This is a genomic window from Streptomyces sp. UG1 (genome assembly GCF_049974585.1).
GTDB lineage: Bacteria > Actinomycetota > Actinomycetes > Streptomycetales > Streptomycetaceae > Streptomyces.
Map to the genome: position 1 here is coordinate 1 of NZ_JBNGGG010000063.1, position 44,018 is coordinate 44,018.

Sequence of the window (44,018 nt, forward strand, 5' to 3'; positions counted from 1 at the left end):
GAGCGAAAACCCATCGGCATACGCCCCCGGCGCACCCCCTCACCTTGATCGGCTACACCACGTCAAGGGACGCCATCGGAGGGAGGGAACAGCTCGCCCGAGCAGAGGGGAACGTCTTGGTCTGCCTATGACAAACCTTGATTGCCTGGAGCGCAAAGGTGCATGCCTTTCGTCCTGAGGAACAGGCCGGAAGCCCCCGATGAGGCTCGAACGGTGTCAAGAACGAACGGCGTGACCTGTCTCGGCGTCGGAAACGCCTAGGCGCAGGCCGCAGCCGGACACGCGACATGCAGGCACTGCGGCATGGCAGGCTCTCCCCCGCAGCGACACCGTTCCCCCGGTCGCTGACTGACGCGCGCACTGACGGACTGGTCAGGATCCGCCCAACGCGGCGATCACCATACGCGCGAGTAACCAAGGCGGGACAGTGCCGACTTCGGGACCAGGGCGACGTGGCGCAAAATCCCCCTTGCCGGATGTTCGCACCCGACACGTGCAATTTACGTGCTCACACTGCGGATTACTTGTGCGCAAACTGTGGATGCATGGGAGCCTCGAGCCCTCGACAGCGCAGAAGATTGACCGAATCCAGTCAAGCAGCATGGACCATTCGGCAGCGAGGAGAACGACAACCGGCACCAGAATCTCGCCGGCTCCGTGTGCACCCCCCACTCCTCCCGCAGCACCCCACAGATCTCCCTCAACGTCGCCTCGACCCGCACCGCGTCCAACATCGGCCCGATCATGTTGCTGCCGCTACGGGCGCCAGCGAGCATCCCGTCCAGCGCCCCCGGACCGCGGCCTCACCGCGGCCCTCCTTGCGCGCGGCCGGCACCCGCACCTGCTCCACCTCATGGCTGACCCGCAGGATCTCCATGTCCCCGGTGACGGGACCGGTGTGGACGTTCACGCCCACCACCCGCTCGGCGATCTCCCCGGTGAACCAACCGTCCTCGATCCCCCGCAGAATCCCGGACGTGATCGGCCCGATGGGGTGCCGCCCGTCCGGGTGCGCGCGCAGCCCCCGCTCCTTTATCTGAGCGTGCAGTGTCGTGATGGCGCTACCGCGCCCCGGCAGGATTTCGCCAAGCCCCGCCGCCTGTACCTGCTCGAAGTCCGGCTTCAGGCGGCGAGAGCGGACCGCGAGGCTGGGCGGGTGCGCCTATTGCGCGGCGGCAAACGGCTGCTTCAACAACCGCCACCATCTGAAGGCAGACCGGTCTCCACGGTCATGCCGATCTGACCCCGCCGTCACCGGGAAGCACTCCATCGTGAGGCCCACCGCTCCCGACCCTGCCGACACCGACGCCTGGAACGCCTACCTGGCCGAGGGCAACGTCAAGCAGGCCCGCAAGCGCGTCGCGGCCGAAGTACTGCTGCGCGATCCGGCAGAGCGTGTGCACCCGTTCACCCTGTACCCCGTCGAACAGTTGGACGTGCATGCATGTGGGATGCCTTCGCGTCGGGTGACAGCGGTACCACTCCGAGATGCTCGCCGCGCAAGGCCGGACCGCTCAGCCATGTCGGCCAGTGCGCGGGCATGGTCAGCGCGGGTGATTCGGCTGGTCAGGTCCCCGACACCGGCGAGAGCATGTGCGTCGCCGGGCGATGTCTCCGGGGCACGGAGACCGGTTCGCCTGTCAGCAACCTCCCGCCCTGCACCATCTAGCCCTCCACGGGCGTCAGCCGGAAGACCCTGATCTCCCGCTGCACCCGGCTCTGATACGTCGCATACGGCGGCCAGAACACAAGCAGCCCCTTCCATACGTCCGCCCGCTCCTCCCCCGCCAGCAGCCGTGCCCTGACGGGGATGTCCCGCCCCTTCCAGCTCACCTCCGCGTCGGGATGGGCGAGGAGGTTGTGGGTCCAGGCGGGGTGGCCGGAGCGGCCGAAGTTGGAGCCGACCAGGATCCAGGAGCGGCCGTCCTCCTCGGGCATGCAGGCGAGCGGCGTACGGCGCGGCAGCCCGCTGCGGGCGCCGGTGGAGGTCAGGATCACGCCGGGCAGCATCTGGGCGCTGAGCAGCACCTTCCCGCGCGTGAGCCGGTGCACGGCGCGGTCCAGGGCCGGGATGACATGCGGGGCGACCTTGGCGAAGCCCCGCGTGGAGGACACCTTCTGCACGGCTCGCACGACCACGGGCACGCCGATCACACCGCCACCTCCTTAGGATCCGACGCCTCGAAGAGCCGGGCCACGTCGGCGGCGTGCGCCCGCAGCCGGTGCACCGGCCCGAAGAGCAGTTCGTCACCGGCGGCCCGCTTGAAGTACAGGTGCGCCTCGTGTTCCCAGGTGAAACCGATGCCGCCGTGGAGCTGGATCCCTTCGGCGGAGGCGGTGCGGAGCGCTTCCAGCGATTGGGCGAGGGCGAGGCGCGCCTCGGGGGGTGCCGCTGTGTGTCGTCCGGCGTCCGCGGGTTCGTTGTGGCTGGTCGCGCCCCGCGGCGGAGCCGCACATTGATACAGCCCCGTGCCCCTTGGGGGCGTTGCAGCCCAGGCTGCGTAGTACGCCGCCGATCTTGCTGCCTGGACCGCCACATACACGTCCGCCAGCCGGTGCTTCACCGCCTGGAAGGACCCGATCGCCCGCCCGAACTGCTCCCGCTGCCGGACGTACTCCACGGTCCGCTCCAGCGCCCGGTCGGCGGCCCCCACGGCCTCGCAGGCGAGGACGGCGGCGGCCACGTCCCCCGCCGCGGTGAGCGCACCGAGCACATCCGCGCCCTCCTCGCCCAGCAACTCGGCGTCCACGTCGCGCAGTTGGACCCGCGCCTGCGGCCGGGTCGCGTCGAGGGCGGTCTGCCGCAGCCGTACGACCCCGGCGGCGTCCCCCGCCACCAGGAACAGCAGCGTCCGCGACCGCGCGAACCCCCCGGCGTGCGCGGCGACCACCAGCAGCCCCGCGCTGTGCCCGTCCAGCACCTGATCGGCCTGCCCGTACAGCCGCCAGCCCCCCTCCACCCGCCGCGCCTGCACACCCCCGGCACGTCCGCCGCCGGCCCACTCACCGCCGTTGTCGCCGGTGAGGGCGAGCGCGGCGGCAAGCGCGGCGCCGGGGACGGCGAGGGTGGCGGTGAGCGCGCCGGAGGCGAGGCGGCGCAGCAGGGCGCCGCGCTGGGCCTCGGTGCCGAGGGCGGCGATCAGCGGGGCGGCGAGGACGGCGGTGGCCAGCAGCGGGGTGGGCGCCAGCGCCCGTCCCGTCTCCTCGCAGGCGAGGGCGAGTTCGGTCGCCGAGCAGCCGACACCGCCGTACGCCTGAGGCAGGGCGAGCCCGGGCAGGCCGAGCTGTTCGGCGAGGGCGCTCCACAGGGCGGGGTCGTGTCCGGCGGGGGTGTCGACGGCCGCGCGCAGCTCACGGGGGCCGCAGCGCCTGAGCAGCAGCTCGCGGAGGGTGCGGCGGATCTCGTCCTGCTCGGGGGTGAAGCTGGCATCCATGGGGTCTGCCCTCCGGCTCTTCCCGCCACATCTGACGGTCCGTCATATTAGGAGGGCCGTCACGAGATGCACAGAGGCTGGAGGCCGCTCATGAGTCCCGGAAGCCGGAAAGTCGCCGTGGTCGGTGTGGCCCTCTCCGACTGCGGTCGGGTGGACGACGCCACCCCGTACGCCCTGCACGCCCAGGCGGCCCGCCGGGCACTGGCCGACGCGGGGCTGGACCGCGCGGTGGTGGACGGCTTCGCCTCCGCCGGTCTCGGCACCCTCGCCCCCGTCGAGGTGGCCGAGTACCTGGGCCTGCGCCCCACCTGGGTCGACTCCACCTCCGTCGGCGGCTCCACCTGGGAGGTCATGGCGGCGCACGCGGCGGACGCGATAGCGGCCGGGCACGCGAACGCGGTGCTGCTGGTCTACGGCTCAACGGCCCGGGCCGACATCAAGGCGGGCCGGCGGACCGGGAACCTGTCCTTCGGCTCCCGTGGCCCGCTGCAGTTCGAGGTCCCCTACGGCCACACGCTCATCGCCAAGTACGCCATGGCCGCCCGCCGCCACATGGTCGAACACGGCACGACGATCGAGCAGTTGGCACAGGTGGCCGTCCAGGCGCGGGCGAACGCGGCCCTGAACCCGGAGGCGATGTTCCGCGACCCGGTCACCGTGGACGACGTCCTGTCGGGCCCGATGATCGCGGACCCCTTCACCAAGCTGCACTGCTGCATCCGCTCCGACGGCGGGGCGGCGGTGCTGCTGGCCGCGGAGGAGTTCGTACGGGACTGCCGTACGGCACCCGTGTGGATCCTCGGCGCCGGGGAGCACGTCTCGCACTCCGCGATGTCTCAGTGGCCCGACTTCACCACGGGCCCGGCGGCGGTGAGCGGACGGCTCGCCTTCGAGCGGGCCGGGGTGCGGCCGGACGAGATCGACTTCGCCGAGCTCTATGACGCGTTCACCTATATGACCCTGGTGACGCTGGAGGACCTCGGCTTCTGCGGCAAGGGCGAGGGCGGGGCGTTCGTGGACAAGGGGCGGCTGCTGGTGCGGGGCGGGGAACTGCCGGTGAACACCGACGGGGGCGGTCTCTCGGCCCAGCATCCCGGGATGCGCGGGCTGTTTCTGCTGGTGGAGGCGGTGCGGCAGTTGCGGGGCGAGGGCGGGGAGCGTCAGGTGTGGCGGCGGGGGCGGACCGGGGAGCCGCCGCGGCTCGGGGTCGCGTCGGGGACCGGGGGATGGTTCTGTTCGTCGGGGACGTTGGTATTGGGGAGGGATTGAGACGACCGAACCGAAAGGAGTCAGGCATGGCCCTGACCCGCGAAGAGCGCGAACAGTTCCTGGCCGAGCCCCACATCGCCGCGCTGGCGGTCGACGCGGGCGCGGGGCGGGCACCGCTGAGCGTGCCGATCTGGTACCAGTACGAGCCCGGCGGCGACGTGTGGATCACGACCGGGCGAGACTCCCGTAAGAACGAGCTGATCAGCGCTGCGGGCCGGTTCTCGCTGCTGGTCGACCGGACCGAACCCACCGTCCGATACGTGTCGGTGGAGGGGCCGGTCGTCGAGACGACCCCCCTCACCGTCGAGCAGCTCCGGGAGATGTCGGCCCGCTACTTGCCGGCCGAGGTGGTCGACTCCTACGTGGAGTTCGCTCAGAAGAACCACGGCGAGAGCGTGGTCATCCGTATGCGGCCCGAGCGCTGGGTGTCGTCCGACCTCGGGTCCGTGTCCGACTACGCTCCGGAGGATGCCCGATCTTCATGAGCTGCTGAGGTCGCTGCGGGTGTGGGACCCGGCGGTCACCGACCTGCCGGCCTTCGACCCGGCCACCGCGCCCGCCGACCCGCTGGCCCTGTTCACGACCTGGTTCGCTCAGGCCGTCGCGGCCGGGCAGGTGGAGCCGCACACGATGTCCCTGGCCACGGCGGACGAGGAGGGCCTGCCGGACGTACGGACCGTGATGCTGCACGGCGCCGACACCTCCGGCTGGTCCTTCGCGTCCCACGCGGGCAGCGGCAAGGGCCGCCAGCTCGCCGCCCGCCCGTACGCGGCCCTCGGCTTCTACTGGCCGGCCCAGGCCCGCCAGGTGCGCGTCCGCGGACCGGTCACGGCGGCGGCGTCCGCCGAGTCCCAGGCCGACCTGCACGCCCGCTCCACCGGCGCCCTGGCGGCGGCCCTGACCGGCCGCCAGAGCGAAGTCCTCTCCTCGCTCGAGGAGTTGGCGCGGGCGTCACAGGCGGCCTGGGAACGGGCCCAGTGCGAACCGGACGCCCCGGTCCCGTCCTGGACGCTGTACCGCCTGCGCCCCGACACGGTCGAGTTCTTCCAGGGCGACGCGGCCCGACGCCACGTACGGCTCGTCTATCGCCGTACGGAGGAGGGGCGGACGGAGGAGGGGCGGACGGAGCGGTGGGCCAAGCAACTGCTGTGGCCCTAGCCGGCCAGGCCCGGAATGCCCGGAGGTGTCGGCAGCGGCAGCGGGTTGTCGGTGCTGCGGTCGCGGGCCGGCGGCGGGGCCTTGCAGGTCGTGTCCTTCGTCGGCAGCTTTCCGGTGGTCAGATAGGCCGTGGCCGTCTTGTCCGCGCAGGACTTGCTGCCGTAGATGCCGTGTCCGACGCCGCCGAGGACAGTGACCATCTTGGCGCCCTTCATGACCCGGCGCAGGCCCTGGCCGCTGGCCAGCGGGGTCTGGGAGTCCCACTCGTTCTGCAGGATCAGCGCACCGACCTTGTTGTCGATCCTGGTGGCGGGCTCGCTGCCCTTCTTCCAGAACGCGCACGGCTTGATGTTGGACGCGATGTCGCCGTAGAGCGGGTACTTGGCCCGGTCCCGGATCGCGTCGCTGCGGTACCGCTCGGGGTCGCGCGGCCAGTTGCGGGTGTCGGCACAGACGACGGTCCAGAAGGCGGCGGTGCCATTGTCCTCGGGCTCGGCCGCCCGGCCGAACGACGGCGGAACCGGCTTGGACGTCCCGCTCTCCCTCTTTCGGGACGGGGCCCTGCCCTCGGCGGCCTTCTTCAGCTCGACGATCATCTCGGCGGCGTAGCGCACCTCGAAGAACGCGGCACGGCTGCCGGCGCGGATGTCACCTCCGGTGAGCAGTTCGCCGTCGAGGTCGATGGGCTTGCGGTCGGCCTGCGCGACCAGGTCGTAGAAGGTCTTGCGGACCGCCTCGGGGGTCTTGCCCAGCTTGTAGGTGGAGTGGCGCTTCGCGGTCCACTCGGTCCACTTGGTGAAGGCGGGTTCGGTGCCCTCCGCCCAGATCTGGATCATGCCGCGCCAGACCCGGGCCGGGTCGACGGCGCTGTCCAGCACGAAGCGGTCGGAGCGCTTGGGGAACATCTGCGTGTAGACCGCGCCGAGGTAGGTGCCGTACGAGTACCCCAGGTAGGAGATCTTCTTCTCGCCGAGCACGGCCCGGATCACGTCCATGTCCCGGGCGGTGTTGCGGGTGGTGATGTGCCGCAGCTTGTCGCCCTGCTTGGCCTCGCACTTCTCGGCGACGGTGCGGGCCCACTTCACGTCCTTGGCGAACGTCTGGGGCCTGTACGCCCGTTGCCACTCCTGTTCCTCATCTGTCATGCCGCAGCCGACGCCCGAGCTCTCGCCGACGCCTCGCGGGTCGAAGCCCACGAGGTCGTACTTGGCCTTCACGCTCTTGGGCAGGTCGCTCGCCAGCCAATGCGGCAGGTCGACTCCCGGACCGCCGGGCCCGCCCGGGTTGAGCAGCAGCACGCCGCGGCGCTCCGCCCTGGTGCTCGTCTTCAGCCTCGATATCGCGAGGTCGAGCTTCTTGCCGCCGGGGCGGCGGTAGTCGAGCGGCACCTTGATGGTGGCGCACTGGAAGTTCGCCGGCATCTCTCTGTCGCAGCGCTGCCACGCCGGCTTCTGCCGCAGGTACGGGCTCAGGGGATCCGCGGCGGCGGATGCCGTGGCCGGTGCGAGTGCGGGTACCAGGGTGGCGACGGCACTGGCCGCCAGGACACAGGCTATTCGACTGCTGCGCACGTGGGGGGTCCTCGGGGTTGTCGCGGATGGGACGCGTCAACCCTTTCGCGCAAGGGGAGTTGGGTGAATCCATCGAGGAGTCAGAGGTTGCTCCATCCCTGGATGGACGGACAGCCCTGCCGGATGGTCCTCGAGTCGCACAACCGGGACCGGCTCGGCGCCGTCTTGTTCAAGAGGCCACCGGCCGGACGGTCCCGGGCCGTTTCCTACCCGCCCCGAGCCCCCCGGAAGTCGTAAGCGGCGAAGTCGGCCACCGGCCGGTACCCGATGCGCTGGTAGAGGCTGTTGCTGGTCCGGTTGGCCAGGTCGGTGAAGAGCACCAGCTCGCGGATGCCGGAGGCGAGCACGGCCCGGCTGACGGCCGCCGTGACCGCCCCCGCGTAGCCGCGGCCGCGCAAGGGGGCCGGGGTGTAGACGGGGGTGACCCGGACCTGGCCGGCGACCACCGGGGTCACGCCGGCCATGGCGAGGGGGGTGCCGTCCTCGCTCTCCCAGAAGGTGACGCCTCCGTAGGCGATGCGCGAGTCGGCCCATACGGTGGCGGCGCGGGAGGTGTGATTGCCTGCGGCCTCGACGAACTCGTCGTGCCAACGGATCAGTTGCTCCCGGTCGGCCTTGACCGCGACCCGCGCGCGTCCCGCCGGAACCGGCTGCGGCACGGTCAGGTTGCCGAGCCGGTACAGCCGTTGACGCTGGACGACCGTGCCCCGGGCCCCCGCGTGCCGGCGCCAGGCCGCGGCGAAGGCCTCGGCGGTCTCGCGGGCCGCGACGACGCCGGGGATCCGGTGGCCGAGGGCGGCCAGGTGGGCGGCGAGGGCGTCGGCCTCGTCGGGGGTGAGGGGGGTGACGCTCAGCCGGTGGGGCGGGGTGCGGAAGTAGGCGGCCCGTACCTGCCCGCTCAGCTCCAGCGCGCCGAAGACGGGCGCCTCGTCGCCGTACGCCCGCAGCCCGCCCGTGCGCAGCGTCTCGGTCACCGTCAGGGCGACGGTGTGCAGGTCGGGGCGTGAGCGCAGGAAGCCGCCGGCGTGGGAGAGGAAGGCGGTGAGGTCCTGGGTGCAGTACCAGTCGTCCGGGCGCATACCTCATGATCCCTCGCCCGGGAGGGAGTTGTGCACCCATTTCCGCCGCGGACACGAAGCCGACACAAAGCTCCACTCTCAGGCGGGGGTTGGCGGGCACGGGGTTCACGGGTTCGCGGCGTATGCCACGGCGATGGCATTCCGCCGGAGTTTGAGCGACGGCGTGACAAGACCTTCCTGCACCGTGAAAGGACGAGCCAGGACGCGCACGAGGGTCAGCGCAACACCCGCCTGCAGGAGGGGCCACCGGAAAACCGGCGGGCCCTCCTGCGGCGTCGAATCAGGTACCGCTTCCGGTCAGGTGAGCCAGCTGCCCGCCGCGCACTCGGAGGCGGTGACCCACCGGTGGGACCTGATGCTGTCGTTCACGACCTTCCCGGTGTTGTAGAAGAAGTTGTCCGTGAGGTTGTCGGCCCACTTCTCTCCCGGAGCGAGGCAGACGTAGCCCAGCTGGTACTGGTAGTCCTTCTCGGCGTAGAAGGCGACGACGTCCCTGCCTCCGATGAACCCGCTGTTCATCACGGAGGACGCCAATATGTTGGTAGGCCTTTGGAAGGGGCCGACGTCATCGCCCCAGAAGCGATCGTCTCCCGGCGTCACGCCGAGAGGCCGATCCCCGTTACAGCCCCAGTCGATCCAAGCCCGCACATTGCCGTCACGGCCCGGCCATCTCGCCGCGCAAAGGTTGTCGTCCGCCGCCGCGGCAGAGGTGGTCGGTGCCATGAGCCCGAGGGATGTCAGGGCGATGACGGTGGCGGCTATGGCTGATCTGCGCATGACGTACTCCTTGGTGTCCGCCTCTGGTGAGGCATGCGGTTCCACGAACCCGTCGTGGAGGTGATGGGTGGTCAGGCCCGAGGGCCGACGATCTTCTTGGCGCGGTCGAGCGCTCGGTGCTGCAACCGGAGGTATGTGTCGAGGGCTTCCCCGTAGCGGTCGCGCAGCTGGGCGACGTAGTGGCTCTCGCGCTCCTCGCCGATGGAGCGAAGGCCGGTGTCCTTGGCGCAGGTGGCGTCGGCCACGGCGAGCTTCCGCTCGGCCTCGAAGACCTTGGGCTCGGCCACCCGCTCGGACTGTGCGACCGCCGACCGGCGGGAGGCTCCCGGGTCCTTGTAGTCGTAGCCAGACCGCTTCATGCACCGCGACCAGGCGTTCTGCGCTGCCGAGAACCGCTGGTCGGCCAGCACCCGGGGCACGTAGAGCGCGCGGAGATGCCCGGCGGTCTTCTCCGCGCGGAACCACTCCCGGGGATCCCCGTACAGCTTCTTCTCGGATTCGGCCACGCAGCCGCCCATCTGCTTGCGCACGCTCCCGCCACCGGGGATCTCGACGGCGATGACGGGCACGTCGACCCCGCCGTCCAGAGCCTCGTCGTAGGCCTGGCGCCGCTGCTCGGAGAGCCGCTTGCGGTAGGCGAGGTTGGGGTTGGCGGCCCGGGCGGCGGCATCCTTGGCCCGGAGGCGGCTGCCGTACCCGTACTTGCGGGCCCAGGCGACATCGTCCAGCACATAGCCGAGCGTGCGGCTCTCCTCCAGGCTGAGCCGCTCGGCCTCCCAGAACTCGAAACCCTGGCGTTTCATGCACGCGCCGATCAGCCGTTGCTGTGCGTCCGAGATGCGCAACTGCTCGGCATCGGTCAGTTGCCGGGCTCCTGCGGCTGACGGAGGTCCCGCTTTCGCCGGAGGGTGCTTGGCGCTGTCACAGCCGGTGATGACGACCGACACAAGGAGCAGGCTGATCACGGCCTTGCGCATGACGTCCTCTCGCGTTGGGTGTGAACGAGGAAGCGGGGAGGGGAGAGACAGAGGTGGTGCGCACAGGAACCTAGGGCGCCGCCGTCCCCAACGGTCCCTGACAGATGTCAGGGACCCGCACCGAGTCCGATCACCTTCGTGGCCACGACGGGCCGCACATGGCAGCCGTTCTTGGCCCGGGCAAGAACTCTGGCGCGAGCCTGCACGACAGTCAGGCACTCGAGCCTCTCGTGCGCGGCATCCCACCGATCCGCTCCCGCCGCGGCCCTCGCGCCCCCGCGGCCGAAGGCCTAGGCGCTGACGTCCGGGTCGGTCGCGAGTCGGGCGTGCAGGTGCATGTCCCGGTACGCGTCGTGCCGCCCCGCCTCCCACATCGCGCCCCGCAGGGTCCCCTCGTAGCGGAAGCCGCACCGCTCGGCGATGTGGCAGGAGGAGTCGTGGCCGACGGCGTGGTCGAGTTCGAGGCGATGCAGGCCGAGTTCGGTCAGGGCCCAGCGGGCGGCGATGACGAGCGCGTGGGTGGCGACGCGGCGGCCGCGGGCCTCGGGCAGTACCCAGTAGCCGACGCGGGCGGAGCTCATGACCGGGTTGATGACGTTGACGCCGATGTGCCCGAGGGGCACGCCGGTCGTGGCGTCGGTGATGCAGTACGGCGCCGAGGTGCCGTCGGCCATGTTCTCGACGGCGGTGCGCAGTGCGTCGCGGGCGCTGTCGAGGTCGGTGGTGATCCGCAGCGGGGTGTTCCAGCGCCGGAACTCCGGGTCGGTACGCCCCCGGAACCACGTCTCGACGTCCGTCTCGGCGTCCGCGTTCCAGGGACGCAGACGCAGGCCGTGACCGTACAGGTCGGGAAAGGGCTGGGCGTGAGGCCGGCCGCCGGCGATGGTCATGAGCCCATTCAAGCCCCTGACGATCAACCCGGCACCGTCTTCGGCCGGAACACCGGCACTCCGTCCCGAAAGGCGACCTCCAGCTCCGCGCCGGCCCGCAGCAGCCCGGCGTCCGCGCACTCCACGACCTCGGTCATCATGCGGGGCCCCTCGGCGAGGTCGACGACGGCGGCGACGTACGGCGTGCGCGCCCCGAAGGGCGGCAGGTCGTTGCGGTGCACGACGGACCAGGTGTAGAGGGTGGCGAGCCCGCTCGCGGTCTCCCAGTCGACGTCCTCGCTCCAGCAGTGGGGGCAGAACTCGCGGGGGTAGTGATGGGCGCGTCCGCAGGCCCGGCAGCGGCGGACCAGCAGCCGCCCTTCGGCCGCCGCGTCCCAGTACGTCCGGGTGAAGGCGTCGGCCTCCGGGATGTCGTACCGCTGCTCCCCCATCAGAACAGCCCCGGCATCAGAACAGCCCCAGCGCGCTGTCCACCGACCACGACTGCCAGGACATCCCGAACAGCGCGACGACCGAGATCAGCGCCATCATCGAGTTCTGCCCCTGCTCGGCCCAGTCGTGGATCATCAGGGTGAAGTAGAGGACGTTGAGCAGCAGCCCGCCGACGAGGGCGATCGGGGTGAGGAACCCGAGGACGAGCCCGAGCCCGAGGGCGAGTTCGGCGTAGAGCACGACGTACGCCATGGTCCGCGGCCTCGGGGCCACGACGACGTCGAAGCCGGACCGCACGGCGTTCCAGCGGTGCTTGGCCGCGACGTCCGCCGCCCAGGCGATCCCCGCCCCCTCGAACCAGCTCTTCTTGTCCTTGTGCCGCCAGCTCTCCAGCCACCACAGCCCGAGGCCTATCCGGAGCACGGCCAGCCATTGCGCACCTGTGAGCCAGATCGCGTCCATGTATCTGACGGTACGTCAGATGAGGGGAGCCTGACAATCGCCTGTGCCGTCAGGCGTCGAAATCGTGGTCGCGGGTCTCCGGCAGGGCCAGCAGACACAGAAGGCTCAGCAGACAGAGGCCGCCGGTGTAGAAGCCGAGGACGAGTGGTGAGTCCCAGTTGCCGTTCAGCCAGGTGGCGACCAGCGGGGCGAAGCCGCCGCCGAGGGTGTTGGCGAGGATGAAGGCCGCGGAGGCGCCGGTGTAGCGCAGCCGCGCCGGGAAGAGCTCGGGGAGGAAGGCCGCCACCGGGGAGAACATCAGGGCGAGCAGCGCGAGTCCGACCGTGTAGGCGCCGGTGATCACCCAGGCGTCGCGGGAACTCAGCGACGCGTACATCGGCACGGCCCACAGCACGCTGCCCACGGCTCCGGTCAGCATCACCGGGCGTCGGCCGATCCGGTCGGCCAGCCTGGCGGCCGGGAGGGTGACGGCGATTCCGGCCGCCGCACCGACGCTCGCGGCGGTCAGCATCGTGTTCTGCGGGATGCCGAGCGTCTTCGGCCCGTACGAGAGGCTGTAGACGATCGTGATGTAGTAGACGGCCGAGCCGCCCAGCCCGACGCCGATGCCGAGCAGCAGCCGGCCGGGGTGCCGGGTGACAAGCGTGCCGAGCGGGAAGCGGGATGCCGGCGCGGGCGCCTGCGCCTTCGCCGGCGCCGAAGCCTCGGCCGGCGGCGTGAACACCGGGGACTCGGAGACCGTCGTACGCACCCACAGGCCGACCACGACGAGCAGCGTGCTCAGCAGGAACGGGACCCGCCAGGCCCAGTCGGTGAAGCCGTCCCGGCCCGCGATGTTCAGGGTGGGCAGGATGACCGCGCTGGACAGCAGGAAGCCGAGCGAGGGGCCGACGTTCGGGATGGACGCGTACAGCGCGCGGCGTCCGGGCGGCGCGTGCTCCGCGGCGAGCAGCACCGCGCCGCCCCACTCGCCGCCCATGCTCACACCCTGCAGCAGACGGAGCGTCACCAGCAGGACGGGGGCGAGGAGTCCGGCGGTCTCGTAGGTGGGGAGCAGTCCTACGCCGACCGTTGCCACGCCCATCAGCAGGAGCGAGGCGACCAGGGCGCGGCGGCGGCCGAGGCGGTCGCCGATCGTCCCGAACAGCGCGACACCGAGGGGGCGGGCGACGAAGGCCGCGGCGAACGTGAGAAACGCGGCCAGCGAGGAGACGGTGGCGTTGCCGGAGGGGAAGAACGCGGGTCCGAGGACGAGTGCGCTGGCGGTGCCGTACACCGCGAAGTCGTAGTACTCGATCGTCGTGCCGACCAGGCTCGCGGCGGCGACCCGCGGCGCATCGGTCCGGGCGGTCCCGGGCGACGCCGACGGTGGGGACGTGACAGTCACGGGAGCGACATGCGACGGCGATTCGGGCATGGGGAATCCATTCCGACGGGGGGGTGGGAAGCACCGGCACCCTAAGCCCGGGAATTGAATTTCGACAAGGAATTCAACCAGGAAGCCACGTCGTTCGAAAAGCCGGACGACGGAATAGTCTATTTACACGCGTTACCAGAGATGAAACATCCGATGCAGACGCAAGTTCGGACAGATCAATCTTATGCATCGAACTGCGCCCGAATCACCCTGAGTATGCGTCCCACCAGGGCGTCAACCCTCAACCCCTGTCAACTCCCTGTCAATATTCATACACGACCCAGAATGAATATTCATCGGCCACTACGTCTTGCCAACGGCCGATCACGCACGAAATGCTGACACCCAGGGGAACTTGAAAGTTGTACAACCGTCGATTTTCAGACATTGGCCAGGCATTGGAAGGAACTGCGGACAACACTCTCCGGACGGGGAAGGCATATTACGCATGCTGAAAACCGGCAAGCTATTTCGTTTGAGAAGACTTTCGCTGGCCGGCGACGGCCGGCATCTTCTCGTGCCGCTCGACCACAGCGTTTCGGACGGCCCGATCGTCTCCGCCGACAAGTGGGACGACCTGTTGCGCGCGCTGGTGGACGGCGGGGCCGACGGGATCATCGTCCACAAGGGGCGTGCCCGCGCCTTCGCGCCGGACATCCTCAAGAGCTGCGCGCTGGTGGTGCACCTCAGCGCCAGCACCGCCCACTCCGCCGACGTGCACGCCAAGGTCCTGGTCGCCGACGTCGAGGAGGCGCTGCGGCTCGGTGCGGACGCGGTGAGCGTCCACGTCAACATCGGCTCGGACACCGAGGCGGCGCAGCTCGCCGATCTCGGGGCGGTGGCGCGTTCCTGCGACGCGTGGGGCATGCCGCTGATCGCGATGGTCTACCCGCGCGGCCCCCGGATCACGGACCCGCGCGACCCGGCCCTTCTCGCGCATGTGGCCAATGTGGCCGCCGACCTGGGCGCGGACATGGTGAAGACCTCCGTCGCCCTGCCGCTGGAGCGGATGGCCGAGGTGGTGGCGGACAGCCCCATCCCAATCCTCGCGGCCGGGGGTCCGCCGGACGGCTCCGACCTCGTGGCATACGGCTCCGCGGTGATGGCCACCGGCTGCCGGGGGCTGGCCATCGGCCGCCGGATCTTCTCGGCCCCCTCCCCCGGTGCGCTGGTGTCCCGGCTCGCCTCCGTCGTGCACGGGCGTGCCCTGGACGCGGGCGGCGCCACCGGCATGAGCACGAGTTCCCCCACCACATCCCCCACCGACTACTCGACGATCGTGGCAGGTGTCGCATGAGGTTCGCATGGATCGATCTCCGTGAAGTCCCCCGACAGCAGATCCAGGCGGTCGTGGACGCGGCCGTCCACGCCCGGATGGCAGGCGTGGTCTCCGCCGACGCGGAACTGCTCGCCACCCTGCCGCCGACGGTCACCCGGGTGCTGATGCCCCACGGTGCCGCCGCGAAGAAGACCGCCGTCGACAAGGACACGAAGGACACGCAGGACAAGGCGGCCAAGGAGCCCTCGAAGTCCTCGAAGGAGACCGAGCCCGCCACCGGATACGACGTCCTCCTGCGGAAGTTCACCACCCAGGACGAGCTGGACGCCCTCGCCGCCGATCATCGCACCGGCACCCCTGTCGCCGGCTTCGTCGACGTACGGGACGACCGCACCCTGCAACTGTCGTGCGCGGGCGCCATGGCGCTGCCGTACACCGTCATCCACTTCGCCGATCCGACCAAGATCCCGCTGGAGATCGTGCTCGCCGCGGCCGAGCCGGCCGAGGGCAAGCTGGTGACCGTCGTCGACGGCCTGGAGGAGGCGGCGATCGTCTTCGACGTGCTGGAGCGCGGCTCGGACGGCATCCTGTTCACGCCCCGCGGCGCCGACGACGTGTTCGCCCTGGCGCGGCTGCTGCAGGCCACCACACCGCAGCTGGAGCTGTCCACACTCACCGTGGAAAGCATCCGGCACGTCGGGCTCGGCGACCGGGTCTGCGTGGACACCTGCTCGCACTTCGAGGAGGACGAGGGCATCCTCGTCGGCTCCTACTCCTCCGGGTTCGTGCTGTGCTGCTCCGAGACCCACCCGCTGCCGTACATGCCGACCAGGCCGTTCCGGGTCAACGCCGGTGCCCTGCACTCGTACACGCTCGGCCCCGACAACCGCACCAACTACCTCAGCGAGGTCGGCTCCGGCACCGCCCTGCTGGCGGTCGGCGCCGACGGGCGCACCCGGCGGGTGGTGGTCGGCCGCGCCAAGCTGGAGTCCCGGCCGCTGCTGGAGATCCGCACCCACGCCGAGGACGGACGGCTGGTCAGTCTGACCGTGCAGGACGACTGGCACGTACGCCTACTCGGCCCGGGCGGCAAGGTCCTCAACGTCACCGAACTGCAGCCGGGGGACGAGCTGCTCGGCTACCTGGCCACCGACAAGCGCCATGTCGGCCTGCCCATCGGCGAGTTCTGCAAGGAGGTCTGAGCCCCATGGGCGAACTCGCTGCGCACCTCACGGCGGACGTGGCCGGCTCCGACGACGGCATGACCTCCCTCGTCCGAAGACTCTTCGACGCGCACGACGACGCACTCCCCTGTCTGGCCCACCGCCAGGAGCTCCTCACCCGGGGCGAGCTGCGCGAGCGGGTGGCCAAGCAGGCCGCGGTCTTCGCCGGACACGGCATCGGCGCGGGCAGCACCGTCGGGCTGCGGACACCGCCCAGCTTCACCCAGGTCGAGGTGCTGCTCGCGCTGTGGCGGCTCGGCGCCCAGGTGCTGCTGTTCGACTTCCGGCTCAAACCGGCCGAGGTGGCCGCGCTGTGCGCCACCTGCCGACCGCAGTTCATGGTCAGCGCGGGTGTCAACGTCCGGGCGACGTTCGGTTTCCGGTCCGAGTACGAGGTCGTCACCGAGCGCCTCGGCGGTGGTCGTCCGGCCGGCACCGGCCACCGGCTGGTCCAGTTCAGCTCGGGCTCCACCGGGCGGCCGAAGGTGATCGGCAGAACCGCCCGTTCCCTCGCCGCCGAGGTGGACCGGTTCACCCGTATTCCGGGCATGCCGGCGGCGGGCGACCGGCTGCTGCTGCTCAGCTCGACGGCGCACAGCTTCGGGTTGATAGCCGGGCTGCTGCACTCGCTCGTGGCCGGGGTCCACGTCGTCTTCGCCTCGCGGATCTCCGCCCGCGACATCCTGCGGACCGCGGTGGAGCACCGCATCACCACCCTGTTCGGGGTGCCCATGCACTACGAACTGCTCGCCGCCGCCTCCGATCCCCCCGCGCTGCCCGAGCTGCGCGTCGCGGTCTCGGGCGGTGAGCTGATGCCCCCGCAGGTCGCGGCGCGGTTCGCGCAGCGGTACGGAATCGCGGTCGGCGAGTCCTACGGCACCACGGAGACCGGCGTGGTCGCCATGGACGCCGGCGGCACCCTGCGGCCGGCGGTCGGCCCGGCCGCACCGGGCGTGGTGGTACGGGAGCACCGGGGCGAACTGGACGTCGCCCTCGACGAGTCGCCGTACCTCTTCGACTCCGGCGGCACCCAGTACGAGGACGGCTGGCTGCACACCCGGGACCGGGCCACGGTCGACGCCTCCGGGACGGTGCGGGTGCACGGCCGCGCCGACTCCCTCGTCGTGATCGGCGGCCTCAAGGTGGACCTGTCCGAGGTCGAGAACGTGCTCCGCGAGCATCCGGCGGTCCAGCAGGCGGTCCTGGTCCACGAGGGCGTGACCGAGGCGTACGTCGCGGTGGCCGACGGGGCCGAACAGCCGTCCGAGGCGGAACTGCTGCGCTGGTGCCGGGAGCGGCTGGCCGACTACAAGCTGCCGCGGGTGATCCGGGTGCTGGATGCCCTGCCCCGCACGTCCAACGGGAAGCTGCTGCGCCAGGCGGCGGTACTGCGTACGCACTCCGCTGTGTGAGCCGGGTACCGCGCGGCTCCCCCACCCCTGCTGGCTCGACCCTCTCACCGAAATCATTCTCTGGAGACACCGATCATGAGTACGTCGACCCTGGAAGACGAGATCCGCGAGTTCGTCCTGACCGCGGTCATCGACGAGATGAACGTCCTGCTGAGCCGCGACGGCATCACGGACGACAGCCCGATGACCGTCGGCGGGCTGGAAGTGGACTCACTGAGCCTGATCGAGCTGACGATGCGGCTGGAGTCGCGGTTCGGCGTGGAGATACCGGACACCGACATCGAGCCGCTGGCCTCCCTGACCCTCGGCGGACTCGTCGCCGAGGTGATCCGTCGCGGTGCGAAGGCGTGAGTGAAGCCATGAGTACGGCCACCTTCACCACCGACTCCGTCCGCGAACTGCTGTCGGACCGCAACATCTTCCCGGGGCTGCCCGACGACCTCGACGAGGACGACGAACTCGTCCTGGACTCGCTCGGGCTGGTGTGGCTCCTGCATGTGATCGAGGAGCGCCACGGCCTGGTCGTGGAGCCCAGCGACGAGGAGATCTCCGGGCTCACCTCACTGCGGCGGCTCACCGCGTTCCTGTGTGCCGTCGAGGAGGGCGGCCACGATGAGCCGTAGCGGTCAGGTCACGGTGACCGGATTCGGGGTGCGCACCGCGTTCGGCAACGGCGCCGACGCCGTGCGGCGCGGGGTCTTCGCCGGAGTCCCCGCGTTCGCGCCCACCACCCGGTTCGACACCGGCCCGTACCGTACGCCGGTGGCGGCCGCCGCCCCCGACGGCCCCGACGCGGTCGAGCACTGGGCACTGCGCCACGCGCTCGCCGAGTGCGGTACGCAGGCCCTCGACATGGCGGGCCTGGGCCCGGGCACCGCAGCGGCGGTCCTGCTCGGCGTCGCGGGCGACCACACCAGCGTCACGCGGTACTGGCGGGAGGCCGACGACGCCGAACCCGCGCGGACCGCCGACGCCGTACCCGCACAGCTCGCCGAACTGCTCGCCACCCGCCTCGGGTTGACCGGGCCGCGGCTGACCTTCACCAACGCCTGCGTCGCCTCCGCCGCCGCGATCATCCACGGCTGCCGGCTGATCTCCTCCGGGCGGACCGACGTGGCGGTCTGCGGCGGCGGCTACCTGGTGGAGGAGGAGACCTTCGGGAAGTTCGACTCCGGGCGGGCGCTGTCCCAGGACGGCATGGTGCGCCCGTTCAGCGCGGACCGCAGCGGGCTGCTGCTGGGCGACGGGGTGGCGGTCGTCGTGCTGGAGTCCGCCGAGCACTCCCGGCGCCGGGGTGCCCGGCCGCTGGCGTCGGTGGTGGGCTGGGGCGCGGCCACGGACGCCCACCACATCGCCCAACCGCACCCGGAGGGGGCGGGGCTGGCGCGGGCGGCGCGACAGGCGATGCGGCTGGCCGGCGATCCGGACGGGGCGACCCTCGGCTACGTCAACGCCCATGGCACCGGCACCAAGTACAACGACGGCGCCGAGACCCGCGGACTGCGCGCCGCCTTCCCGGACCGGGCGGAGTCGATACCGGTCAGCTCCACCAAGAGCACCACCGGCCACCTCCTGGAGGCGGCGGGCGTCGTGGAGTTCGTGATCACGCTGCTGGCCCTGACGGACGGCGTACTGCCGCCGACCGCCGGGTTCACCGCGCCGGACCCGGAGTGCGACCTCGACTACGTGCCGAACCGGCCGCGCCGGGCCGACCTGCGCCGGGCGCTCAACGTCAACGCCGCGTTCGGCGGCGCCAACACCGCACTCGTGCTGGAGCGGCCGTGACAACCAGCGAGAAGACCGTGCTCCGGGGACCCCTCGGCATCCTCGCCTCGGCTACGGCCACGCATGGCACCGGCCGGGACGACGACATCCCGCTGCCGCGGCTGCCCGGCTTCGTGGAGTCCGCGTTCAGCCCGCTGGCGTACGAGGTGAGCAGCCGGTGCCTGACCGAGCGGCCGGGTGACGGTTCGCGCACCGCCGTGGCGCTGGCCAGTCTGCTGGGCGACACCACCACCGCCGACCTGGCCAGCCGGCGCATGGTCTCCGGCAAGGTCCACAACCCGCTGCTGTTCATGCAGGCCACGCCCAACTCCGTACTGGGCCACACCAGCCGGGAGTTCCAGATCACCGGGCAGATGTTCAGCATCTCCACCTTCGACGACCCGGTGACCGAACTGCTGGCCATGGCGGATCTGCTGCTGGAGGACCCGGAGCTGGACCGGGTCCTGGTGCTGGGCGTGGAGCTGGGCGGCAGCGAACGGCTGGCCGCCATGCGGCGGGAACTGACCGCCGACGGCGACAGCCCGGTACCGGACCTCCCCGCATCCGCCGGTCTGGCGGCCGCGGTGCTGCTCGGCCGCCCGGGGGCAGGGACGCCGGTGACGGTCCGGCAGGCGGAGCCCGCCGCCGACGACGCGGACCCCGGGGCCGTCAACCGTCCCGGCAGTATCCAGGGCCTCTTCGACCTGGCCGACGCCCACCGCCGGCTGCTGCGGGACGGCGGGAACCTGCTCCTGCCCGGCCCCGCCGCGTTCCTCCTCACCACCGACACCGCCGACACCACCGACGACACGGAGACCCATGCTCATCAGTAGGCAGGAGCGGGCGCGGATCTGCTCCGACACCGAACTGGGCGCCGGCAACGTCCTGGCGCGCCTGAAGGCGTACGGCCGCCCGCTCGACGAACCCGTACTGCGCACGGACGGCACCTGGCAGGCGCCCGACGGCAGCCGCCCCGAGGTGCTGACCCTCGGCGAGCTGTACGAGGCGGTCGAGACGTACGCGGGCTGGTACGCCGCCCACGGGGTACGGCCCCGCGACCCGGTCGCCCTCCACTCGTACTCCAGCGCCGAGTTCGCGGTGAACTTCCTGGCGCTGACGTCCCTCGGCGCGATCCCGTCGTTCGTCAACGGCAATCTGGCCCCGGAGATCGCCCGGGAGTACGTGCGCCGCCAGGGCGCGGTCGGCGCGTTCACGGACGAGGCTCATCGCGAGGTGCTCGCGGACTGCGGGCTCGGCTTCCACGTCACCGCCGCCGGCATCCGCCCGGAGCACCGCGCCTCGCTGCCGGCGTCGTACCCGTACCGGCACGACCCGACCGACCCGGTGCTCATCTCGCACTCCTCCGGCACCACCGGCATGCCCAAGGGCGTACCGCACACCCACCGGACCCTGATGTACGCCCAGGTGCACCGGCTGCGCTACTCCACCGGCACCGACATGGAGCGCACCCTGGTGGGGCTGCCGGGCGCGCACAACGCCATGGTGGCGACGCTGCTGTACTGCCTGCTGCTGCGCACCGACGTCAAGCTCCTGTCCAGCCAGCGCGGCGCCGACGTGCTGGACGCCGTTGAGGAGTTCCGGCCGACCACCGTGCTGGCCTTCGCCGGGACGTTCGGCGAGATGGCCGCCGAGGACCTGACGCGGCGTGACCTGTCCAGCGTGCAGGTGTGGTTCAACACCGGCGACGCGGCGCACGAGGCGCACATCCGCGCCCTGGTGCAGCACGGCAGTCACCAGAAGATCGACCGGGACCTGCGCCGCGTACGGGTCGACGGCTCGGTCTTCGTGGACGGGCTCGGCTCGTCGGAGGCCGGCTACTCCGTCTTCCACAACCGGCACACCAAGGACACCGACGCCTACTCCCGCTGCATCGGCAGACCGATCAGCTTCGCCGAGGCCGCCGTACTCTCCGAGGACGGCACCCCGCTGCCGCCCGGACAGATCGGCCGCCTGGGCCTCAAGTCCCCGACCCTCACGCCCGGTTACTGGAACGACTCGCTGACCTGGAACCGGATGCGGCTCGGCGGCTACTGGCTCACCGGGGACCTCGCCCACCAGGACGAGGACGGCAACTTCTACCACCTCGACCGCGCGCCGGACGCCGTCCGCACCCGGGCCGGCATCGTCTTCAGCACCCGCACCGAGGAACTCCTGCTGGCCGAGCTGCCCGAGCTGGCCGACTGCACGGTCGTCGGCATCGCCCCGGACGGCGTACGGGCGGACTGGGACGGCGACGGAGAGGGCGAGGCGTACGCGCTGCTCCAGGTGGCCGACGAAGAGGGCACCGGCGATGACGAGGCGTGGACCGAGCGCGTCAACTCCGTGCTGACGGCCGCCGGATACCCCCCGGTGCACCGGGCCCTGCGCATGCGGCCCGACGACGTGGCCAAGGGCGCCACCGGCAAGGTTCTCAAACGAGTGATGCGCGACAGGTTCGTCGCCGAGGAGCAGCCCGCATGAGCACGAGCACAGCAGGCGGCGACGGCGTCAACCACCGCGCCCGGGCGAGTGAGGCCTACCGGCTGTGGTGGCAGCACGACGCCAACTGGTACCAGGGAGTGGTCGCGCGGTTCGGGCAGGAGGCCGCCAACGAGATCAACGCCGAGGCGTTGCGCAAGATCGCCCTGCAGGTCGCACAGCGCGTCGCCCGCCTTGGCGGTCCGCTCCCCGACACCGGTGACACCCGCAAGGACCTGGAGGAACTGCGCCGCCGCTACGACGACTGCGGCGACCGGATGTTCCCGCCGGAGCTGCGCAACGCCTCCACCGAGGTCGAGGACGACGACCTGATCGTGCTCACCCTGAAGCGCAGCTTCGCCGTCACGATGGTGCGGATGGCCGGTTCGCTGGAGGGCTACCGCTGCCCCTGCACGGACATCCACGCGGGCTGGTCGGAGGGGCTCGGCGTGACCCTCACGGAGAACAGGGCCGAAAGCTGCCTGCGGGACGGCGACAAGGCGTGCCGTCTGCTGATGCGGGTCGCCACGCCCCTGACCGCCGGTGGGGAGGGCTGACGTATGCGTGTGCTGGTCGCCGGGGCAACCGGCGTGATCGGACACCCGCTGGTGGGTGCGCTGCGGGCGCGGGGCCACGAGGTGAGCGCACTGGTACGGGACGCGTCGCGGGCCCCGGAGGCAGACCGGGTCGTGGTCGCCGACGCCCTCGACCGGGAGGCCGTGCTGTCGGCGGTGTCGGCCGCCCGGCCCGAGGCGGTCGTCCACCAGCTGTCGGCGTTGCGGCTGCTGCGCGACGACCCTCCGGCGGCCTTCGCGCAGACCGCGCGGCTGCGCACCGAGGGCACCGCCAACCTGGTCGAGGCAGCCCGCGCGGCCGGTGCGCGGCGGCTGGTCGCGCAGTCCATCGCCTTCGCCGCCGCGCCGGGCGGGGCGCCGGTCCTCGACGAGGACGCGCCGCTGTACGTGGACGCCCCGGACCCCGGCTGGGCCGCCACCGTACGGGCCGTCGCCGAGCTGGAGCGGCTGGTGTCGGGCAGCGGCCTCGCGGGGGTGGTGCTGCGGTACGGCACGCTGTACGGCCCCGGGACCGCGTACGCCCGGGACGGCGGGACCGGGCTGCGGGTACTGGCCGGGAAGCTCCCGCTGCCGGAGGGCGGCGCCGGAATCACGTCGTTCCTGCACGTGGACGACGCGGTGCAGGCGGCCGTAGCGGCCGTCGAGTCCGAGGCGACCGGTGTCTTCCACGTGACCGACGACGACCCGGCCCCAGCCGCACAGTGGCTCCCGCACTACGCCAGCGCGCTCGGCGCCCCGCCCCCGCGCACCGTCCCGGCGGCGCTCGCGCCCCGGCTGCTGGGCTGGTTCATGGCCCATCAGCTCACCGAGGCACACGGCGCGGCGAACGACCGGGCGCGTACGGCACTGGGCTTCAAGCCGCTGCACCCGAGCTGGCGCGACGGGCTGGGCGAGGAATGACCGCACCCGGCGACGCCCTCGCCGTCTGCGTGGTCGGCGCCGGGCCGCGCGGCCTGTCCGTCCTGGAGCGGATCTGCGCCAACGCCGCGGGCACCGCCCGGCCGGTCGCGGTCCACCTCGTCGACCCGTATCCGCCCGGTCCGGGCGCGGTGTGGCGCACCGGCCAGCCGGGCGAGCTGCTGATGAACACGGTCGCCTCCCAGGTGACCCTGTTCACCGACGACAGCGTGGACTGCGCGGGGCCGTCGGTGCCGGGGCCCAGCCTGTACGACTGGGCGCGCATGATCGTGCAGGGCACCGGGTGCCACCCGCCCCAGGTCCTGGACGAGGCACGCCGGCTCGGCCCGGACTCCTATCCGACCCGGGCGTTCCACGGCCACTACCTGGAGTGGGTGTTCCGGCACCTCCTGCGCACCGCGCCCGAGGAGGTGACGGTCCACGCGCACCGGTCGACCGCGGTCGCGCTGGACGACACCCCCGACGGACGGCAGACGGTGACGCTGGCGGACGGCGGCCGGTTGGCCGGGATGGACGCGGTGGTGCTGGCGCTCGGCCACGTGGAGCAGCTTCCCGGCCGGCAGGAACGCGCCCTGGCGGATTTCGCCGGCCGGCACGGTCTGACGTACGTGGGCCCCGCCAACCCGGCCGATGCCGAAACGGCGCAGATCGCGCCCGGCACACCGGTCGCCCTGCGCGGCCTGGGGCTGAACTTCTTCGACCATCTGGCGCTGCTCACCGAGGGCCGCGGCGGCACGTTCAAGGACAGCGAGAACGGGCTGGTGTACCTGCCGAGCGGCAACGAGCCGGTGCTGTACGCCGGTTCGCGGCGTGGGGTGCCATACCACTCCCGGGGCGAGAACCAGAAGGGCGCGCTCGGCCGCCACCACCCCCGGTTCCTGACCCCGGAGGTGATCGCCGGACTGCGGCGGCGCCCGGTCGGCTTCCGCCGCGACCTGTGGCCACTGATCGACCGGGAGGTCCGGACGGTCTACTACGAGGCGTGGATCCGCGCGGCCCAAGGAGCCGGGGCCGCCGAGGAGTTCGTACTGTCCGCTGTCACCGGCCGGTGTCCCGAGGCCGACCTGCTCGACCGGTACGGGATACCGGCCGGCGAGCGGTGGGACTGGCGGCGCGTCGAGCGCCCGTACGGCGAGCGCGTCTTCGCCGGCCGCGACGACTTCCGGCACTGGCTGCTGGAGTACCTGCGGCGGGACGTGGCTCAGGCCCGCCTCGGCAATGTGGACGGACCGCTGAAGGCCGCGCTGGACGCCCTGCGGGACCTGCGCAACGAGATCCGGCTGGTGATCGACCACGGCGGCGTCCTGGGCGAGTCCTACCGCGGCGAACTCGACGGCTGGTACACGCCGTTGAACGCCTTCACCTCGATCGGCCCGCCGGCCTTCCGGATCGAGCAGCTGATCGCGCTGATCGAGGCCGGGGTGGTGCACGTCGTCGGACCGGGGATGCGGGTGCGGCCCTCCGCCCACGCGGGCGGTTTCCTCGTCGACGCGGAGCGGGTGTCCGAGCCGCCGGTGCCGGTCGACGCGCTGATCGAGGCACGGCTGCCCGGCATCGATCTGCGGGGCACGGCCAACCCCCTGCTGAGATCGCTGTTCTCGGCCGGTGCCTGCGTCCCGTACCGGCTGGGCGGTCACGAGACGGGCGGGCTGGCCGTGACCGGCGGCGCGCCCCGGCTGGTGGACGCGGCGGGCCGGACGCACCCGCGGCGGTTCGCGTTCGGGGTGCCGACGGAGGGGGTGCGCTGGGTGACGGCGGTCGGGGTCAGGCCCGGGGTCGGCTCGGTGACGCTGGAGGACTCGGACGCGATCGCGCGGGCGGCATTGCTGCTCCCGGAGGCCGAAGCTTCCTTACGCTCCACGCCTTTGACATCACATCAGACATTGACCTCGCATCAGACAGTCGAGACAGGGAGTCGACGAACGTGAACGCGCTGTCCGTGGGCACTGACGCGGGCCTGCTCGCCCCCACCTGGGCGGACACGCCGGCGGCTGCCGAGGTGACCGACGAGGCCTGGTTGCAGGCCATGCTGGACGCCGAGGTGGCGCTGGCCCGGGCCCAGTACGCCGTCGGACGCACGCCCGCCGCCGCGGTGGCGGCGATCGCCTCGGCGGCCCGCGCGGACCGGCTGGACCTCGTCGCCCTCGCCCGCGCGGCCAGGGCCACGGCCAACCCGGTGGTCACGCTGGTCACCGCGTTCACCGAGCTGGTCGCCGCCGAGGACCCGGCCGCGGCCGAGTACGTACACCGCGGGTCGACCAGCCAGGACATCCTCGACTCGGCGGCCATGCTGGTCGCCCGCCGGGTGCTCGGCCTGATCGCCGCCGACCTGGAACGCGTCCGCGCCGCCCTCGCCGCCCTGGCCGACGCCCATCGGCATACGGTGCTGGCCGGGCGCACCCTGGCCCAGCACGCGGTGCCCACCACCCTCGGCCTGAAGGCGGCGGGCTGGCTCCAGTTGGCCGCCGACGCCCTCGTGCGGGTACGGGCCGTCGCGGCCACGCTCCCGGCCCAGCTCGGGGGCGCGGCCGGCACGCTGGCGGCGTACGGGGAGTACGCGGTACTGGACGGCGGGCAGATCGAGGGCGACGGCGCGGACGGGACCGAGTTGCTCCGGCCATTCGCGCAGGCGCTCGGGCTGGCCGAGCCGACGATCCCGTGGCACACCGCGCGCACGCCCGTGGCCGACCTGGCGGCGGTGCTGCAGTTCGTCACCGGGGCACTCGGGAAGTTCGCACTCGATGTGCAGACGCTGTCCCGCACCGAGATCGGCGAGGTGTCCGAGCCCGCGGCGACCGGACGCGGGGCCTCCTCGGCGATGCCGCAGAAGCGCAACCCCGTACTCGCCACCCTGATCGTGTCGGCCGCCCGTCAGGTCCCCGCGCACGCCCTCGTCCTGGCGCAGTGCATGCTCGCCGAGGACGAGCGGCCCGCGGGGGCCTGGCACGCCGAGTGGCAGCCGCTCCGGGAGGCGCTGCGGCTGGCCGGCGGCGCCGCGCACACCGCCGTGGAGCTCGCGGAGGGACTGGTCGTGCACCCGGAGCGGATGCTCGCCAACCTCGAACTGACCGGCGGCGCCGTCGTCGCCGAGCGGCTGACGGTGGCGCTCGCCCCGGCGCTCGGCAAGGCACGGGCGAAGACGCTGCTGACCGCCGCCACGGCCGAGGCGTCCGACACCGGACGCCCGCTCGCCGACGTGCTCCGCGAACACCCCGACCTGTCGGCCCGGTTCACCCCAGCCCGCTTGGCCCAGCTCCTCGACCCGGCCGGCTACACGGGCGCGGCCGACGCACTGGTCGACCGGGCGCTGCGCGGATACGGGGCCGTCGACGTCACCGCTGACTCCGGGGACGTCGGCCTCACCCCTCACGAGGAAGGCACGCGATGACCACCGTCAGCAGAACCGAGGAACAGGCGCCGCCCACCCGCTCATGGCCCGTCCTCCTGGTCGTCGTCTGCGCCCAGATGCTGATCTGGCTGGACACCTCGGTCCTCAACGTCGCGGTCAGCACGCTGGCCGACCCGGCCGAGGGCCTGGGCGCGACCCCCGCCGAACTGGAGTGGGTGGCCAGCTCCTACACCCTGGTCTTCGCCGGTGCCCTCTTCGCGGGCGGCGCGCTCGCGGACCGCTTCGGCCCCCGGGCCACCCTCCTCGCCGGTCTGGCACTGTTCGGCGCAGCCTCCGCGGCCGGCGCGTTCGCACCGGACGCGGGATGGCTGATCGTGGCTCGGGCCTTCATGGGCGCGGGCAGTGCGCTGCTGATGCCCGCGACCCTGTCGGTCATCGTGCAGAGCACCCCGGAGGAGAAACGCACCTGGGCCATCGCGATCTGGAGCTCGTCCAGCGGTCTGGGTGTGGCGGTCGGCCCGGTCGTGGGCGGGCTGCTGCTCGACCACTTCTGGTGGGGTTCGGTGTTCCTGGCCAACGTGCCGATCGTGGCCCTGTGTCTGGCCGGGGTGGCGACCGTGGTGCCCGTGTTGAAGAGCCCCGGGCGCAGGGTGCTCGACCTGCCCGGCCTCGCGCTGTCGGTGCTCGGCCTCGGCGGTGTGGTCTACGGCATCATCGAGCTCGGCAACGGCCGGACCTGGTACGGCGCCCACGTCCTGCTGCCGCTGGTGCTGGGCGGTGCCCTGCTCGCCGCGTTCGTGGCCGGTCAGCGCAGATCCCCGGCGCCCAGCCTGGACCTGCGGCTCTTCCGGCAGCCCGGGTTCACGGCCGGGAGCGTGGTGCTGCTGATCACGTTCATGGCCCTGGCAGGACATCTGTTCTACGCGGCCTTCTACCTCCAGGGACCCCGCGGACTCTCCCCCTCCGAGGCCGGCACGGTGATGATCGCCGCCGCGGTCGGTGTCGTCCTGGGCAGCCAGGCGTCCCCGGCGATGAGCCGCCTGCTGTCGGCCCGTTGGACGATCGCGGCCGGCGTCCTGGCCACGGCGGCCACGTACGCCGCCTATCTCTGGTTGGACGAACGGACCCCCATCCCGGTCATCGCCGCCCTGCTGTGGGTGCAGGGCTTCGGCATGGGCCTGGTCGGCACACCGGTCACGGCCGTGATGATGCGCGGGGTGCCGCCGCAGCTCACGGGCGCCGGATCGGCCGTCAACAGCGTCACCCGGCAGGTCGGCGGAACGCTGGGGGTGGCGATGGCGGGCTCGATCCTCTCCGCCGTCTACCGGGACCGCATGGCGGACACCGCCCTGCCCGTCGGCCCGCAGGGGCTGTCGGCGGAAGCGGCGGCGCAGGCCCGGACCTCGGCCGAGACAGCCCGCTCCCTGGCCGGTTCGCTCCGGCTGCCGGAGCTGGCCGCCGCGGCCGACCGCGCCTTCCTCGACGCCATGTACTCGGCAACGTTCTGGACGGCCGTACTGGCCTTCGTCGGGTTCGTCACAGCCGTCGTGGGGCTGCGCGCACGGGGCGTCAACAGCGAGCGGGAAAGGGACTGAAGTGGCAGGCACGAGGGAACAGACGGCAGCCCGCTCGGTGTTCGTGACCGGCGGGAACAGGGGCATCGGGCTGGCCATAGCGCGCCGCTTCGCGGCGGCGGGAGACCGGGTCGCGGTGACCTTTCGCGGTGACCGGCCACCCGCCGACGAGAACCTCCTCGCCGTACGGTGCGACGTGACGGACGGCGGGCAGGTGGACCAGGCCTTCAAGGAGGCCGAGGCGGCCCACGGTCCGGTCACCGTCCTGGTCGCGAACGCGGGTGTCACCCACGACCGGCTGCTCATACGGATGAGCGAGAGGGACTTCACCTCCGTCATCGACACCAACCTCACGGGGGCCTTCCGGGTCGCCCGCCGCGCGGTGCGCGGGATGATCGTGCAGGGCCACGGCCGTATCGTGCTGGTCTCCTCCACGGCGGCCCTGCACGGCGCCGCCGGGCAGACCAACTACGCGGCGGCGAAGGCGGGACTGGTCGGGTTCGCCCGCTCGCTGACCCACGAACTGGGCCCCCGCGACATCACCTGCAACGTGGTGGCACCCGGCCTGACCGAAACGGACATGACCCGCGCGCTCACCGAGGAGCAGCGCCGGCACCTGCTCAGTCGCACCCCGGCCGGCCGCCCGGCCCACCCCGACGAGGTCGCCGACGCGGTGGCGTTCCTGGCCGGTGCCGGATATGTGCGCGGCGCCGTGATCCCGGTCGACGGGGGCGCCGGGCTGGGCCATTGAACGCGGGGCCTTCCCGAGCCGGAAGGGCGACTGAAGGCTCGGCAGCCCTCCACCCCACCCCCACAACCAGGTGACCTACGCCATAATCCCCACCCACCCCTCCCACAGCCGTGATCGATCCGCAACCAATTCCGGTCTTGACCGAGACCCATCAAGCGGCTGCGTGATTACGCTCCGGACCATGGCCGACACCCCCCAGCGCACCGACCACCCCCCGACGGACCACCACACAAAGGGCCACCCCGCCACAGACCACCCCGTCTATGTCATAGGCGGCGGCCCCGGCGGACTCTCCGTCGCGTACGCCCTGCGCGCCCGGGGGCTGCGTGCCGTCGTGCTGGAGAAGTCGGACCGGGTGGGGGCCTCCTGGCGGCGCCACTACGACCGGCTCCATCTGCACACCACCCGGCGGCTGTCGGCCCTGCCCGGGCTGCCGATGCCGCGGCGCTTCGGGCGCTGGGTGTCGCGGGACGACGTCGTGCGATACCTGGAGAAGTACGCCGAGTTCCACGACCTGGAGATCGTCACCGGCGTCGAGGTGTCCACGGTCGAGCCCTCGCCGGACGGCTCCGGCTGGCTGCTGCGCGCCACCGGCGGACGGGAGCTGACCGGTGCCGCGGTCGTCGTCGCCACGGGGCACAACCACACCCCGCGCATTCCGGACTGGCCCGGACGGGACACCTACGCCGGCGAGTTCCTGCACGCCGGCCAGTACCGCAACCCCGCGCCCTACGCCGGCCGCGACGTCCTGGTCGTCGGCATCGGCAACACCGGCGCCGAGATCGCCGTGGACCTGGTGGAGGGCGGCGCCTCCAGGGTGCGGCTGTCCGTCCGCACCACCCCGCACATCGTGCGCCGCTCCACCGCCGGGTGGGCCAGCCAGTTCACCAGCATTCTCGTGCGGCGCCTGCCGGTGCGGCTCGTCGACCGGCTCGCCCGGCCCATGGCCAGGCTCAGCGTGCCGGACCTGTCGGAGCAGGGGCTGCCGCGTCCCGACACCGGGCTCTACAGCCGGGTCAAGGAGGGCGCGATCCCGGTGCTCGACGTCGGGCTCATCGACGCCGTGCGCCAGGGCCGGGTCGAGATCGTGGCCGCCGTCGACCGGTTCGAGGACGGCAAGGTCCACCTCGCCGACGGCACTCTCGTCTCACCGGACGTCGTCATCGCCGCCACCGGATACGTCCGGGCGCTGGAGGGCCTCGTCGGCCATCTCGCCGTCCTCGACGAACGCGGCAATCCGGTCGTCCAGGGCGCCCGCACCCCGGCCGAGGCCCCCGGCCTCTACTTCACCGGCTTCACCGCCCCCATCAGCGGCAACCTCCGCGAGATCGCGATCGACGCCCGGAAGATAGCCAAGGCCATCGCCGGCGACCGCACCCGCGGCCCACTGGTCTCCCGGCTGCCGGTGACCTAGACACCCTCAACTCTCTTACGTATCTCCCTTGTTACCTGAGCGTCAGTTGTGACGAGGGCGCTGTACTGCGCTGCCGCACGGGGCCAGAATGTGAGCACTGTTCAACTTTCCTGCTCCACCCCTCTCGCCCCGACGGAGGACGCACGTGGCAAGTGAAAGACAGCTCTCCCGGATATCCCGGCGCTCCCTGCTCGGCGGCACAGCCGCAGCCGTCGGCGCCGCCACTCTGAGCGCCACCACCGCCGGCACCGCCTCGGCCGCGACGTCCCGCGACGTCGATGTCGCGATCGTCGGCGCCGGGCTCGCCGGACTCACCGCCGCCCGCGATCTGGTCGCCGCCGGCAAGTCGGTCGTCGTCCTGGAGGCCCGCGACCGCGTCGGCGGCCGGGTCGTCGGGCTCGACCTCGCGAACGGCGGGATCACCGAGGGCGGCGGCGAGTTCATCGGCCCCACCCAGAACCGCATCAAGGCCCTCGCCGACTCGCTCGGCGTGCAGACCTTCACCACCTACAACACCGGCAACAACCTCCTCTACAAGGACGGCAAGAAGACCCCCTACGCCACCGACGGCATCCTCGGCGCGGTCCCGCCCATCGACGCCGCCGGGCTCGCCAACGCCGCGATCGTGCAGGCCAAGCTCGACGACCTGGCCAAGAAGATCCCGGTCGACGCGCCCTGGACCGCCGCCAAGGCCGATGAATGGGACCGGCAGACCTTCGAGACCTGGCTGCGCGCCAACGCCGTCATCCCGTCGGCCAAGTTCCTCTTCGACGTGGCCTGTACGTCGATCTTCTCGGCCGAGCCCCGCGAACTCTCCTTCCTGTTCGTCCTCTTCTACATCGCCGCCGCCGGCGACGCCGCCAACCCCGGCACCCTGGAACGCCTCACCGAGACCGCGGGCGGCGCCCAGGAGCTGCGCTTCGTCGGCGGCTCCCAACTGGTGCCGATCAAGCTCGCCGCCTCGCTCGGCGACCGGGTGGTGCTCAGCGCCCCGGTGCGGACCATCGCCAAGTCCGCGGACGGGTACGTCGTCACGGCCGACGGCATCACCGTCAACGCCCGCAAGGTCGTCGTCGCCCTGGCCCCGCCCCTCGCCGCCCGCATCACCTACGACCCGCTCCTCCCGGCCGCCCGCGACCAGCTCACCCAGCGCTTGCCGATGGCCTCGGTCGGCAAGGCCATCGCGATCTACGACACCCCCTTCTGGCGCGCCGACGGATTCAACGGCCAGGTCGTCAGCGACACCGGCGTGATCAGCTCCACCTTCGACAACTCCCCGCCCGACGCCTCCTACGGCGCCTTGATGGGCTTCATCGAGGCCGACGAGGCCCGGAAGCTGGACGCGGCGAGCGAGGCGGAGGTCCGGGCCGCCGTGCTGAAGGACTACACGACGTACTTCGGCGCGAAAGCCGCCTCCCCTTCCTCCTTCGTCCTGCAACGCTGGAACAACGAGGCCTACACCCGCGGCGGCCCGGTCTCCATCGCCGCGCCCGGCGTCCTGACCCAGTACGGCCCCGCCCTGCGCGCACCGGTCGGCGGCATCCACTGGGCCGGGACGGAGACCTCCACGTACTGGATGGGCTTCATGGACGGGGCGGTGCGGTCGGGCGAGCGGGTGGCGAAGGAGGTGCTGGCAGTGCTGTGAGCGTGCCCCGCGCGGGGCCGGTCCAGCGCGCCGCCGCCCAACTTTGCGTGCACAGCCGTTCCTGACACGGTGTCAGTTCCTTTAATCTGACACTGCGTCAGTTAATCGCTGTCACACAGGAGCGGGCGGACCGATGCTTGGATCAACCCACGGCACCCTCACCACCGACTCCCGCCGGGCCCGGGTCATCGCCTGTGGCGAGCAGCCCGGGCCCGCCGTCCACGGCCGGCCCGCCGAGGTCGACGATCTCGACGTCAGCGGCCGTCCCCTGTACTGCGACGTGCCCGATCTGGACCGCTTCTTCCGGCCGGAGTCGGTCGCCGTCATCGGCGCCTCGGACGCCGAGGGCCGGCCGAACACCGGGGTCACCCGCCAGCTCATCGCCTGGTCCGAGCGGGTCGGCGCCCGGCTCCACCCGGTGCATCCGAGCCGTACGTCCGTCTTCGGCATCCCCTGCTCTCCCTCCGTCGCCGACCTGCCCGAGCAGGTCGACCTCGCCGTACTGCTGGTCGCCGACCCCCTTGCGGTGATCGAGGAGCTTGCCGAGGCCAAGGTGAAGTTCGCCGTCGTCTTCGCCTCCGGGTTCGCGGAGACCGGGGAGGAGGGCGCCGCCGCGCAGGAGCGGCTCACCGCCGCCGTCGAGCGGTCCGGGATGCGGCTGCTGGGCCCCAACACCAACCTCAACGCCTTCGAACGGTTCCGGGACGACCTGCACGGCCCCGCGATCGCCCTGATCACCCAGTCCGGCCACCAGGGCCGCCCCGTCTTCGCCCTCCAGGAGCTCGGCATCCGCCTCTCCCATTGGGCGCCGACCGGCAACGAGGCCGACCTGGAGACCGCCGACTTCATCTCCTACTTCGCCGAGCGGCCCGAGGTCGGCGCCATCGCCTGCTACGTCGAGGGGTTGAAGGATGGACGGGCCTTCCTCCTCGCCGCCGACCGCGCCGCCCGCCGCAAGGTGCCGGTCGTGGCCGTCAAGGTGGGCCGCACCGAGACCGGCGCCCGCACGGCCGCCTCACACACCGGCAAGCTGACCGGCGCGGACGCGGTGGTGGACGCGGCGATGCGCCAGTACGGCGTGATCCGGGTCGACGGACTCGACGAACTCCAGGACACGGCGGCCCTGTTGGCCCGCGCGCGGCCGCCCCGCGCCGAGGGCGTCGTCGTCTATTCGATCTCGGGCGGCACGGGCGCGCACTTCGCGGACCTGGCGACCGAGGCGGGGCTGCGGCTGCCGACGCTGTCGCAGGCCAAGCAGGCGGAGCTGCACCAGTGGATCCCCGAGTACCTGAGCGTGGCCAACCCTGTCGACAACGGCGGGCATCCGGTGGGCGACCACCGCGGCCGGAAGATCATCGACGCCATCCTCGACGACCCCTCCGTGGGGGTGCTGATCTGCCCGGTCACCGGCCCCTTCCCGCCCCTCAGCGACCGGCTCGTCCAGGACCTGGTGGCCGCCGCCGAGCGGACGGACAAGCTGGTCTGCGTGATCTGGGGATCGCCGGTCGGCACCGAGCCGGCGTACCGCGAGGTCCTGCTCGGTTCGTCCCGGGTGGCCACCTTCCGCACGGTGGCGAACTGCATCACCGCTGTGCGCGCCTACCTCGACCACCACCGCTTCGTCTCCAACTACCGCTCCCCCTTCGACGAGGCCCCGCGCACCCCCTCGCCGTCCTACCGCAAGGCGCAGGCACTGATGCGCCCGGGCCAGCAGCTCAGCGAGCACGCGGCGAAGCAGCTTCTGCGGGCGTACGGCATCCGCGTCCCGCGCGAGCAGTTGGTGACCAGCGCGGCGGCGGCCGTACGGGCCGCGGGACTGGTCGGCTACCCGGTGGTCATGAAGGCGTCCGGCGCACGGATCGCCCACAAGACCGAGCTCGGCCTGGTCAAGATCGGGCTGACCTCCGCCAGCCAGGTCCGGGACGCCTACCGCGAGTTGACCGACATCGCGCGCTACGAGGACGTCTCCCTGGACGGCGTGCTGGTCTGCCAGATGGTCGAGCGGGGCGTCGAGATGGTCGTGGGCGCCGGGCACGACGAACTGTTCGGGCCGACCGTGACGGTCGGGCTCGGCGGGGTGCTGGTGGAGGTCCTGAACGACACCGCCGTACGCGTGCCGCCCTTCGGTGAGGAGCAGGCCCGGGACATGTGTGCCGAGCTGCGCGGGCGGGCCCTGTTCGACGGGGTCAGGGGGCGGCCCCCCGCGGATCTCGACGCGCTCGTGGAAGTCGTCCTGCGGGTGCAGCGGATGGTGCTGGAGCTCGGGGACGATCTCGCGGAGCTCGACATCAATCCGCTGATGGTGCTGCCCAGGGGGCAGGGCGCGGTGGCACTGGACGCGTTGGCGGTGTGTAGCTGAGATGGACATGGCCGATTCCCCCCGTGTGCGCGGAAACGTCGTCGATTCCGTGGATTCATTGGTACAGCACGCCACTGACAATCAGGTCCGCCGCATCACCCTCAAACGCCCCGAAGCCCTCAATGCCATCACCCCTGACCAGCGAGAACGCCTCATCCAACTGCTGGCCGACGCATCCGCGGACCCCGCCGTACGGGCCGTGGTGCTGACCGGCACGGGCCGCGGTTTCTGCGCGGGCGCGGACCTGCGGGTGACGGCGGCGAGCGGCGCCGCCGAGCGCGTAGCCGGTGACGTCGCCCGCACGATCCGGCTCGGCGCCCAGCGCCTCATCGCATCCGTCCTGGACTGCGAGAAACCGGTGATCGCGGCGGTGAACGGCACCGCGGCCGGCCTCGGCGCGCATCTGGCGCTGGCCTGCGATCTCGTACTGGCCGCGGAGTCGGCCAAGTTCATCGAGGTGTTCGTACGACGCGGACTCGTCCCCGACGGCGGCGGCGCCTATCTCCTCCCCCGCCTCATCGGCCCCCACCGCGCCAAGGAGCTGATGTTCTTCGGCGACGCGCTGACCGCCGCGGACGCGGAGCGGCTGGGCCTGGTCAACCGCGTCGTCCCGGACGGGGAGCTGGACAAGACGTCCCGCGAATGGGCCGACCGCCTGGCCAACGGCCCCACCCGCGCCCTCGCCCTCACCAAGCAGCTCGTGAACGCCTCCCTCGACTCCGACCGGGCCACGGCCTTCGCGGCGGAGGCAGCGGCACAGGAGATCAACATGACGACGCGAGACGCGCGGGAAGGGGTACGCAGCTTCGTGGAGCAGCGGCCCCCCGACTACAGAGGCCATTGACCGGCCTTCGACCCTTCCCATCTGACACCCCGTCAGCTTCAATGGAGAACGTGATGGGACACGCAGGGATGGCGGCCGCCGCCGTCCGCTACCTCGGATCGGCCAGGGCCCCGGCCCCCGTCGAAGCGCTGCCACGCCCGGAGCTGCGGTGCGTCCGCGAGGACGAGCGCGCCCCGGTGGATCAAGCCGAATTCCGACGCGTCCTGGGGAACTTCGCGACCGGCGTGACCATCGTCACCGCACCCCCCTCCGACAGCGCGGACGGCCCCGCCGGCTTCGCCTGCCAGTCCTTCTCCTCCCTCTCCCTCGACCCGCCCCTGGTCGCCTTCATGGTCGGCCGTACGTCGACGACGTGGCCGCGCATCGCCCGCGCGGGCGTCTTCTGCGTGAACGTCCTGAGCGCCGGGCAAGGCGAGCTGTGCCGCGCCTTCGCGGTGAGCGGGGCGGACAAGTTCACGGGCGTTCCGTACGACGCGGCTCCCGCGTCGGGCTCACCCCGTCTCGCGGGCACGCTCGCCTGGATCGACTGCACGATCCACGCGGTGCACACGGGCGGCGATCATCTGATCGTGGTGGGACGGGTGGACGCCCTGGGGGCGAGCGACAGGGACGAGGCGGCGCCGCTGCTGTTCCACAAGGGGCGGTTTCTGTGAGAGGAACTCTGTACCGCGAGCAGTGCGTCATGTACTCGTGACGACTTTTCAAACGATGCTTCGCGATGCAAGCCAGAACAACCTGGACGGCATCACCGACCTGCACACTCAGGCCGCACCGCCTACTACCGGGCAGGTGGAATACCGGAAGCGGAACTCGCCTCCACCGAGGCGCGGTCCGCTCGACGGGATGCGTGGATGCGCGCCCTCCAAGCAGAGAACCGGACGGTGCTGTGTGCCGTGCGAGAAGGCGAGTTGGTGGGCATCCTGTCGATGGGCGATCCGGTGGACGTCGACGTGGACGCCACGACTGCCGGCCAACTGCACCAGATCCACGTCCGTCCGGGCAGTTGGGGCCAAGGGATCGGCAGCCAACTGCATGCCGCATTCGTGCGGTTCCTGCGCGAGGCGTCACTCACGACCGAGGTCGTCGAAGCCTGGGAAAGCAACACCCGAGCCCATGCCTTCTACGTCCGCCACGGCTGGACCCCTGACGGCCACCAACGCCCAGGCCCAGCCGACGCGAACTATGTCCGGCTGCGACTGGACTTGGACCTAGTAGGGCGTCGGCGCCTGCGCCAGCACCAAGGCGAGGACAGGGGCAGTCACAACAGCCACGTACACCAGTAGGCCGGTGAGCGCCCTCATAAGGGGTCCTTGCCCATCAACTGTCGATGGCACGAGCAGCGGCAACGGGCCACGAGCAGGACACGCGTGGTGTGCGGCAGCGGTACGTCCCTGAGCTGCCGACACCGGGCGTGTACGTCCTCGTAGCCAGGCTTGCGCGCCAGCGTGCACTCGGCGGACAGCGCAGGCACGTCGGTCGCCGTCACGGGCCATCACCCCGCTGAGTCAACCGCGCACCCCTGCTGTCGGCGACACGCAGCACATCGCCGAGTACCTGCGTGGCGGCCCGCAGCGCACGCCGTAACGCGTATTCGCCCGCCTTGCGATCGTCCAGGACAGCTCTCGCACCCGCCAAAACGTCAGCCCCATCCTGGAGTTGGTCCGCCTCGATCTCATCCGCGAGCCGGGACAACGGGCCGTCCACGCCGTCGGCGGACAGGAAACATGGCTTGCCGGTGTCTGTCTCCCAGGGCAGCAGCCGCAGACCCGGAGGCGGCGCTGTGAGGGCGTTTCGGTCATAGCTCACGCGCTCACCCCTCCCGCGGCCGTGGGCGTCACAGGCATCATGAAAGCTCCCTTCTGAGGGAGCCGGGGCGGTGTGTCTGCTTGGCGGTAGGACGCCGCCCCGGCATTGTCCGGCCGACAACGGCCCGGTTACTGGCTCAAGCCAGTCTGGCGACGGACCGTCACACGCGTCAAGTGATTGGCTTAAGCCAGTTGTTATGCTGGGAGCATGACGACGCCCGCCCCCTCCGCAAACCAACCGCCGAGCAGACGCATCGCGGAAGAGCTGCGAGCCGCCATCAAAGCCGGACACCTCGCACCCGGCGACAAGCTGCCTTCCGAACGCGCCCTCGCCCAGCGGTACGGAGCCGCACGCAACACGGCTCGTGAGGCGATCCGGCTCCTCGCAGAGCAAGGGTTGGTGACGGCCCGTCACGGCAGTGGAGTCTTCGTGCGAGAGGCGCAGCGGCTGTTCCGCTTCGGCAGTGATCGCTACTCGCGCGGCAACCGAGAGACCGGCCTCACCCCTTTCCGGCTGGAAGCCAAGCGTCAGGGCAAGGAGGCGCGCATCGACGTCGTGGGCATCACCCGGGAGCGTCCGCCCCAGGACATCGCCGAGCGCCTCGCCGTCCCGGCCGAAGAGGAAAGCGTGTTGCACAGGGAGAACCACTACTTCGCCGACGACGAACCCGTGCAGATCGGGTCGACCTACCTCCGGTGGGACGAAGCCCAGGGCACACCGCTGACGAAGCCCAGGACCGGCAAGGACGGTATCTACGGCCGACTCGAAGAACTCGGCCACGTCATGACCCGCGTACGGGACGAGATCACCGCGCGCATGCCGACACCGGCCGAAGCGACAGTGCTGAACCTGCCCTCCGGCATCCCCGTCATCGAAGTCCTGCACACCAGCCTGAACCAGCAGGACACGGCCTTCGAGGTGTCCAGATACGTACACCGTGCCGACCTGACCGGCCTGCTCTACGAACTGTCCGTGGAGTGAACACCGAGCCCACAAGGAGACCGGTATGGGGAACATCGTCATCCGTCCCTTCGAGGACAGCGACCTCCCCGGCGCGGCCACCGCGCTGACCGACGTGCACGCCACCGACGGATACCCGGTCGAGGGCGTGGCCCACCCCGAGGCCTGGCTGCGGTCGGACGACGTACTGGCCTCCTGGGTCGCGGAGTCAGGACAGCGGATCGTCGGCCATGTGGCGGTGATGCGGCCACGCGGCGAGGGCGCGGTGTCCCTGTGGACCGAACGGAGCGGGGCCGACGAGCACCGCATCGGGGTGCTGGCCCGCCTCTTCGTCGTCAGGGACGCGCGCAAGCGCACCGTGGGCGAGCGACTTGTCCGGACAGCCATGGACTACGGGCTGAGCCACAACCGCCGCCTCGTACTGGACGTCATGGTCAAGGACACCGCCGCCCTACGCCTGTACGAGCGCCTCGGCTGGCGCAGGACCGGAGGAACCGTGCACCACTACGGCAACGGGCAGCACATCGAAGCCGTCTGCTACGTGTCTCCCGGAACCTGACCGGCCCAGACCGCCGCGGCCGCCTCCCTGCCGAAAGACCTCGTCCTACTCCGGATCCACCAAGACCTTCTGCGCCAAGCCGGCGAACCGCAGCAGCCGCTCCCGGCCGGATGTCGGTGGTCTCTGCCATCGTCTGGCCCATGGGCAGGGCGAGTTGCGGCCTGCATACGCGGTGCGCACCGATGGCGACCACCTCATCGTCGTGGGCATGCCGGTGAGTAACCAGCGTGCGAGCCTACGATCGCGCGGGCTGGTTGGCGATCAGAAAGGTGCTGCCGGCGGGGCGGAATCCCAGGCGTGAGTAGATGCGGGCGACGGCATCCTGCGCGTAGGCGAGGAAGACGGTGTTCACCCCGGCCTCGAGCGCGTGGGTGACCAGGGCCGCCGTGACGGCGGCGGCCAGACCCTGGCGGCGGGCGGCGGGAAGAGTACCGATGCCACCGATCTCGGTGGTGCCGTTCGCCGGGTGATAGTGGCCGACGGCCAGTGGGGTGCCGTCAGAGGCGAGGGCGGCGATGAGTGTTTTGCGCCCGGCGCGGATCACAGGGCGAATCGCTGCCACCGTGCCGTCCGCCGTCATCTCCTCGGCCACAGCCGACAGTTCCTTACGCCCCGCCGAGCCCACCCTGGTGCCCTCGTCGGCGAAGGCCAGGCGGGGCAGGGCGAGGGCTGCGGGCAGCGCGGGGTCGTCGGCTGTCAGCACGCGAAGCGTCAACCCCTCGGGCAACGGCGGCAGCCGAACCGTGTGGTGCGGATCCAGAGCCATCAGCGGGCGTTCCGCCACTGGCAGACCCGCCGCCTCGATACGCGAACGCAGCGTCGGCGCCGTCTCGGCCAGCCACTCGAAGGCCTCCGGCACGCCGAGTTCGCGCTGCCGGGCCCGCACCCGGGCGATGTCGGCAGCAGTAACGGCCGACGCGCCGTCCGTGGTGGGTTGGGCATGACTGGGGCCGCCGTAATACGGGGCGCCCGGCCCCTTTGGCACAAACAGCCGTAACGACCCGAACTCTTCGGCATCGGCGAACAGCAACGGCACGGTGGCGTAGTACTGCTCGATGCGAGCACGCAGCGAGTCGCTCATGCGGCGCATCCCACCACGGAACGGTGCCGCGCCGCATCCGAGATTCGCTGCCGGGCTTGATGCATGGGAACGCGCCCGGGCCCAGGCCCAGTCGACGCGAACTAGGCGCGCTTGCAGCCGGCGCATCGAAGCCACCTGCTACGTGGCACCCGGAATCCGACCGGCCCGCGCGGAACATGACGGCCTGCTGGATCGGTGGGCGAGTGTTTCTGGGACGCTCTCCTCATGAGCACACCGCCGGATGGGCTTCCCATCTACCGAGTCCTGACCGGAGCGGACGACGCCGCATTCTGCCGACGTGTGAGCGAAGCGATCGGTCTTGGCTACCAACTGCACGAAGGGCCCGCCGTCACCTTCAACGGTGAGAGCGTCATCGTCGCGCAGGCGCTGGTCTGGCCGACGCAGTCGTAGGGACGCTGTGAGTAGTGGTGGTTGCGATCGGCACCGCGCACCCGACGTCCACTAAGCGGCGCGAGTGCCCGCCGCCCGTCGAAACGTGCGCCGGTACGCCGTCGGCGTCACGCCCAGGGCCGCCTGCAAGTGCTGTCGCATCGACTGGGCCGTACCGAAGCCCGCGTCCCTGGCCACCTGGTCGACCGAGAGGTCGGTGGACTCCAGGAGGTGGCGGGCGCGTTCGACGCGTTGCTGGGTGAGCCACTGGCCGGGGCTGATGCCGGTCTCCTCGCGGAAGCGGCGGGTGAAGGTGCGGACCGACATGGCCTCCTGGTCGGCCATGTCGCGCAGTTGGATGGGCTCGTGGAGGCGGCCCAGGGCCCAGGCGCGGGCGTTGGTCGTGGACGACTGTTGGGGGTCGGGGACGGGACGGTGAATGTACTGCGCCTGGCCGCCGTCCCGATGCGGCGGTACGACCGTGCGCCGGGCCACCTCGTTGGCGATCGCCGTGCCGTGGTCACGGCGCACCATGTGCAGGCACAGGTCGATCCCGGCCGCGACCCCGGCCGAGGTCAGCACGTCACCGTCGTCGATGAACAGCACGTCCGCGTCGACGTCGACCCGCGGGAACAGCCGCTGGAAGCGCTCGGCGTCCGCCCAGTGCGTGGTCGCCGGGCGCCCGTCCAGCCGTCCCGCCGCGGCCAGGACGTAGACGCCGGTGCAGATGGAGGCGAGCCGGGTGCCGGGGCGGATGTGGGCGAGCGCGGAGGCCAGCTCGTCGGTCAGTACGCCCTCCTCGAAGACCGGCCCGAGCTCGTACGACGCCGGGATGATCACGGTGTCGGCGGTGGCCAGCGTCTCGGGGCCGTGCTCGGCCTGGATGGCGAAGTCCGCGTCGGTGCGCACCGGGCCCGGCGGCCGGATCGAGCAGGTGACGACCTCGTACAGGTGCCGCTTCCGCGCGTCCTTGGGGCGGCCGAAGATCCGGTGCGGGATGCCCAGCTCGAAGGGGAGGAGGCCGTCGAGGGCGAGGACGACGACGCGGTGCGGGCGGAAATCCGAGGACGGACGGGGTCCCGACTCACTGCTCATGGCCCGATCCTAACGAATGCTGTCCTTCGGGCCAATCGATCCGCGTCCGCGCATGCCCGAAGCTCGTTGACGTGACGCAGACAACCGAAGCCTCCACCGCCACTGCCACCACTGCCGCCACCGTCGACAAGCCCCCGCTGACGCCACGCCGTACCCGTATCCACCGCGCCTGGTTCGTCGCCGCCGTCACCTTCGTAACGATCCTCGGCGCCGCCGCCTTCCGCTCCCTGCCGGGCCTGCTCATCGACCCGCTGAACGCGGAGTTCGGCTGGTCGCGCGGCACGATCGGCGCCGCCGTCTCCGTCAACCTCGCCCTGTACGGCCTCACCGCCCCCTTCGCCGCCGCCCTGATGGACCGCTTCGGCATCCGGCGGGTCGTGGCCGTCGCGCTGAGCGTGATCGCGCTCGGCTCGGGTCTGACGTACTGGATGACGGCGGCCTGGCAACTGCTGCTGTGCTGGGGCCTGCTGGTGGGCCTGGGCACCGGATCCATGGCGCTGGCCTTCGCCGCGACCGTCACCAACCGCTGGTTCACCAAGCGCCGCGGCCTGGTCACCGGCATCCTCACCGCCGCCTCGGCCTCCGGCCAGCTCATCTTCCTGCCGGTGCTGTCCTGGATGGTCGCCGAGCACAGTTGGCGCCCGGCCGCCGTCACGGTCGCCCTCGCCGCCCTCGCGGTCGTCCCCTTCGTCTGGCTGCTGCTGCGCGACCACCCGGCCGACGTGGGCCTGAAGCCGTACGGCGCACAGGAGTTCGTACCCAAGCCGCCACCCACGCCGGGCGCCGCTCGCCGGGCGGTCACCGTCCTGTTCTCGGCGGCCCGCACCGGCCCCTTCTGGCTGCTGGCCGGCACCTTCGCGATCTGCGGCGCCTCCACCAACGGCCTCATCCAGACCCACTTCGTGCCCGCCGCCCACGACCACCACATGCCCATCACGACCGCCGCCTCACTGCTCGCGGTCATCGGCGTGTTCGACGTCGTCGGCACCATCGCCTCCGGCTGGCTCACCGACCGCTTCGAGCCGCGCCGCCTGCTCGCCGTCTACTACGCCCTGCGCGGCATCTCCCTCCTCTTCCTGCCGATGCTGCTCGCCCCGTCGGTCCGCCCGCCGATGCTCTTCTTCATCGTCTTCTACGGCCTCGACTGGGTCGCCACCGTCCCGCCCACCGTCGCCCTGTGCCGTGAGCAGTACGGCGACGACAGCGCGATCGTCTTCGGCTGGGTCCTCGCCTCCCACCAGGTCGGCGCCGCGCTGGTGGCCTTCCTCGGCGGAGTCGCGCGGGACGTCTTCGGCGCGTACGACGTGGTCTGGTACGCCTCGGGCGCGCTGTGCGCGGCGGCGGCGCTGATGTCGCTGGTGATCCGGCGGCGTACGGCGGCCCCGGTGACGGCGGCATAAGAGCTGTGTCCGGACGGAGCGGGATGAGAGTAGGCCGCACGGGCCCAGGTGAACGTCACCACCGACCCCCGTGCAGCCCTTCTCTACGACTGTGTCGGCCAGACCAGCGCCTGCGCGACGATGACGCTCTCACCATTGAAGGTGATGGTGGGGCCTTCGTGCAGTTTGTAGCCGAGGCCGATCGCTTCGCTCACACGTCGGCAGAATGCGGCGTCGTCCGCTCCGGTCAGGACTCGGTAGATGGGTAGTCCGTCTGGTGGTGTGCTCATGAGGAGAAGGGTCCCAGAAGCACTCGCCCACCGAGCCGGCAGGCCAGCATGTTCCGCCTGGGCCGGTCAGGTTCCGGGTGCCACGTAGCAGATGGCTGCGATGTGCTGCCCGTTGTCGTAGTGGTGGCGGTCCGACCGGTCCTGCGCCAGCCGAGGCGCTCGTAAAGACGTAGGGCGGCGGTGTCCCTGACCATGACGTCCAGTACGAGGCGGCGGTTGTGGCTCAGCCCGTAGTCCATGGCTGTCCGGACAAGTCGCTCGCCCACGGTGCGCTTGCGCGCGTCCCTGACGACGAAGAGGCGGGCCAGCACCCCGATGCGGTGCTCGTCGGCCCCGCTCCGTTCGGTCCACAGGGACACCGCGCCCTCGCCGCGTGGCCGCATCACCGCCACATGGCCGACGATCCGCTGTCCTGACTCCGCGACCCAGGAGGCCAGTACGTCGTCCGACCGCAGCCAGGCCTCGGGGTGGGCCACGCCCTCGACCGGGTATCCGTCGGTGGCGTGCACGTCGGTCAGCGCGGTGGCCGCGCCGGGGAGGTCCGTGTCCTCGAAGGGGCGGACGACGGTGTTCTCCATGCTGGGCTCCTTCACGGATGCATGCCATCGACTCTGCGGAGGTCCGCAAGCGCACCGGGGCCGTACTGTTCCCCGGATACTCAGCCGTTTGCCTTACGCGGCGTGGGCAAGGCGGCGAGCGCGGCATCCCAGGGGTAGGCGTCCACGTCGCCGTGCTTGGGCTCGTGAGGAATGAAGCCTCCCTCTCCGAGCAGCACGGTCACCCCGCACTCTCGTAGCAGGGACACGCCACGGGCAAGTGCGGGATGTGCCGCCTGAGCCCGGTTGATGTACGGCAGTGCGACCAGGGGCAGTTCGAGGCCGAGTGCCTCGGTGACCAGGCCCAGCGCCAGGGTGTCCGAGTGTCCGTCGGCCCACTTCGTCAGGGTGTTGAGCGTGATGGGGCGGCGAGGATCGCGCCGGGCGGAGGCAGAACGTCGGCCGCGTCGGGGTGCTTGTACTCTGGCGGACCGGGTGGCCGGTGAGTTCACGGAGTTCGGCGAGGTCCGGCTCCACCCAACGGTGTGCGGACGGCGTGAGGGCGAGGCAGACGTCCCACCCGGCGGCCTGCGCCTTGCGTATGCCGGTGGCGATGGTCCGGACAGGCGGGGCGGCACAGGAGATCAGATACAGGACTTTGGTCACCGAGGCAGTCCACACCGCTCAGCCTGTGCCAGCAAGAGGCCGTCAGCGCTTCTGGCGCGTGGCATCGGGGGCGGGGTTTTCGAACGGGCTTCTGAGCCGCACGTCCGGCACGGCGCATCACTGCCCGCTCTTAGACGTCGTCTCATTTGGTGAGTCTGCGGTAGCAGATGAGGCTGCAGGCGATGGCGGTGAAGGCCAGGAAGTG

43 protein-coding genes and 3 pseudogenes are annotated in these 44,018 nt (G+C 71.4%); 29 read left to right on the plus strand and 17 right to left on the minus strand.

The window, feature by feature from the left end; translation table 11 throughout:
• Positions 1 to 641: 641 nt before the first annotated feature.
• Positions 642 to 1,039, minus strand: a pseudogene (locus ACP4J3_RS46045) (methylmalonyl-CoA mutase family protein); the annotation flags it as partial.
• A gap of 232 nt (positions 1,040 to 1,271) precedes the next feature.
• On the opposite strand from ACP4J3_RS46045, the pseudogene ACP4J3_RS46050 reads away from it, so the two are divergent.
• Positions 1,272 to 1,400, plus strand: a pseudogene (locus ACP4J3_RS46050) (NUDIX domain-containing protein); the annotation flags it as partial.
• Between the two features lie 265 nt (positions 1,401 to 1,665).
• Here ACP4J3_RS46050 and ACP4J3_RS46055 read toward each other — a convergent pair.
• Positions 1,666 to 2,154, minus strand: a complete 489-nt coding sequence (locus ACP4J3_RS46055) for a nitroreductase/quinone reductase family protein (protein ID WP_426543418.1) — start codon at positions 2,152 to 2,154, stop codon at positions 1,666 to 1,668.
• On the minus strand, positions 2,151 to 3,434 hold the full coding sequence (locus tag ACP4J3_RS46060) for an acyl-CoA dehydrogenase family protein (protein WP_426543420.1): 1,284 nt from the start codon (positions 3,432 to 3,434) through the stop codon (positions 2,151 to 2,153). The genes ACP4J3_RS46055 and ACP4J3_RS46060 overlap by 4 nt, the downstream gene beginning before the upstream one ends.
• Positions 3,435 to 3,524: 90 nt before the next feature.
• Between ACP4J3_RS46060 and ACP4J3_RS46065 the strand changes: the two genes are divergently transcribed.
• From ACP4J3_RS46065 to ACP4J3_RS46075, 3 genes are read left to right on the plus strand one after another with little or no spacing between them, the layout of a single operon-like run.
• Positions 3,525 to 4,703, plus strand: coding sequence for a thiolase C-terminal domain-containing protein (locus ACP4J3_RS46065; protein WP_426543422.1), 1,179 nt, complete (start codon positions 3,525 to 3,527; stop codon positions 4,701 to 4,703).
• Between the two features lie 26 nt (positions 4,704 to 4,729).
• Entirely contained in the window at positions 4,730 to 5,188 is a 459-nt protein-coding gene (locus ACP4J3_RS46070) for a pyridoxamine 5'-phosphate oxidase family protein (protein WP_426543424.1), read from the plus strand.
• Positions 5,172 to 5,861 (plus strand): pyridoxine/pyridoxamine 5'-phosphate oxidase, encoded by a 690-nt coding sequence (locus ACP4J3_RS46075; RefSeq protein WP_426543426.1) that lies wholly within the window; start codon positions 5,172 to 5,174, stop codon positions 5,859 to 5,861. The genes ACP4J3_RS46070 and ACP4J3_RS46075 overlap by 17 nt, the downstream gene beginning before the upstream one ends.
• On the opposite strand, the gene ACP4J3_RS46080 is transcribed toward ACP4J3_RS46075, so the two are convergent.
• From ACP4J3_RS46080 to ACP4J3_RS46095, 4 genes are all read right to left on the minus strand, one after another.
• A complete protein-coding gene (locus tag ACP4J3_RS46080) occupies positions 5,858 to 7,432 on the minus strand; it encodes an alpha/beta hydrolase (protein ID WP_426543428.1) in 1,575 nt (524 codons plus the stop codon). The two genes, ACP4J3_RS46075 and ACP4J3_RS46080, sit on opposite strands and share 4 nt — an antisense overlap.
• Before the next feature lie 206 nt (positions 7,433 to 7,638).
• Entirely contained in the window at positions 7,639 to 8,511 is an 873-nt protein-coding gene (locus ACP4J3_RS46085) for a GNAT family N-acetyltransferase (protein ID WP_426543430.1), read from the minus strand.
• Between the two features lie 297 nt (positions 8,512 to 8,808).
• The gene (locus ACP4J3_RS46090) at positions 8,809 to 9,030 is read right to left on the minus strand and encodes a hypothetical protein (RefSeq protein WP_426543432.1); all 222 of its coding nucleotides are present in this window, start codon (positions 9,028 to 9,030) and stop codon (positions 8,809 to 8,811) included.
• 329 nt (positions 9,031 to 9,359) lie between these two features.
• Positions 9,360 to 10,265, minus strand: coding sequence for a hypothetical protein (locus ACP4J3_RS46095; RefSeq protein WP_426543434.1), 906 nt, complete (start codon positions 10,263 to 10,265; stop codon positions 9,360 to 9,362).
• Positions 10,266 to 10,453: 188 nt separating this feature from the next.
• Here ACP4J3_RS46095 and ACP4J3_RS46100 point away from each other — a divergent pair.
• Positions 10,454 to 10,537, plus strand: a pseudogene (locus ACP4J3_RS46100) (IS5/IS1182 family transposase); the annotation flags it as partial.
• 18 nt (positions 10,538 to 10,555) lie between these two features.
• On the opposite strand, the gene ACP4J3_RS46105 reads toward ACP4J3_RS46100, so the two are convergent.
• Genes ACP4J3_RS46105 through ACP4J3_RS46120 form a run of 4 tightly spaced genes read right to left on the minus strand, consistent with a single transcriptional unit; the run spans position 10,556 to position 13,466 of the window.
• Positions 10,556 to 11,155, minus strand: coding sequence for a GNAT family N-acetyltransferase (locus tag ACP4J3_RS46105; RefSeq protein ID WP_426543436.1), 600 nt, complete (start codon positions 11,153 to 11,155; stop codon positions 10,556 to 10,558).
• Between the two features lie 23 nt (positions 11,156 to 11,178).
• Entirely contained in the window at positions 11,179 to 11,586 is a 408-nt protein-coding gene (locus ACP4J3_RS46110) for a Zn-ribbon domain-containing OB-fold protein (RefSeq protein WP_426543438.1), read from the minus strand.
• Between the two features lie 16 nt (positions 11,587 to 11,602).
• On the minus strand, positions 11,603 to 12,049 hold the full coding sequence (locus tag ACP4J3_RS46115) for a DoxX family protein (protein ID WP_426543440.1): 447 nt from the start codon (positions 12,047 to 12,049) through the stop codon (positions 11,603 to 11,605).
• A gap of 49 nt (positions 12,050 to 12,098) precedes the next feature.
• A complete protein-coding gene (locus tag ACP4J3_RS46120; RefSeq protein ID WP_426543442.1) occupies positions 12,099 to 13,466 on the minus strand; it encodes an MFS transporter in 1,368 nt (455 codons plus the stop codon).
• Positions 13,467 to 13,914: 448 nt separating this feature from the next.
• Here ACP4J3_RS46120 and ACP4J3_RS46125 point away from each other — a divergent pair, with 448 nt between their 5' ends.
• The 20 genes from ACP4J3_RS46125 (at position 13,915) to ACP4J3_RS46220 (ending at position 36,334) form a co-directional block, all read left to right on the plus strand.
• Positions 13,915 to 14,763: a 2-amino-3,7-dideoxy-D-threo-hept-6-ulosonate synthase gene (locus ACP4J3_RS46125; protein ID WP_426543444.1), complete on the plus strand. Its 849-nt coding sequence runs from the start codon at positions 13,915 to 13,917 to the stop codon at positions 14,761 to 14,763.
• Positions 14,760 to 15,947: a 3-dehydroquinate synthase II family protein gene (locus ACP4J3_RS46130; protein WP_426543446.1), complete on the plus strand. Its 1,188-nt coding sequence runs from the start codon at positions 14,760 to 14,762 to the stop codon at positions 15,945 to 15,947. Before ACP4J3_RS46125 ends, ACP4J3_RS46130 begins: the two co-directional genes overlap by 4 nt.
• 5 nt (positions 15,948 to 15,952) lie before the next feature.
• Positions 15,953 to 17,380 carry a class I adenylate-forming enzyme family protein gene (locus ACP4J3_RS46135; RefSeq protein WP_426543448.1) on the plus strand — a complete coding sequence of 476 codons (1,428 nt, stop codon included), beginning with the start codon at positions 15,953 to 15,955 and terminating at the stop codon, positions 17,378 to 17,380.
• Between the two features lie 75 nt (positions 17,381 to 17,455).
• Positions 17,456 to 17,731, plus strand: a complete 276-nt coding sequence (locus tag ACP4J3_RS46140; protein ID WP_190197229.1) for an acyl carrier protein — start codon at positions 17,456 to 17,458, stop codon at positions 17,729 to 17,731.
• Between the two features lie 8 nt (positions 17,732 to 17,739).
• Entirely contained in the window at positions 17,740 to 18,003 is a 264-nt protein-coding gene (locus tag ACP4J3_RS46145) for an acyl carrier protein (protein ID WP_426543451.1), read from the plus strand.
• Complete coding sequence (locus ACP4J3_RS46150; protein ID WP_426543453.1) at positions 17,993 to 19,165, plus strand: beta-ketoacyl-[acyl-carrier-protein] synthase family protein; 1,173 nt, start codon at positions 17,993 to 17,995, stop codon at positions 19,163 to 19,165. Before ACP4J3_RS46145 ends, ACP4J3_RS46150 begins: the two co-directional genes overlap by 11 nt.
• The gene (locus tag ACP4J3_RS46155; RefSeq protein WP_426543455.1) at positions 19,162 to 19,977 is read left to right on the plus strand and encodes a hypothetical protein; all 816 of its coding nucleotides are present in this window, start codon (positions 19,162 to 19,164) and stop codon (positions 19,975 to 19,977) included. Before ACP4J3_RS46150 ends, ACP4J3_RS46155 begins: the two co-directional genes overlap by 4 nt.
• The gene (locus ACP4J3_RS46160) at positions 19,964 to 21,625 is read left to right on the plus strand and encodes a class I adenylate-forming enzyme family protein (protein ID WP_426543457.1); all 1,662 of its coding nucleotides are present in this window, start codon (positions 19,964 to 19,966) and stop codon (positions 21,623 to 21,625) included. The genes ACP4J3_RS46155 and ACP4J3_RS46160 overlap by 14 nt, the downstream gene beginning before the upstream one ends.
• Positions 21,622 to 22,179 (plus strand): hypothetical protein, encoded by a 558-nt coding sequence (locus ACP4J3_RS46165; RefSeq protein WP_426543459.1) that lies wholly within the window; start codon positions 21,622 to 21,624, stop codon positions 22,177 to 22,179. Before ACP4J3_RS46160 ends, ACP4J3_RS46165 begins: the two co-directional genes overlap by 4 nt.
• A gap of 3 nt (positions 22,180 to 22,182) precedes the next feature.
• On the plus strand, positions 22,183 to 23,097 hold the full coding sequence (locus ACP4J3_RS46170) for an NAD-dependent epimerase/dehydratase family protein (RefSeq protein ID WP_426543460.1): 915 nt from the start codon (positions 22,183 to 22,185) through the stop codon (positions 23,095 to 23,097).
• Entirely contained in the window at positions 23,094 to 25,043 is a 1,950-nt protein-coding gene (locus tag ACP4J3_RS46175) for an FAD/NAD(P)-binding protein (protein ID WP_426543462.1), read from the plus strand. Before ACP4J3_RS46170 ends, ACP4J3_RS46175 begins: the two co-directional genes overlap by 4 nt.
• Positions 25,040 to 26,503, plus strand: a complete 1,464-nt coding sequence (locus tag ACP4J3_RS46180; protein ID WP_426543464.1) for a class-II fumarase/aspartase family protein — start codon at positions 25,040 to 25,042, stop codon at positions 26,501 to 26,503. Before ACP4J3_RS46175 ends, ACP4J3_RS46180 begins: the two co-directional genes overlap by 4 nt.
• Positions 26,500 to 28,059 carry an MFS transporter gene (locus tag ACP4J3_RS46185; RefSeq protein WP_426543466.1) on the plus strand — a complete coding sequence of 520 codons (1,560 nt, stop codon included), beginning with the start codon at positions 26,500 to 26,502 and terminating at the stop codon, positions 28,057 to 28,059. The genes ACP4J3_RS46180 and ACP4J3_RS46185 overlap by 4 nt, the downstream gene beginning before the upstream one ends.
• Before the next feature lies 1 nt (position 28,060).
• On the plus strand, positions 28,061 to 28,789 hold the full coding sequence (gene fabG / locus ACP4J3_RS46190) for a 3-oxoacyl-ACP reductase FabG (protein ID WP_426543468.1): 729 nt from the start codon (positions 28,061 to 28,063) through the stop codon (positions 28,787 to 28,789).
• Positions 28,790 to 28,970: 181 nt separating this feature from the next.
• Entirely contained in the window at positions 28,971 to 30,203 is a 1,233-nt protein-coding gene (locus tag ACP4J3_RS46195; protein ID WP_426543470.1) for a flavin-containing monooxygenase, read from the plus strand.
• Between the two features lie 145 nt (positions 30,204 to 30,348).
• Positions 30,349 to 31,848: a flavin monoamine oxidase family protein gene (locus tag ACP4J3_RS46200; protein ID WP_426543472.1), complete on the plus strand. Its 1,500-nt coding sequence runs from the start codon at positions 30,349 to 30,351 to the stop codon at positions 31,846 to 31,848.
• 133 nt (positions 31,849 to 31,981) lie between these two features.
• Entirely contained in the window at positions 31,982 to 34,207 is a 2,226-nt protein-coding gene (locus tag ACP4J3_RS46205) for an acetate--CoA ligase family protein (RefSeq protein WP_426543474.1), read from the plus strand.
• Between the two features lie 7 nt (positions 34,208 to 34,214).
• A complete protein-coding gene (locus tag ACP4J3_RS46210; protein WP_426543476.1) occupies positions 34,215 to 35,051 on the plus strand; it encodes an enoyl-CoA hydratase/isomerase family protein in 837 nt (278 codons plus the stop codon).
• A 53-nt stretch (positions 35,052 to 35,104) separates the two neighbouring features.
• A complete protein-coding gene (locus ACP4J3_RS46215) occupies positions 35,105 to 35,704 on the plus strand; it encodes a flavin reductase family protein (protein ID WP_426543478.1) in 600 nt (199 codons plus the stop codon).
• A 198-nt stretch (positions 35,705 to 35,902) separates the two neighbouring features.
• Positions 35,903 to 36,334: an N-acetyltransferase family protein gene (locus tag ACP4J3_RS46220; RefSeq protein WP_426543480.1), complete on the plus strand. Its 432-nt coding sequence runs from the start codon at positions 35,903 to 35,905 to the stop codon at positions 36,332 to 36,334.
• A gap of 199 nt (positions 36,335 to 36,533) precedes the next feature.
• Here the strand turns inward: ACP4J3_RS46220 and ACP4J3_RS46225 are convergent, their stop codons facing one another.
• Positions 36,534 to 36,857, minus strand: coding sequence for a hypothetical protein (locus ACP4J3_RS46225; protein ID WP_426543482.1), 324 nt, complete (start codon positions 36,855 to 36,857; stop codon positions 36,534 to 36,536).
• A 207-nt stretch (positions 36,858 to 37,064) separates the two neighbouring features.
• Here ACP4J3_RS46225 and ACP4J3_RS46230 point away from each other — a divergent pair, with 207 nt between their 5' ends.
• Both ACP4J3_RS46230 and ACP4J3_RS46235 read left to right on the plus strand, forming a co-directional pair.
• On the plus strand, positions 37,065 to 37,838 hold the full coding sequence (locus tag ACP4J3_RS46230) for a GntR family transcriptional regulator (protein ID WP_426543484.1): 774 nt from the start codon (positions 37,065 to 37,067) through the stop codon (positions 37,836 to 37,838).
• 25 nt (positions 37,839 to 37,863) lie between these two features.
• The gene (locus ACP4J3_RS46235; protein ID WP_426543486.1) at positions 37,864 to 38,376 is read left to right on the plus strand and encodes an N-acetyltransferase family protein; all 513 of its coding nucleotides are present in this window, start codon (positions 37,864 to 37,866) and stop codon (positions 38,374 to 38,376) included.
• A gap of 235 nt (positions 38,377 to 38,611) precedes the next feature.
• Here the strand turns inward: ACP4J3_RS46235 and ACP4J3_RS46240 are convergent, their stop codons facing one another.
• The gene (locus tag ACP4J3_RS46240; protein ID WP_426543488.1) at positions 38,612 to 39,457 is read right to left on the minus strand and encodes a GNAT family N-acetyltransferase; all 846 of its coding nucleotides are present in this window, start codon (positions 39,455 to 39,457) and stop codon (positions 38,612 to 38,614) included.
• A gap of 225 nt (positions 39,458 to 39,682) precedes the next feature.
• Here ACP4J3_RS46240 and ACP4J3_RS46245 point away from each other — a divergent pair, with 225 nt between their 5' ends.
• Positions 39,683 to 39,868, plus strand: coding sequence for a DUF1737 domain-containing protein (locus ACP4J3_RS46245; protein WP_426543490.1), 186 nt, complete (start codon positions 39,683 to 39,685; stop codon positions 39,866 to 39,868).
• A 51-nt stretch (positions 39,869 to 39,919) separates the two neighbouring features.
• Here ACP4J3_RS46245 and ACP4J3_RS46250 read toward each other — a convergent pair whose 3' ends face one another.
• Positions 39,920 to 40,942: a GlxA family transcriptional regulator gene (locus tag ACP4J3_RS46250; RefSeq protein ID WP_426543492.1), complete on the minus strand. Its 1,023-nt coding sequence runs from the start codon at positions 40,940 to 40,942 to the stop codon at positions 39,920 to 39,922.
• Positions 40,943 to 41,013: 71 nt separating this feature from the next.
• Between ACP4J3_RS46250 and ACP4J3_RS46255 the strand changes: the two genes are divergently transcribed.
• On the plus strand, positions 41,014 to 42,342 hold the full coding sequence (locus ACP4J3_RS46255) for an MFS transporter (RefSeq protein WP_426543494.1): 1,329 nt from the start codon (positions 41,014 to 41,016) through the stop codon (positions 42,340 to 42,342).
• Between the two features lie 83 nt (positions 42,343 to 42,425).
• Here the strand turns inward: ACP4J3_RS46255 and ACP4J3_RS46260 are convergent, their stop codons facing one another.
• From ACP4J3_RS46260 to ACP4J3_RS46270, 3 genes are all read right to left on the minus strand, one after another.
• Positions 42,426 to 42,611 carry a DUF1737 domain-containing protein gene (locus tag ACP4J3_RS46260; RefSeq protein ID WP_426543496.1) on the minus strand — a complete coding sequence of 62 codons (186 nt, stop codon included), beginning with the start codon at positions 42,609 to 42,611 and terminating at the stop codon, positions 42,426 to 42,428.
• Positions 42,608 to 43,189: a GNAT family N-acetyltransferase gene (locus tag ACP4J3_RS46265; RefSeq protein ID WP_426543498.1), complete on the minus strand. Its 582-nt coding sequence runs from the start codon at positions 43,187 to 43,189 to the stop codon at positions 42,608 to 42,610. Before ACP4J3_RS46265 ends, ACP4J3_RS46260 begins: the two co-directional genes overlap by 4 nt.
• A gap of 80 nt (positions 43,190 to 43,269) precedes the next feature.
• A complete protein-coding gene (locus ACP4J3_RS46270; RefSeq protein ID WP_426543500.1) occupies positions 43,270 to 43,659 on the minus strand; it encodes a hypothetical protein in 390 nt (129 codons plus the stop codon).
• Positions 43,660 to 44,018 lie beyond the last annotated feature (359 nt).

Bases quoted from the DNA above. Each gene is read 5' to 3' on its own strand.
- ACP4J3_RS46170 (WP_426543460.1), top strand. From the start codon at position 22,183: ATGCGTGTGCTGGTCGCCGGGGCAACCGGCGTGATCGGACACCCGCTG.
- ACP4J3_RS46210 (WP_426543476.1), top strand. From the start codon at position 34,215: ATGGCCGATTCCCCCCGTGTGCGCGGAAACGTCGTCGATTCCGTGGAT.
- ACP4J3_RS46065 (WP_426543422.1), top strand. From the start codon at position 3,525: ATGAGTCCCGGAAGCCGGAAAGTCGCCGTGGTCGGTGTGGCCCTCTCC.
- ACP4J3_RS46220 (WP_426543480.1), top strand. From the start codon at position 35,903: ATGCGCGCCCTCCAAGCAGAGAACCGGACGGTGCTGTGTGCCGTGCGA.
- ACP4J3_RS46085 (WP_426543430.1), bottom strand. From the start codon at position 8,511: ATGCGCCCGGACGACTGGTACTGCACCCAGGACCTCACCGCCTTCCTC.
- ACP4J3_RS46235 (WP_426543486.1), top strand. From the start codon at position 37,864: ATGGGGAACATCGTCATCCGTCCCTTCGAGGACAGCGACCTCCCCGGC.
- ACP4J3_RS46060 (WP_426543420.1), bottom strand. From the start codon at position 3,434: ATGGATGCCAGCTTCACCCCCGAGCAGGACGAGATCCGCCGCACCCTC.
- ACP4J3_RS46265 (WP_426543498.1), bottom strand. From the start codon at position 43,189: ATGGAGAACACCGTCGTCCGCCCCTTCGAGGACACGGACCTCCCCGGC.
- ACP4J3_RS46095 (WP_426543434.1), bottom strand. From the start codon at position 10,265: ATGCGCAAGGCCGTGATCAGCCTGCTCCTTGTGTCGGTCGTCATCACC.
- ACP4J3_RS46075 (WP_426543426.1), top strand. From the start codon at position 5,172: ATGCCCGATCTTCATGAGCTGCTGAGGTCGCTGCGGGTGTGGGACCCG.
- ACP4J3_RS46135 (WP_426543448.1), top strand. From the start codon at position 15,953: ATGGGCGAACTCGCTGCGCACCTCACGGCGGACGTGGCCGGCTCCGAC.
- ACP4J3_RS46150 (WP_426543453.1), top strand. From the start codon at position 17,993: ATGAGCCGTAGCGGTCAGGTCACGGTGACCGGATTCGGGGTGCGCACC.
- ACP4J3_RS46245 (WP_426543490.1), top strand. From the start codon at position 39,683: ATGAGCACACCGCCGGATGGGCTTCCCATCTACCGAGTCCTGACCGGA.
- ACP4J3_RS46140 (WP_190197229.1), top strand. From the start codon at position 17,456: ATGAGTACGTCGACCCTGGAAGACGAGATCCGCGAGTTCGTCCTGACC.
- ACP4J3_RS46260 (WP_426543496.1), bottom strand. From the start codon at position 42,611: ATGAGCACACCACCAGACGGACTACCCATCTACCGAGTCCTGACCGGA.
- ACP4J3_RS46130 (WP_426543446.1), top strand. From the start codon at position 14,760: ATGAGGTTCGCATGGATCGATCTCCGTGAAGTCCCCCGACAGCAGATC.
- ACP4J3_RS46240 (WP_426543488.1), bottom strand. From the start codon at position 39,457: ATGAGCGACTCGCTGCGTGCTCGCATCGAGCAGTACTACGCCACCGTG.
- ACP4J3_RS46250 (WP_426543492.1), bottom strand. From the start codon at position 40,942: ATGAGCAGTGAGTCGGGACCCCGTCCGTCCTCGGATTTCCGCCCGCAC.
- ACP4J3_RS46125 (WP_426543444.1), top strand. From the start codon at position 13,915: ATGCTGAAAACCGGCAAGCTATTTCGTTTGAGAAGACTTTCGCTGGCC.
- ACP4J3_RS46105 (WP_426543436.1), bottom strand. From the start codon at position 11,155: ATGACCATCGCCGGCGGCCGGCCTCACGCCCAGCCCTTTCCCGACCTG.
- ACP4J3_RS46110 (WP_426543438.1), bottom strand. From the start codon at position 11,586: ATGGGGGAGCAGCGGTACGACATCCCGGAGGCCGACGCCTTCACCCGG.
- ACP4J3_RS46215 (WP_426543478.1), top strand. From the start codon at position 35,105: ATGGGACACGCAGGGATGGCGGCCGCCGCCGTCCGCTACCTCGGATCG.
- ACP4J3_RS46165 (WP_426543459.1), top strand. From the start codon at position 21,622: ATGAGCACGAGCACAGCAGGCGGCGACGGCGTCAACCACCGCGCCCGG.
- ACP4J3_RS46115 (WP_426543440.1), bottom strand. From the start codon at position 12,049: ATGGACGCGATCTGGCTCACAGGTGCGCAATGGCTGGCCGTGCTCCGG.
- ACP4J3_RS46195 (WP_426543470.1), top strand. From the start codon at position 28,971: ATGGCCGACACCCCCCAGCGCACCGACCACCCCCCGACGGACCACCAC.
- ACP4J3_RS46230 (WP_426543484.1), top strand. From the start codon at position 37,065: ATGACGACGCCCGCCCCCTCCGCAAACCAACCGCCGAGCAGACGCATC.
- ACP4J3_RS46120 (WP_426543442.1), bottom strand. From the start codon at position 13,466: ATGCCCGAATCGCCGTCGCATGTCGCTCCCGTGACTGTCACGTCCCCA.
- ACP4J3_RS46145 (WP_426543451.1), top strand. From the start codon at position 17,740: ATGAGTACGGCCACCTTCACCACCGACTCCGTCCGCGAACTGCTGTCG.
- ACP4J3_RS46185 (WP_426543466.1), top strand. From the start codon at position 26,500: ATGACCACCGTCAGCAGAACCGAGGAACAGGCGCCGCCCACCCGCTCA.
- ACP4J3_RS46090 (WP_426543432.1), bottom strand. From the start codon at position 9,030: ATGAACAGCGGGTTCATCGGAGGCAGGGACGTCGTCGCCTTCTACGCC.
- ACP4J3_RS46070 (WP_426543424.1), top strand. From the start codon at position 4,730: ATGGCCCTGACCCGCGAAGAGCGCGAACAGTTCCTGGCCGAGCCCCAC.
- ACP4J3_RS46160 (WP_426543457.1), top strand. From the start codon at position 19,964: ATGCTCATCAGTAGGCAGGAGCGGGCGCGGATCTGCTCCGACACCGAA.
- ACP4J3_RS46205 (WP_426543474.1), top strand. From the start codon at position 31,982: ATGCTTGGATCAACCCACGGCACCCTCACCACCGACTCCCGCCGGGCC.
- ACP4J3_RS46175 (WP_426543462.1), top strand. From the start codon at position 23,094: ATGACCGCACCCGGCGACGCCCTCGCCGTCTGCGTGGTCGGCGCCGGG.